Source organism: Okeania sp., assembly GCF_035285525.1.
In the GTDB taxonomy this organism is placed as follows: domain Bacteria; phylum Cyanobacteriota; class Cyanobacteriia; order Cyanobacteriales; family Microcoleaceae; genus Trichodesmium.
The window spans coordinates 1-57,671 of record NZ_JAYKGW010000042.1 but is presented as its reverse complement, the minus strand read 5'-3'; the positions used below and the strand labels follow the sequence as shown (position 1 = coordinate 57,671).

The window sequence follows — 57,671 nt, the reverse complement described above, 5'->3', positions numbered from 1 at the left end:
GCGGCCTATCTATTTATTACCTTCCTAGTTTCCGGTTTTATTTACCCCATATTTGGTCATTGGGTTTGGAATGGAGTTAATGCAGGTATATCAACAGGTTGGTTAGGACAACGTGGTTTTATTGACTTCGCAGGTTCCACAGTTGTTCATAGTATTGGGGGTTGGGTTTCTTTGGCCGCTTTATTCGTTATTGGACCTCGTACTGGTAGATTTCCTCCTGATCGCCCACCGCAAAAAATTCATGGTTCTAATTTGCCTCTATCAGTTTTGGGAGCTATGTTAATTTGGTTTGGTTGGTTTGGGTTTAATGGTGGCAGCACCCTAGTCTTGAATGAACAAGTAGCTGATATTATTGTCAATACAGTTCTTGCTAGTGTAGCAGGAATGATGGTTACTCTTGGGATTAGTTGGTATATTGTTGGCATCCCCACTGCTGAACTACTGATTAATGGAACTTTAGCTGGTCTCGTTGCTATTACAGCTAGTTGTCATGCAGTTACAGCTTTTTCTGCGGTGGTTATTGGTGCTATTGGTAGCATAGTTAGTATTGTGGTCGGGCACGCTTTAGAAAAAATTCAGATTGATGATGCTGTCGGAGCTATTCCAGTTCATCTTGGTGCGGGTATTTGGGGTACTTTAGCAGTAGCTTTATTTGCTAAGAGGGAAGTATTAGATACTGGTCTTAGTTTTAGTCAACAATTAACTGTTCAATTATTAGGAATTTGTACTGCTTTTATATTAGGATTTTGTGTTGTATATCCAATTTTATTAATTACAAATAAGTTTTTTTTATTCCGAGTTTCTAGAGAAGATGAGTATATTGGTTTAAATGTTTCTGAACACAATGCTAAAACCGAAATATTAGATTTTTTTGAAGTAATGAATTCTCAAGCTCGTAACCAAGATTTAAGTTTAAGAGTGCCTGTAGAACCTTTTACAGAAGTAGGTCAAATTGCAGAAAGATATAATCAGGTTATGGATGCTTTGGAAGAAGTTACTGCCAGAAATGATGCTATTATTAAGGTTGCTAAAGATGGAATTATAACTTTTAGTAAATCAGGACTAGAAATTATTAGTGCAAATCCTAGCGTTGAGAAAATATTTGGTTATAAGTCTGAAGAATTAGTAGGAATCCCTGTTGTTAAAATACTTGATTTTACTATTAATCCATTAACAATGGAAAAAATCAACGGTCATGATTTATTTCCTTCTGTAAATAAATCAATATTAGAACCATTAAACTTCTGGGTTTATCCAAGTTTTATATTCTCTCCAAATCAAGAAATTGGAGATGTTTATTATAGATTTAATAATGAGGATATTAAACCGGAAAACTGGCAGTCTTATTTTCCAAATTTTCTTCATTTAGCAGAGTCAAATTCAGCAGATATTCAAACAGATTTAGAGGCAGAAAAAAAAAGCAATCAAAAAAAATATTATATAGAATTTTTGATATCTAATATTGCTGAGACAGGAAATCTTTACGAGTTAGTTGGTATTCGCAAAGATGGTTCTTTATTTCCTATGGAAATTGCTATTAGAGAAGCCAAATTAAATCAAATAAAATTTTACACCGGAACTTTTAGAGACATTTCTCAAAGAAAAAAAGCAGAAGTAAAACTTCGAGAAAACGAAAAAAGATTTAGGAGTTTATCTACAGCAACTTTTGAGGCAATTATTATTCACGAACTAGGAGAAATAGTTGATGCAAATAGTGCAGCTTTGCAAATGTTTCAATATGAACTATCAGAAATGATAGGCATGAATGGATTAGAATTAATAGACTCAAAATATCAAGACTTAGTACGGCAAAATTTGAGTTCTGGATATGAGAAACCTTATGAAGTATTTGGACTTAGAAAAGACCGCTCTACTTTTCCCATAGAAATAGAAGCAAAAAAATTTTTTTATCATGGAAATCAACATAAAGTAACTGCCATACGAGACATAACTGAAAGGAAATTAGCACAAGCAGCTTTGCGAGAAAGTGAGGAAAAATTTAGAGCTATTATGGAACAAGCAGCAGATGCTTTTATTATTCACGATTTGCAAGGAAAAATTATTGATGTCAATCAAATTGCTTCTCAAAGTTTAGGATATACTCGTGCAGAATTATTGAATCTTTATATACAAGATATTGAGGTAAATTTATCAGAAGAAATTGAGCAAAAGTGGCAAGAATTAATTCCTGGCTTACCGATAACTATACAAAAAATACACAAATGCCAAAATGGTAAAACTTTTCCAGTAGAAATACGTCGGGGTTTATTACAAGCAGGTAATAGTAATTTAATTTTAGCTCTTTGTCGTGATATAACTGAAAGAAAAAAAACAGAACAAGCTTTACTTTTAGAACAGGAAAAGTCAGAAAAATTACTATTAAATATTTTCCCTAAACCTATTGCTGATAAATTAAAAGAAAATCAAGAAATTATTGCAGAAGACTTTGCCGAAGTTACAGTTTTATTTGCAGACTTAGTAGGCTTTACTGAGTTAGCAAGTTCCGTTCATCCTGAGCAATTAGTTTATTGGTTAAATGAGATTTTTTCCAGGTTTGATTTATTAGCAGAAAAGTATAATTTAGAGAAAATTAAAACTATTGGCGATGCTTATATGGTTGTCGGTGGGTTGCCTCAACCAATGAAAAATCATACCGAAGCGATCGCTTTAATGGCTCTAGATATATTAAAAGAAGTAGAACATTTTACTAATGAGCATCAACGAGATTTTCGGATTCGGATTGGTATTAATACTGGCCCCGTAGTAGCTGGTGTAATTGGACGTAAGAAATTTATCTACGACCTATGGGGTGATACCGTAAATATTGCTAGTCGCATGGAATCTCATGGCATACCAGGATTAATCCAAGTTACAGAGAATACTTATCGGATTTTGCAGCACAAATTTTTATTTACAGAACGAGGATTCATTGATATAAAGGGTAAGGGAAAAATGAAGGCTTATATTTTGCAAGGAAAGGGAGTAGGAAGTAGGGAGTAGGGAGTAGTGATATCAAATCCGTTAGTATTGGTAGAATTTAAGGCTGTAGGGGTTTGGTCTCCAATTTTTCGGGAACTGTACCCTGACAAGCTAGGAATTTTAGCTAATACTGATGGTATAACCTTATCCTCCAAAGCCAGCGGATTTGATATGAAGAGTCAATGAGGAATAAGGAGTTGTAGAAGATGTACACGGTTCCTGATCAATCACGACTTAAGAAGGCCAAAACTTGAGAATGTCAATACTTCTATAATTTAATCAGCAAGCCCTAAATAATCCCTAAAAATAGCAACAAGACTTTTTCACAACTCTATCTAAAAAAAAATTGAGAATAAATACAAAAAATTTTGATTTGTGTGTTATATTAAAATTATGCGGATGTGGCGGAATTGGTAGACGCGCTAGATTTAGGTTCTAGTTTCTTCGGAAGTGGGGGTTCGATTCCCTTCATCCGCATTTTAAAAACCAGAATTCACAAAAAAGTCAGAAATAAGTAATTGGTAAGAGATTTTTGAAAAAATATACTAATTTTTACTCTGACTATCAGGTTTTTAAGATACAGTCAAAGGTATCCCATTATCCTGGGGTTTTAATTTCAACAAAAAAGGAACAGCTCTTTTTACCCAAGACTTAACAGAGGAAAAAGACTTTGCATCCTCTCCAAAACAAATATCCAACATATCAGTATGAATAATTCCTGGATTAAGAGGAATAGCAGCCATTCCTAACGGTAACTCCTGAGCTAAAGCACGAGTTAAACCTTCTATTGCCCACTTAGAAGCACAATATGGTCCAACTTGTGGAGAAGTAGAACGTCCCCACCCAGAACTAAAATTAACAATAATACCACTTCTCCTAGAAATCATAGCTGGGACAAAATGACGTATCACATTTACCACACCTTTAATATTAATATCAATTAATTGGGAAAATTCTTCACTATCAACTTCCCAAATATGTGCTGGTTGATTAATTATACCTGCATTATTGATTAATAAATCTGGCGGTGAATAATTAGTTAATGTTTTACTTGCCCACTCTTGCACAGAATTTTCATCTGCTACATTGACACAACTAAACTGATGTGAATGAGGATATTTATTAGTTAAATTTTCTATAGTAGATTGAGAACGAGCGCAACCTATAACGGTATGACCTAAATTAATAAATTCATCAGTCATTGCTCTACCTAAACCTTTACTTACCCCTGTAATTACTATTAGTTTTTTCATGGAAAATAAATAGGTATTAAATGAGTTTAATTATTCAGCATTTCCTGGGGAATGCTTCCCTATGGGATGCTACGCAAACGCAAACATAAATTTTAATTCTCTTGAGAAGCTAATGCCTTTTTTGGTATTATCATAAGTTAATAAGTGCTTATGCAAAATTAATTTGATAATTTCATAAGCAAAATTAATTACTAAAAAATTAAGGTATAAAGCCCCTCCATTCATGGAGGAAAAAGAAAAAAGAGTTTTGTTAGTCAATCCTCTTCTTTATAAGAAGGGGTAACTATTAATTATTGAAATATTAGATTATAAATATCCAATCTTAGTTGATAAATTATCAATTATTTCTTCCTGTTCCCTTTTCCCTATTTCAACTTCAGTTATCAGTAGATAGTAGAGAGTGAACCTTTGACTAAAGTCGGAGACTTGAAATACTTAGTTAAGTGTTTTTTCATCCCCGAACCAGGGGAGGCTTTATACCTAATTTTTTGGTAATTATTAATTGTTAATTATTAATTATTGAAATATTAGATTATAAATATCGAATCTTAGTTGATAAATTATCAATTATTTCTTCCTGTTCCCCTTTCCCTATTTCTTTCAACTAGGAAATCTATTTTGGAAAACCACTTAATTCAAAGCTGTTAGCTTATAGCTGATGGCTGAATGATTAAAATAGCTGCTTCAATTAATTTTAGATAGTTATTTCTATCATTTATTCCTTTTTGTTCAAAGTTTCTACCTTATACCTTCTACCTTCTACCTTATTCCTTATTCCTTTTACTATTTTTATGTTTAAAAGTTTATCAGAAATTAACGAACAGGAATTAACAAAATGGGTAAAACAAACATTAGCTAAAAGTAAATCAGGTACACTACCTACTTATATCCCTTTACTTGCTGAAGCTAACTCTAATAATTTTGCAGTTGTCTTGCAAAGTATTGATAATCAAATTATATCATTAGGGGATGTGGAAACCAAAGTTCCTTTAATGAGTGTGATTAAACCATTTCTGTTATTCTATTTATTATCTAAATTTGGCAATGAATTTGTATTTAAAAAAGTTGGTCAAGAACCTTCAGAAAAACCTTTTAATTCTTTAGAACAATTAGAAACTGATGAGGGATGGCCGCGAAATCCGATGATTAATAGTGGAGCGATCGCTTTATCATCTTTATTACCAGGAAATACTGCTATAGAAAGATGTGAAAATTTTTGTTGTTGGTTGAATAACTATGGAAATTGTCAATTATTTTTAGATGAAAATATGTTGGCTTCGGTTCGTTCTTTACCTAATCAAAAGAATCAAGCTATAGCTCAAAAATTAGTAGAATCTGGCTGTATAAAAGAAGCAGAAATTAGTTTAGATACTTATAATCAAATCTGTTGTTTATCTGCTAAGATATTCGATGTAGCTAATCTCGGAATGTTATTAGTAAATGCACCTCATCCTGAATGCCAAAAATACTGTTTAACTGTGCAAAAATTAATGACTACTTGTGGTTTATATGAAGCCTCAATTAATTATGCTATAAAAATAAAAATTCCCACCAAATCTAGTGTTAGTGGAATTGTTTTGGGAATAGTTCCTGGAACAGGAGTAATTGTTTCCTATAGTCCTCATCTTAACCAACAAGGAAATTCTGTAGCAGGTTTATTTCTATTAGAAGTAATTTCTCAAAATTTAGGTTTTTAGTATTTTCTAATCAGAAATTTATTGGGGACGACTACTTGCTAAACACTAGGTAAAATCTGAATACGTCCTTCCTGATAAAGAGACTGATCGCTATATTCTTTAATCTCATTTTTATAACCACTAAATCTTGACATTAATGTAATTAACTTATCCTTTTTTACAGGCTTACTAATATAGCCATCAGCACCTTGTTTCATACCCCAATAAATATCAACTTCTGAACATTTACTAGAACAAAAAATTACAGATATATTCTTAGTTTGAGGATGAGATTTGATTTGACGACAAACTTGATATCCATTCATTTCTGGCATAATAATATCTAAAATTACTACATCAGGATGGTATAGTTTTACTTGTTCTATTGCTTCTAAACCATTACTTGCTAATTTAACATTAAATCCCATCTTGATGAGAATACGAGAACATTGTTTTCTGATTATTTCGCAGTCATCTACGATTAAAACTTTCTTTTTAGACATAACAATAAAGTAAAACTATGGATTTAAAATTGTTTAACTTGTCTTGTGCTTCAGTATTAGATGTCTCAACAAAAAGACTCTGAATAACTGATAACTGAAAAACCCAGACCTTCAGAAACCCGGTTTCTTGTAAGGTAAACATTCAGCTATTAGCCATCAGCACTCAGCAAACATTATCTAAAATTACGGAGTTGCTCTAAATGAGTGTAGTCTTCAAAGTCAGTTTTGATAGCCAAACTAAATTGATCTCAATTAATAAAGCTTTCATTTCAAACTAAAATAAATAGCTGATTGCTGACTGTTAAGGGCTGAATGCTTACCTTGTAAGTTGAAACCGGGTTTCTTATAAATTATAGTTATTCTGAATAAGAATGAAACATTTTTTTAGCTGAAACCTTTTAACAGTAAGAAATTATTGTCTCAGTCTAAACCAGAATGACTATAAGAGGAACAACGTTGGTTTAACACTATACCTCATAGATTAGAAAAATGCAATATTAAAATTTTCCCTCCTTAAATAGAGTTTGCTTATGAAAAGTTTTTTTGTTGAGGTAGGGAGGAGGTAGAGACGTCATGCAACATCTGTAGTAGGAACAGAAAATTATAGAAGAGATAAGCATTGCTCATCAGCTTTTATGAAGTACAAAGATGCTCCTACTGAGGAGTACCTCATAATACCATTTCTCAAAAAGTTTTCTAAATTTGATTGAGCAGGGGAGTAGGGGAGCAAGAAAAGAAGTAAACATCAGAAAAATTCACATTAACTTAGCTAAAATTGGCAAAAAATAATTTGGTTTGTGTTAATTATTTGATGACTGAAGTATTCCTCAAGTATAGTAATAATAGATGGGAACTGGTATAGCAAGGGAAAATTCTGTATCTCAAAATACTCACTTTTTGACTTTTTCCCACCGAAAAAAAAGTTAAATAGAGGTCATTTCAGTTATCAGTTATCAGTATCTCTGTCTATTTGCGCAGCATGACCTAGGAAAATCAGAGGCTTGAAATACTGAATCGAATATTTGTTTCATCCCCTTTTTGAGGGAAGCTTTATCCCCAATTTTTTCGGTAAAAATTACATTCTTTCTAAAACAGAAATTCCTAATAAAGACAACCCCAACTTTAAAGTTCGAGCTGTTACATCACACAACAATAACCGAGAAGTACGCACAGGTTCTTCCGACTTCAAAACCGGACAATTTTCAAAGAACTTATTAAACTTTTCACTCAACTCATATAAATACTCACAAAGACGATTAGGCAATAATTCAATAGCCACCATATTTAATACTTCATTCAACTGTAATAAATGTTTTCCTAACACCAACTCTGGCTCATCTTGCAAAATAATTTTGGCATCATTTCTCAACTTTTCAAAATCAATTTCTCCCTTCCGAGCAATACCTTGAACCCGCACATAAGCGTATAATAAATAAGGAGCAGTATTACCCTGCAAAGCCAACATTTTATCGAAACTAAACACATAATTACTATTTCGATTTTGACTCAAATCTGCATATTTAACCGCACTTAAACCAACAACTTGAGCAGCATTTTTAATAAACTCCTCACTCTCAGAACGATTTTCCTCTTTTAACCTTTTTTCCAAATCATTCCTTGCTCTATTTATCGCCTCATCTAATAAATCTTTCAACCTCACTGTTTCTCCAGAACGAGTCTTTAATTTTTTCCCATCTTCTCCCAAAACCAAACCAAAAGGAACATGAACAACCTCTATATTTTCTGGTATCCAATCAGCCTTTTTTGCCACTTGCCAAACTTGAGCAAAATGATTACCTTGACCAGAATCAGTAACATAAATTAATCGGTTTGCCCCCTCTTTTTCTATGCGATGAACTAAAGCAGCTAAATCAGTTGTAGCATAATTATAACCACCATCAGACTTCTGTACAATTAAAGGTAAACGCTCACCTTCCTTATTAGTAAATCCTTCTAAAAATACACATTTAGCACCATCACTTTCCTCCAATAAACCTAACTTATTTAACTCCTCTATAATTCCAGGTAACATAGAATTATAAAAAGACTCTCCTCGCTCATTTAAACTAATATCAAGTAAGTCATAAATAACCTGAAATTCTCGTCGAGATTGATTACATAAAAGTTGCCAAGCAAAACGACTATCCTCAGCACCAGCTTGTAAACTTACTACTTCTTTTCTCGACCTTTCCTTAAAATCTTCATCCTCATCAAACCGTTTTTTTGACTGCTTATAAAAAGTAACTAAATCTCCTATATCTAAAACATCAGCAGTCTTTAAAGCTTCCGGAAAAACCTCCCTTAAATAAGTAATTAACATCCCAAACTGAGTACCCCAGTCTCCCACATGATTTAGTCTTAATACATCATGTCCCTGAAATTCTAATACCCTCGCCAAAGCATCTCCAATAATTGTCGATCTTAAATGCCCAACGTGCATTTCTTTAGCAATATTAGGACTAGAAAAATCTATCACAACTCTTTGTGGATTTTGAGCTAGAGAAATATTCAGTCGTTCATCCTTAATTATTATTTCTAAACAGGTTTGAATATATTCTGGTTTCAGGGTAATATTAATAAAGCCAGGTCCGGCAATTTCTGGAGGTAGACAAAAATCGGTAATGTCAAGATTGTTGATAATTTGAGTAGCGATCGCTCTTGGTTTATCTTTTAATTTTTTAGCTAAAGACATTGCTAAATTGCATTGATAATCTCCAAATTTGGGATTACTTGCAGGAACAAGCAAGGGATTTTTACCTGCTAAATCTTGACCAAAAGCAGTAATTAAAGCTTTGTCAAATTTACTTTTCAGTTTTTCAATAGTAGATTCCATGATGATGTTTAATATTTTCAAATTTTACAAAAAATAGCGTCTTGCTATGAAAAAATAAATTAATATTTGAGACACTGATTCTAAATTTTAAGCAACTAAGGGAGTTGTCAAAAAACAGCAACTATCTTCAAAATGTCCGGATTTTTTTAAGTTAATATAGACTTTGAACTTGGCTTTTATAGTCAAAATCAATTCCTATTTAATTAGGACTTGCTAATTAAATAGGAAAATGTTTATTGAGCAATTTTTTAGTCTTTTTAGGGTGGAAAAAGGTTTGGTTGTTTGAGCTATTCATGCACGGTTCCCGAAAAAATTAAAAAGGAGCGCATTTTCGGCAATAGTTTAGACAAAAAAAATTTACTCCCCATCACCCTATTTTCTTAAAAATACTTTTTCAGCAAGTCTTAATTGATAAAACTTTGCTCTCAAACTCAACGTAAGCATTTAGCTATTAGTTGTCAGCACTTTAGTAATAAAAACCTCAACCTTAAGGAGTATATTTAAACGAATATAAACTTGAAAGCTGAATTTTGTAGTCAGATAAAATTGCTGATTTATCGGGAACCGTATCATAAAGCTTTTATCTTAAAATAAAATATATATCTGACTGCTGACTGCTAACTGCTTACAACCAAACAATAGCTAATAGCTAATGGCTAACTGCTAAATACTTACAGTTACTCAGTATCTCTAACAATAATATTTAGCTGGAAATATCAAACAAATTGCTGATATTTTTCTCCTGTTTGCTCTAGTTTAACTCTGTAGTAACTACTACAACCCAAACTAAATACTGACTGCTGATTTCTAATAGCTGTTTGCTTACAATTAAAGTTATTGAGTTCAAAAGCTAAATACTCACTGCTAAGTGCCAATAGCTGTTTGCTGACAATTAGATTAGTAATAATTATCTTATGGTTTTGTGATTTAGATAACTAAAATCAGATAATGATAATTATATAATCTTAATGGATGTTAAAATTAGCAAGTATACAAAAAATATTATTTGAGGAAACTTATTATGTTATCTCAACCAACTTTCGACGATCATTATCTAAGTGAATCTTTCTATCAAGCACTAATTAATCGCTTCTATGAAACTTTAAATTTTTCCACTCAATCATTATTAAACGAATGTAGTTTTGGCTTTGCCCCAGATTCAGTTGGAGTCAAAACTTTTTTCATTATTACTCCCTCAATATCAGATGCAAATGACTTAGAGCAAGATATTGAAAGTCTCAAAAATCGAATAATTTCATTAATGCCAGGAGTAGGAAAACTTGCTATTTGTGTAAATCCACTTAAAGAGGAAAATGAATCAGAAATATTAATAGATTGTGTTGATGAAAATCAAACATTTTTACCAAGTTATATGATGTGTAAAATTTTTCCTGTAGATTTTTCATAAGTAAGCATTTCCTGGGTAATGCTGCGCAAAAAGCCGTCATATATAAGCTACCTTTCTGGGTCGTAACTGCGCAACTCAGTTATTACTTTTAGTTTTTGATATAGCGTTTCATTATTCAGAATTAAATCTTATCTACAAAAGCCAGTTTTTAAGTCTATATTTCGCTTAAATCTCCTCTTTAAGATTGAGGTTTTTATTGCTGATAGCTGAACACTTACAAATTGAGATTAATCTTTCCATTCAGTTTAGATACTTCTGATATCTAAAATTTTTTAGTTTTTTTGTACTTAACCTACTGACCAGAAAGACTTTTAATTGGAACTTTATTGTTGAAAATTTTCTTATCTTTATGAGCGATCGCTACTAAAGTTCATAGTTAAGAATTAGGGTATAGGTAAGAGGTAGTAATCCAGAATTAACCATTAATAATTAGGCTATAAACAATAGGAAATTTACAAAGGACATGGTTATTCGTTAGCCTGGTTTGGTCTCCAAACCCAAACACCAAGAGATTTGGAAACCAAACCCCTAAAGTTTCTTCTCACAAATTATTCCATATTGTTATAGGTCAATAATTAATAAAGCTTTTATCTAAAATTCAAGGCAATAGCTCATAACTGATAGTTCATAGCTAATAGCTAAATACGGCTTGCGTATGGAAATATGAAAGTATTAACAGATAAAGTTTTTAGCAACTTATTTGTCAGGAAAAAGTACCAGCTTTTAGGTCAAAAAGGTGAAAAAAGTTAGCATGAAAAGGCTTACCCAAGAGTAGAAAAATTAAGAGACAATTCTTACAACTAATTCCTTTTCCTTGATAACTCCCATCCCTCCTAACTTAGGGTTGGGTTTACTCCCTACTCCCTACTCCCTACCAAATGCAAAAAGACTTTTACGGTTCCCGATAAATCAGCAAACCCTAAATAATTACCGAAAAATAAAAGTATAAAGCTTATCCATTCATAAAGAAAAAAACTATTTTTAGCCAACCCTATTCTTTAATAATAAGAGGTAATTTCAGTTATAAGTAGAGAGTGAACCTCCGACTAAACTCGGAAGCTTGAAATACTGAGTTAAATATTTTTTCATGCCCTTAAAAGAGGAGGCTTTATACCTCATTTTTGGCTAATTAATTATTAATTATTAATTATTAATTGTTAATTATTAATTATAAAATGTTTACCTTTCAACCCATTTTTTTGGTAAAATTTAGGACTTAAACCTCAAACAAACCTAACATGGTACAACTAACACCAAATCCCTCTTTTAGTATAGTAATTCGTCTCAAAATTCCTAACCGTGCCGGAATGTTGGCCAGCGTTACCCAAGCCATTGCATCAGAAGAGGGCAGTATAGGCAATATTGACCTACTTGAACAAAATCGTCAAACCACAGTTAGAGAAATTATAGTCAATGCCTATAGTACAGAACATAGTGAAAAAATTGTTCAAGCTGTTAAAGCTTTACCAGAAATACAAGTAGTCGATTTCTATGACCGGACTTTCAATTTACATCATGGTGGTAAAATCACAGTCCAAGGCAAAATCTCCCTCCAATCTCAAGCTGATCTATCAATGGCTTATACTCCAGGAGTAGGCCGAGTTTCTAAAGCTATTGCTGAAGACCCAGAACAGATATATAACCTTACTATAAAACAAAATACAGTAGCCATTGTTACAGACGGTAGTGCAGTTTTAGGGTTAGGAAATCTTGGCCCTGGAGGCGCTCTACCAGTGATGGAAGGTAAAGCTCTCTTATTTAAAGAATTTGCTGGAGTTGATGCTTTTCCTATTTGTCTAGCTACTCAAGATACTGATACTATTGTCGAAACCGTTAAAAATATTGCTCCTGTTTTTGGAGGAGTCAACTTAGAGGATATTGCTGCTCCCCGTTGTTTTGAAATAGAAACCAAACTAAGAGAAATATTAGATATTCCCGTATTTCACGATGACCAACATGGCACAGCAATAGTTAGTTTAGCTGCTTTAATTAATGCTTTAAAATTAGTCAAAAAGTCTCTAGAGAATATTAGGATAGTTATTAATGGTGCTGGTGCTGCGGGAATAGCAGTTGCTCGGTTGTTGCGCCAAGCAGGAACTAATAAAATTTGGTTATGCGATTCTAAGGGTATCGTATCAAAAGGCCGTAGTGGTTTAAATCGAGAAAAACAAGAATTTGCGGTTGAGTCCTCAGGTACTCTAGCAGATGCTTTGGTTGGAGCTGATGTATTTTTAGGTGTTAGTGTACCAGGAGTTCTCACTCCAGAAATGGTACGTTCTATGGCAAAAGATCCGATAGTATTTGCTATGGCTAATCCTATTCCCGAAATACAACCAGAATTAGTCAAAGAAGATGTGGCAGTTATAGCAACTGGTAGAAGTGATTATCCGAATCAAATTAATAATGTTTTAGCATTCCCTGGAATATTTCGGGGCGCTCTAGATTGTCGGGCAACTACCCTCACCTCTACAATGTATTTAGAAGCTGCTAAAGCGATCGCTTCATTAGTAGAAGACTCAGACCTTAACAAAGAGCATATTGTTCCTTCAGTTTTTGATAAAAGGGTAGCTACAGTTGTTGCTAGTGCAGTAGCTAATGCAGCTCGCCAAGAAAGTACCATAGCACTGAAACATCCCGCCGTCAAATAAATTTCACGGCTCAAAGCTGAAGTCCAAGGGATTATTAGAAACCCGGTTTCTTTAGGATTATTAGGACTATTAGAAACCCGGTTTCTTAAAGAAACCGGGTTTCTGGAAGCCTCTGAAATTTAGAAACCGGGTTTCTTGGAAAAACTAAAAACTGTTCCCTGTTCCCTGTTTCCTGTTCCCTAAAATTTAAAAAATGGTAACTACAAGACATATCCGCCGGAAAAATCGCAAAGTACCAATACTGGAAAAAATAATGGCACTTTTAGCCCTAGTAAATTTTACCCTAGTGCTATTTAATATCAGCTATATTACTTTCCGAGATTTCTATTTTGATTATGTCCCTAGTCTCACAAAAATATACGACCCTATCAAAGGAATTAGACCTAATCGAGATACAGAAAAATATCTAAATAGTTTTACAGAATTAAAAACAAAAATTTCTACAGGTTTTGATTCTTTAGAAGTAAAAAAACAACTAGAAGAACTACAAGAACTTTCTATAGACATGATCAATCAAAATCCTTTTGCAGTTGCTAATAAAAGTGGTTCTTTAGAAAAAATAAAAAATCGCATTAGAGATAAAATTCCTAATCCAGAAGATTCTGCAAAAGGATCATTTACAACTTTTTGGAGTGCAGAATACTTAATAGCAAATGGATGGAATAAAGAAAGTGAATGGTTTGAAAAAGAAATTCAACCATTGATTGTCAAAAATTATTATCGAGGGATTGGGGAAAGTGGAGGACTAACTGATTATTTCGGCATAATTGACTTCCCTTTTATTATTATCTTTGGCTTAGAATTTTTAGGTAGAACATTTTTAATTAGTCGCCGTTATCCTAGCGTTAGTTGGCAAGAAGCAATGCTATGGCGTTGGTATGATATTTTTTTACTATTACCATTTCTACAATTATCGCGGATAATTCCTGTTACTATTCGCCTCAATAATGCTCAAATTATAGACCTAGAAACAATCAGGGCACAAGCTAGCCGAGGTTTTCTAGCTTCCATTGCTCAAGAATTAACAGAAGTAGTCATAATACAAATAATTAATCAGCTACAAAAAGATGTAGCAAGTGGTGAATTAGCCAAGCGAATATTTTCCTCTCAACAGCGAACTTATATTGATCTAAATAACATTAATGAAATTGAAGCGATTACCAATAAATTAGTAGAAATAACAGTCTGTAAAGTAATACCAGAAATTAAATCAGAGATAGAAGCTCTAATTCGTTATAACGTAGAAAAAATCATTGAAGAATTACCTGCTTTTCAGACACTTCAGCAAATACCAGGAGTAGAAAATTTAGCCAAGCAATTATCAGAAAGATTAGTCAAAGAATTATCTAATATTGTCACCGAGGGACCCCAAAATGCTTATGAAACAGTTAAAGTTGCTATGGCAGATCCAGAGGGAACAAAATTATCTGAAGAATTAGTTCAACACTTCAGCAAAGAACTAAGTCAAGAATTACAACAAGAAAATACTTTAGATGAACTTCAATCTTTAATATCAGCATTTCTTGAAGAAGTAAAGATTAATTATGTGATGGGGATGAGTGAAGAAGATGTGGAGAAAATTTTAGAAGAAACCAGACAATTACAACTTAAAGCTAATAAATCTAATTAGGGAATAGGGAATAGGGAACACTGAACTGGGAACAGTTTAGAGTATCTACTGCGGCCAAATTTTCTCGCAGTTAGAGTCAAAACTCTACCATTTTGAGAGGTACTGATAACTGATAACCGAAATGACTCCTTACTCCCTAAAAATAGCAAAAAGACTTTTTCCGCAATAAATGCTACAATATATCCAAAGGGAAGTGGGTGAAGCCCACTTTTTTTGTTGCGCCTGTTATGAGTCACCCATTAATACCACAAATCATCCAATTTGCTACTCCTATTGCTGAATCCCTAGGATTAGAATTAGTAGGAGCAGTATTTCATACCAATCAGCATCCACCAGTTCTACGGTTGGACATTCGACACCCTCATCAAGACACAGGTTTAGATGACTGTGAACGAATGAGTCATGCTATAGAAGAACAACTAGATGCAATAAACATAATTCCGGAGCCATATTTATTAGAAATATCCAGTCCTGGTATTTCTAAGTTTTTGGATAATGACCGAGATTTTATTGCTTTTAAAGGCTTTAGTATAACTGTCAATACTTCTGAACCTTATAAAGGTAAAAGTAACTGGACAGGACAACTTGTTCGTCGCGATCAAACAGCAGTTTATATCAACCAAAAGGGAAGACAAACAAGTATTCCACGTTCTCTAATTAATACTGTTGAATTACAAGAAATTAATTAATTAATTAATTAATAATTAATAATGGATAATTACCTCTGGATTTTAACCAGAGGATTTAAAATAAGAAAATATTCTTTTTTTATTCTTAAAAGGAGAGGCATTATACCTTGATTTTCCGCTCATAAATAAAATTTGTGTCAGGTAAAACCCATTTAAAATGTGTTTTAGCAAAGCATAATTCATAATTAAAAAAGGTTTTTTTATGTAATAATTCAACTATTAACATTCAGCTCCACCTCCGGAATGCTGCGCCAACAGCTTTTCCTGGATTATCCTGCACCAAAAAATACATGAAAGTAATAACTTACTAAACTTAGCTGATGATATTTTTCGGATCTGACTTTTAATTCTTCTTGAAGACTAATCCCTCCTTCTAGCTGATGACTGAATGCTTACTTTTTTATTAATTAGACACAGAAAAAATATTGGGTTTAAATGTACAACAGCTTAACTGATAACTGAAATAAATTTCAATATATATGCTCTCAAAAAAAACAAAAATACTGGGCTTGAATACCTAAATTATTAATAATTTAATATGACAAAAATTCAAACCAAGTCGCTTCAATAACTATTATTTGAGTAAGCATTTCCTACTGAATGCTGACTTATTTTATTTATAAAAATTTCAAGGAGAAATAATTATTATGTCAATGGTTAGTTTGCCTGGACTGAGAGGGTTAATTGAAAATATTAGTAAAGAACGTAATTTACCAAAAAACGCAGTTCAAGCTGCTTTACGAGAAGCCTTATTAAAAGGATATGAACGCTACCGACGCACTCAACGTATAGATGGAATTAATTTCACAGATGATTATTTTGATAACTTTGAAGTAGAGTTAGATATTGAAGAAGAAGGTTATCGAATATTAGCCACTAAAACCATTGTTGAAGAAGTAACTAATCCAGATCATCATATAGCTCTGAATGAAGTTCTAGAAGTAGCTTCAGAAGCTCAGTTAAATGATACAGTTTTCTTGGATGTGACACCAGATAAAAATGAATTTGGTCGCATGGCAGCTATACAAACTAAACAAGTATTAGCTCAAAAATTACGAGATCAACAACGAAAAATGATTCAAGAAGAATTTCAAGACTTAGAAGGAGAAGTTCTTCAAGCCAAAGTTTTGAGATTTGAAAAACAGTCAGTTATCCTAGCAGTAAGTAGTGGTTTTGGGAGACCAGAAGTAGAAGCTGAACTGCCAAAAAAAGAACAATTACCTAACGACAATTATCGTGCTAATGCAACTTTCAAAGTTTATCTGAAGCGGGTATGCGAAGGCTCAACTCGTGGGCCTCAGTTACTTGTGTCCAGAGCAGATGCAGCCTTAGTGGTTTATTTATTTGAAAATGAAGTCCCAGAAATTGAAGATGAAATAGTGAGAATTGTGGCAGTTGCCAGAGAGGCCAATCCACCATCCCGACACGTTGGCCCCCGGACTAAAATTGCAGTTGATACTCTAGAAAGAGATGTAGACCCTGTGGGAGCTTGCATTGGTGCTAGGGGTTCCAGAATACAGGTAGTGGTCAATGAATTGAGGGGTGAAAAAATAGATGTAATTCGCTGGTCTCCAGATCCTTCTATATATATTGCTAATTCTCTTAGTCCCGCTAGGGTAGATGAAGTTCGTTTGGTCGATCCAGAGGAAAGGAGGTCTCATATTTTGGTTTCTGAGGACCAACTTAGTTTAGCGATCGGTAAGGAAGGCCAAAATGTGCGTTTGGCAGCTCGTCTGACAGGGTGGAAAATTGATATTAAGGACACGCATAGATATGACCATGCTGAGGAAGATAGCAAAGTTGCAGCTGAAGTATCTCATCGTCAAGCATTAGCAGAACAAGAAGAAAATGAAACTGAGGAACCAGAGTTAGAAATAACAGAAAATATTGAGGAAAATTTTGAGGAGTTAAATGATTCTTTAGAAGTTGATGAAGATGAAAATGAACATCCTCTAGATATCTCTACAAAAGATGAAGTAGAAAGTAATGAATGAGTAGGGAGAAATAATGAAGCAGATTTAAGATTTACAATTTTGACTATTGGTCTCAAAATAATAAAATTTTGACCTTGACTATCAAAAAATTTTGCTGTAACAAATAGTCTAAGCTGTTCCCTGTTCCCAGTTAAGTGTTCCTTAACTCTTTTTCAGCAAACCCTAACTAGGGTCTGCTGAATAAATATAAAATCATTGAAAACTAAAAGTTTGAGCCTTTTTAAGTCCTAAAAAAGTACCTAGTTTTTCGTTGTTGTCGTTTCAAAATGGTAGAGTTTTGTTACTTACAATCAGAAAATTTGTCCGTAGCAGATACTCTAAACTTTTCCCAGTTGAGTGTTCCCTGTTCCCTACCTCCACCATCAGATTTTTTCAGCAAACCCTAACTAAAAAATACATCCGAAATGAAACAAAATTACCGTCGGTGTGTTAGTTGCAAAAAACTCGCTCCTAAAGAAGAATTTTGGCGAGTTGTTCGGAGCCAAAAATCTGACACTATTGAATTAGATCACGGAGAAGGTCGTTCAGCTTACATTTGTCCGCAAGAAGAATGTCTGAAAATTGCTGATCAAAAAAATAAGTTAGGCCGTTCACTTAAAGCTTATGTATCCAAAGGAATATACGATTCACTATGGCAAAGATTGAAAAATTCATCACCCACAGTTACTTAAACTTTTTAATAAAGTGCTTCTGGTATCAATCTTAACGAAGGAAGTTAGGAGTCAGAAGTCAGGAGAAATGAGGGATGAGGTATGAAGCATGAGTGAGAAGCTAGTGGGATATTTTATCCCCTATAAAAAATAAAAAATGTGCTTAAAACGAGTAATTGTCTTTATTTCCTAAAATATTAGGGAGGATATTTTGTAGGCTAATTAATTAACCTCCAAAATATCTCAAATATTTGGACATTGTTCCGTCCCTTCTACATAAAATATGTAAATGAGGAGTCAGAAGTCAGGAGTCACCTGTTTAACGCCAAACACTCTTAGGTCGGAACTGGCCGCACCCATACGACCTATTGTTACTGATCGGGACGTTTACTTAAAAAAGTGGGCTGGACTAAACATTTAAGCGACTTGATTGGTTTGGTTAAATTTGTGGTTAGTCTTTTAGGATTGCTATAGATTAATTATTCTGCAATACTAACTTCTATATCTAAAATAATGATTAGCTATATAAAATCTTAATACTATGTCAACTTACCAAGCAATTAATCCCAAGGGAAGAAACTTCTTGGTTAAAACTTGAAAAAAAAACTTGGTCAGCAACAAAACTGAACATAAATCTAGTATGATTGTAGTGTAGTCCTTAAATCAAAGATTATGGCAATGTAAAAATAAATATCTTAAAGAGAGGGTAGAGTGGATGAACAATGGAAAAGTAAGAATTTACGAATTATCAAAGGAATTAAATTTGGAAAACAAGGATATATTAGCAGCTTGTCAAAGGCTCAACATATCAGCCAAGAGTCATAGTAGCACTATTACAGAATCAGAAGCAGAACTAATTCGCACCACAGCAGAAAACTTACCCCACTCTCCTAGTAAGTCTGCTGCTCCAGAAAAGAGTAACTCTCACTCATCAGATTTAAGTTCAAAAAATAACGAACAAAAAAAACAAGAAATACTAGAAATACGCAAACCTAAGCGATTATCAGAAAAATCTCAATCAAAAAATTCCAGCAAAATAGATAAAAATTTAGTGGCAACTCCTCCAAATACTTCAGTTTTAGACAAACAACTTGAGTCAGTCAATAGACAAAGGCCAAATTCTGCCCTCAAGTCAGAGCCAGCAAAAGATCAATCTGGATTAGAAACAGACAATAATTCTCAGCTCAAACAACCGAATAAACCATTAAACAAAGATAGTAAAGATAATACTGCTACTCAAAAAGATAGGGAAGTAGGCAATAATTCTCAGCTCAAACAACCGAATAAACCATTAAATAGGGAAAATACTGCGGTTGAAAAAGAAACAGTAGAAGTACCAAAGTTAGTAGCTCCACCAGCTAGACCAGCTCCCCCTAGCTTAAATCGGAGTCCACGAAATACTAACATTGTTAAGCCTAGCCCAAAAAATAAAAAACCAAAGCCAGAAGGTAAAAAAAGAAAAGATAGAGAAGAAAAAACTACTGAAAAACAGCCATTTGTATCTAAAAAAGATAACAAGGATACTCCTCAGAAAGATAGAGAAAATATCAAAGATACTCCTCAGAAAGATAAAGAGAGTCCCAGAAAACCTTCTCCAGTATCTGAAACTTCTCCTCAACTAAAGCCGAAAAATAGAGAGAAACCTACAGTTAAACTAAAGCTAGTACAAGAAAAGAAACCTCAACTTGCACCAAAACCGAAACTAACAACATCTGTTACAGAAGAATCAACAGATATTTTTTTGGATGTGGAACAGAAAGAGCAGGAAGGTAACATTGTAGAAACTGTAAATTTTGATTTAGAAAAACCAAGACGAAAAGCAATAGCTCCAAATAAACCAACTTTACCTAAATCAAAGAAAGGTTCAAAGTGGGAAGAAGAAGAAGAAGACCCATCCGAAATTGTTCAGAAAAATGCTGCTAAATCTACCGCTAAGGCAAAACGTCTTCGTCCCAAACCTGTAATGGAAGATGAAGATGAGGAATTAGAAGAGCTTTTAAATAAGCCTGCGCCAGTCACAATGAGTTTATCTCTAGCTCGGCCAGCCAAACCAAAAAGTTTTGCCGAAAATAAGCCCCAGTCTAATAGTAATACTTCCCTTAAAAAGAGATCTAGTCAATCCCGTGAATCTGTTAAGACCGAAAGTAGTGAACCAGCTCAACCAACTGAACCAAAACCTGTAGAAAAGTTAGTCATTAATGGCTCAATGACAGTCCAGGAATTAGCTTTAGCTTTAGCAGTACCTGATACAGAAGTTGTCAAAAGACTATTTATGAAAGGTATTGCGGTGAATATAACCGAAAGCTTAGATATTCCTACTATAGAAATGGTAGTACAAGAAGAAGGAATACCCATAGAAATTCTAGAAGAGCAGTCAGCAGCTAAGAAAACGGAAATGCTAGAAGATGCAGATATGGAACTTCTGCAACGTCGTCCTCCAGTTGTAACAATTATGGGGCATGTGGATCATGGAAAAACGAGTCTCCTAGATTCAATTCGGGCAACTAAAGTGGCAGCAGGGGAAGCAGGTGGTATTACCCAGCATATAGGAGCTTACCATGTTGATGTGGAACATGAAGGCCAAACCCAACAAGTGGTATTTTTAGATACTCCTGGTCACGAAGCTTTTACGGCCATGCGAGCTAGGGGGGCAAGAGTTACGGATGTGGCTATTTTGGTGGTAGCTGCGGATGATGGGGTACAACCACAAACTATAGAAGCTATTAGTCATGCTAAAGCTGCGGAAGTACCTCTGATAGTAGCAATTAATAAAATTGATAAGGAAGAGGCTAACCCAGACCGTGTGAAACAAGAATTGATGGAACATGGTTTAGTACCTGAAGAATGGGGTGGGGATGCCATTATGGTTCCAGTTAGTGCGATTAAGAAGCAAAATTTGGACACTTTACTGGAAATGATTTTGCTGGTATCAGAGGTAGAAGACTTAAATGCGAATCCAGAACGTTTGGCTAAAGGTACGGTGATTGAAGCTAATTTGGATAAGGCTAGAGGTCCAGTAGCTACTTTATTGGTCCAAAATGGGACTTTGAAAGTAGGGGACATTGTAGTTGCTGGCTCAGTTTATGGAAAGGTACGGGCCATGATTGATGACCGGGGCGCTCGAGTGGAGAAGGCTAGTCCATCTTTTGCGGTGGAGGTTCTGGGTCTGAGAGATGTCCCTCAAGCTGGTGATGAGTTTGAAGTGTTTGAGAGTGAAAAGGAAGCTTCGGCTATTACAGGAGAAAGAGCAGATGCGAAACGAGAATCGCGGATTATGCGTCGCACCAGTTTGGGTGCTGTTTCAGCTCGTGCCCAGGAAGGAGAACTGAAGGAGTTGAACTTGATTCTCAAAGGGGATGTTCAAGGTTCGATAGAGGCTATTGTTGCAGCTTTACGACAGTTACCTCAGAAGGAGGTGCAGTTAAGGTTGCTGTTATCTGGAGCTGGAGAAGTTACGGAAACAGATATTGATTTAGCAGCAGCTAGTGAGGCTGTGATTATTGGTTTTAATACGACTATGGCATCGGGAGCGCGTCAAGCAGCGGATGAAGCTGGAGTAGATGTGAGAGAGTATGATGTGATCTACAAACTTTTGGATGATGTCCAAGGGGCAATGGAAGGTCTGTTAGATCCTGAGCTGATAGAAGAGCCATTAGGTGAGGTGGAAGTTCGAGCTGTGTTTGCCATTGGCCGTGGTGCTGTTGCAGGTTGTTATGTTTTATCTGGTAAGGTGATCCGTAATTGTAAGGTAAGAGTTCGTCGAAATGGAGAGGTTATATATGAAGGTATATTGGACTCTCTCAGACGTATGAAGGATGATGTTAAGGAGGTAAATGCCGGTTATGAATGTGGTATCAGTTTTGACAATTTTAATGATTGGAATGAAGGTGACATAATTGAGGGTTATCAGATGGTAACTAAGCGTCGGAAATTATCTGTTTAAAGTCGTGAGTATTAGGGGGGGTTATATCAAGTTAAAGTAGTGTTTATGATTTCTGAAAGTCAAGATTTGGTGACAAATATAGTCTCATAAGAATGCCTGATTTATGTTTAGTGAGTTATCTTTAAAAAGAGAGCTAAAATATCAGCAACTGCAGCACTAAAAGTTTGTCCTTTGTAAATTAGGTAAATGTTATGAATAATTTTAATGCTACTTCTTGGAATAATAGTTCAGTTCAGGTAATTGCCAAGAATGAACCAGAACTTGAAACTTGGGATAGTTTGAAGCAGGCGATCGCTTTAACTTCAGGTTTTCAGAGATGGCAATTAGAACGTAAAGTTAATAGTAATGAGGAGCAAAATATTCCTTTAGATAAACAAGTTAGTTTGTATTTAAGAGAAACTCTAGAAACACTAGCTTACTAAAAAAACAGTCAAATAAGATACAATTTTCTAGTTTATTTCTGAAATTCTTTTGTTAGGATTAACAATCAAGATATAAAAGAGTAGTAAATGACAAAATGCCTAGTTCTATAAGTTTAGAACTAGGCATTTTGGTGTTGAAAATTGGTTTTTTATTATGTTTAGGGTTTATATATAAGCTAACCCCAATTAAAGTTTAAGGTCTTTATATTAGCTGACCTCAATTGATTTATACATAATATTTGACAATAACTTGATAGGGATCATTGATTTCGTAATATTTTCTTTATTTTTTATATTTTTGTGGCCAAATATATAGACTTGTTGCTAAATGTCAACTTTTATTGCTAGAGAACAGGGAACACTTAACTGGGAACACTTAACTGGGAATAGGTATGGAGGGAATAGGGATTCGTATATTGCAGGGAACAGGGAACACTTAACTGGGAATAGGGAACAGGGAACACTTAACTGGGAATAGGTATAGAGGGATTCGTAGTAAACATGTATCAAACTGGTATAAATCAAAAGTCAAAATGGTAAATTTTTGACATATCTTGTTTTTCGTTTATTGTCCCTCAGAAAACTTGACCGTAGCAGATAGTTTAAACAGTTAAGTGTTCCCTACCTTCGGAAAAAGACTTTTTCAGCCAACCATAAGTAGTGCTATATTTAAAACCCCAGATAGTTATTCTAAACGAAACAACCAAATCATCAAAGCGATAATTCCAAGTTGTAAGGCAAAATTAGGAAGAGCAGAATCAATATTTTGACCAGCAATAATTTTGGCAAAAGAAATAAAAGCTCCAATAAAACCAGAAGCTCCAAAAGTTACATAGATAAATTTTCTAAATCCTCGATAAGGTGCATCTAGTTCAGCTTTGAGACGAGCATATTTTTCTGGATCGAGTTTAGTTTTAGGAGTAGATTTGTTTGAGTTTGGAGTTGCCATTTCAGTTATGAGTTATGAGTTATGAGTTATGAGTTATGAGTTATCAGTGTTTTCAGAAATAAATCTACTACTAATTATAATCTTGTGCCGGGAAAAGAGTAGATAAAATGTCTGAATAACGCTTCTAAATTAAGTTGAATTTTGAATTAATCAGAAACTATAACTATTGCGCAACAGTTTTGAGGTTAGAGATGAAATGTCTAAATAATACTTCTAAATTAAGTTGAATTTTGAATTAACTTAAAGCAGATTCCAAGTATATTGAAGTATAGATTTAATCATTAAATCCTCTCAATGGATGTACCCCACAAAAATAGAATCTGCTGTAATATCAAATCCGATTTCTACGGTTCCCAAGAAATTGGAGAATAAGGTTTACCATCAGGATTGGGCAAACCCCCGGTATGTAGAGGGTACGGTTCCCGAAAAATTGGAGACCAAACCCCTACAGGAAATCAATTCTACCGATACTACCGGATTTGATATAACTATTACGCAACAGTTTTAAAATTTGATCTAAAATCTCTAATCTCTCGATATTGCTTACCTTTCTAAGAATCGAAAAATTCTGTACGCCACCAAATTCTATCAACACAATATTACTTTTGTAAAAACAAAATAACTGTCTGTAACAAACCAACAAAAACACCTAAAACTCCACCCAAATTAACAATAGCTTGCAACTCATTTTTAACAATTACATTAATAGCAACTTCTAAATCCTGAGCAGAAGTAGCTTTAACTCTATTAATAATAACTTGATCAATATTTAAAATAGGAATTGCCATAGCCACAATATTTTCTAAATCTCGCTCCAAATAACGCTCTAAAATCAAAGCTAATTCTTGACTAACTAACTCTAGAGAACTATTCATTATTGAAGAAGCTTGTAAACGATTAATAATTAAATCTGCAATATGTTCCCAATCTATAGATAAACTTAAAGCTTGAATCAAATCAGCACCATGGTCATGTAAATATAAACGCACACTATCCCGCATAGTATTTCTTAATTGACGTACAGTAGAAACAGGTAAATTTTGCATCGAAAGATTATGTAACCATTCTTTAATTCTTTCTCTAACACCCAATGCAGTAATTAGTTCCGTTAAGCGTTTATTCGTTAGCTCTCTCTCATCTAAACAAAAAGTTCTTAACCTAGTTAAAGTGTTACGCAACCCAAATAAATTAGCTACTACCCAATAAGTTCCACTAGCTTTTTCACGAAAACCCTCATCAATAATAGAAATATTTTGATCTGTCAAAAAATCAATTAAAGTCTGTCTCAATACATCTGGTGGTAAAACAACTTTTAATAACCAATCAGATAATTGAGCTGCCTGCATTTCTGTTAGTTGAAACTCTAGCAAAATATGGTCAAAAATTTGATTTAATTGAGGTTCTAAAAAATCTTCTCTCTTTGCCCAAATTTTCAAAAGTCGTGGTAAAGATTGACCTAATAAATCACGGAGAATATTCGCTAAAATCTTGATACTTTTAGTATTTGTATCAACTTTTAATTGCTCTAAAGCCATTTGTAAAAGCCACAGAATAGCAGCTTCCATCCGTTCAGTTTGTAATAAACGACGTGCTAGGTTTTGCAACTCTGAAGGAGTTAACAAAGAACCCATAATTGTATCAGCAACTCGTTTAGCTAAACGTTCTTGGTTAGAAGGAATTAAACCAGGAGTAAAGGGTAGTTTTCGTCTAAAAATATAATAGGGACGATAAGGACGAAATAGCATTTTTATGGCTATATCATTAGTGAAATAGCCAATAATTCCACCTGCAATCGGTGGTACAAAATAAAGCCAGATATTAGACAATTTTGATTACCTAAAAGCAAACTTGAAAGGTCGGCATTCATTTATTAGCTGTTATCTAACAGCAATAAGACTCAGCTTTTATAGTAAGTTTTAATTTGGCGTTAATTAATAAAACTTTTATCTCAAATTAAAAACAATAGCTGACATCTGAATGCTTACGTTAAAAGCTCTATTTATTAGTGAGCTAGAATGAAAATAAGGAAAAATAATAGTTTAAATAAACAATCAGAACATTTCAGAAATTACGGGAGTAGATAATACAGCAGATTGCATATTATTTAGGTACAATTTTGACAGCCTAGAAGGCTGTATTACAAGAGTTTTAACATTAATATTTGTACTTCTTATGTTGAAAATTTGCTGTAAAATCTAGATAAGCATTCAGGCTAAAAGGTCTATGGAAAGTCGGAAGGATATAGATTATTTGTGAACCACACCAACTTAATAGTTGCTTCAATTCTAAATTCTAAATTCTAAATTCTAAATTATTACAAATCTAGAATCAGGAATTGATAAAAAAATTTCTAGGGTATGTCATTAATTAGATGTTAGAAGCTTTATTAACAAAAGTAGTGGACTGACAAAGCTAAAACTGTTCATTACATCATTGGGGGGCGGGTTTATCTAACTCGACTTTTGAAAATCGTTCATTGTACGGACTTTGCATAACAAAAATGCGTTTCATGTCGCGTAGCGAAACGTCCCTACGGAGAAACCCGCCCCTACCGACCGAACAATTTCAGGTATGCTACCCTGTATCTGAACCTACCCAACCGCGAGCGCCATTTTTACTTAACAGAGAATAGCCTTTTTGTCAACTTATTTAATTGATGACACGCCCTAGAAAAATGTATAAAAAAATTTTCTGCTTTTATTATTTTGGCAAAAGGTTAAGAAACTTTCTTACTTACCAAAAAAATTAGGTCTAAAGCCTGCCTTTTTAAGGGGATGGAAAATATTTAACTCAGTATTTCAAGCCTCTGACTTTAGTCTGAGGTTCACTCTCTACTTTCTGGAAATGTCTATTTTGTAATTACTAATATTCCCATCATTCCCCCGAAAATAGGGTAATGTTTACAATTGACAAATCCAGCTTTATGTGCTAAGTCAATTTGCTTTAATCCTGTAGGAAATTTATTTAGACTAGGATTAATATAAGCATATTCCTCAGTTAACCCCAAATTACTAGCTATTGGAACTACAACCGTATCCAAGTACCACTGTTGAAATCCTCTTAGAGCCGAACTACTAGGACGGTGCATATCTAGAATTGCTGCCTTAGCATTAGGTTTAAGGACTCGATGTAACTCTTGTAAACAATAGGGAATATTTGAGACATTACGCAAACCATATCCCATCGTAGCACAATCGAAATAATTATCAGCAAAAGGCAGACTCAAAACATCCGCCTTGATCCAATCAATAGAACTAACCTGATCCCATAAAGGGGGTCGTCGGTTACGAGCGATCGCCAACTGCTCCACAGAAAAATCGACCCCAAAAACCCGGCCTGTACTTCCGACAGACTTAGCCAACATCCAAGCTAAATCTCCACTACCACAACACAAATCTAGAGAAGTATCACCATAACTAGCCTCACTCCAGATTACAGCCATTTGTTTCCAACTTTTATGTATACCCAAACTCAATAAATCATTTAGTTGGTCATAAACTGGAGCAATTTTGTTAAATATGGCCTGGACTTCTGTAGAATTATTAATCATAGAATACGGTCAAAATTTTTAGTCTTCAGTTGTGCTAAAGCTATTCAAAGCTAGTGTCAGTAATTGAACTGATATTTTAATTGTACTAATTTCTTCTGGTTCAAGTTTACTAAGTTTTTGCCATTGCAAGGACATCAAAGCCAGAAGCTTTTCCCGATAGGAAATGGGAATAACCAGATGAGTCTCTATTCCTGAAATTTGATAATGGGAAACATCAGAAAACTTAGTATCCTGAGAAACATTCATCACAAATTGTACATTCCCAGAAGCGATCGCCTCCATTGCCAGAGGGTCATCAGCCAAACAGTTATCAACCTGTTGACCCAGCTTATTACTTATTCCTATAGTAGAACTTAAATTATTATTCTCAATTAACTGTAAAATACATATATCTGTAGAAAAACTTTTACTATAGATATCTACGATTTCTGTAAGAGCTTGTTTTATACTGCTATACTTCTGAGATATATTAACAACTGTATTTAACAAATCCAATTGAGTTTGGAACTTTTCTAAATATTCAGTACGTTGATTCAAAAGTTCATAAGTATGAGCAGCGGTTTTGACAATTCCTTTAAGCTCATTTGGATCCCAAGGCTTAGTAATATATTTGTATACTTGTCCAGAATTTATTGCATCAACCAAATCTTCTATATCAGTAAATCCAGTGAGAATAATTCTGACTGTATTAGGGAACTGGGGCAAAGTTTTACTTAAAAATTCTGTGCCTTTCATTTCTGGCATCCGTTGATCGGATACAATCACAGCCACTTCCCCTTCTGAGGCCAAAATTTCCAAAGCCTTAATTCCACTTTCAGCTTTGAGAACACTAAAATCTCGTCGAAAGGTGCGGTAGAGCAAGTCCAGGTTATCTGGTTCATCATCTACTACCAACATTTTAGGTTTCTTTTTTCTGGTCAGGTTCATCAGTTGAATTTTAATTTTATCTAACTGTTGAGGAATTGCTTCCATTCAAACAAACCCCCTCAATTGTATTTCTAAAGTACCATTAATAGTAATTATGTTTATTAATTAAAAATAAATATTTGGTTTGAAATAATAATTATATAGTAATTACCAGATTTTACTTTACTACTTTACGAAGCTAATTTTTTTATTTTGTCCAGAATATTTATAGTCAGTAAGACACACCCGATTTGATCAAGGCTCTGGTACGGTTATAACAGGTAAGATACCTTGGCTACATGGAAGTTGGGAAAAATTAATGGCATATATAGTTGCGATTAAATCTTCAGAAGTGTATTCTATAGTATTTGCCAATAAAAAAAAGTGCGTTATAAATTATGACTGAAACACCACAAAAATCTTCTAACTCGCAACAAAAATCAACAAACTCAGTAGATGCAGAAAACTTAATTGTTTTACTACGTCGTAAAGAAGGTAATTGGGTAGAATGGGGAAATGCTTGTGCTACTCTACAAAAGGCTGGATATACTTCTCAGCAAATATTTGAGGAAACAGGATTTGAACCAATACATCAAAATCAAGTAATAGTTGGGTCTCAAGTATATACAAGTATTGTTAATGCTAAGACTGAGGGAAATTCTTTACCATCAAGTCAACAAAAAATCATATCACGTTTTGAGAAATCCGGTAGTGATATTCTCTACGAATTAAGAATTTTAACTCAGGAACAAAGAATTATTGCCACAGAGTTTCTAGTTACTCATAATCTAGATGCGGATGATGCTAAAGATGTAGCCAAAGCTATGAAAGATTTTGCTCGGATGAAAGTAATACCAGAAGGATTTTCTGATTCTCCCGGAGATATAGTAGCATATCAATGTTGGAAACAAGCTAGGCAGCAAAATGATTTACAACATAGGTCTCGTCTCATTGCCAAAGGTCTTAAGTTAGCAGATAGTCAAACAGCTAGAAAACAGTTAGAGAAATTATTAACTGATTTTACGGTTGTTTCCCAGAGGCCAGCTCCTCGTTTACCAGTTTATCGACTGGAGCAAGAAGAGGAGTTACCTCGTATTTTACCAGTTATTGGAAAATTACCACTCAATACAGAAGATTTTAAGGCAGTACCTCTGGTGGAAGAGGTAGAACCTTTTAATATAGTTAAGTTTTCTGGTGGAGCAGGTGCTTGGGTAGGGATACCTGGATGGCGAGTTGTGATGCAAGCTGAAGCTCCAGTGGTAATAATTGAAAATAGTGATCGCTTGCCTACTCCGATACCTGGTACTAATGAAGAAGTTTTATTAATTATAGATAGAAGTCAACGTCAATGGCATGAGGATGGATATTTTATTATAGACCAAGAGGGTAAAATAGTAATGCAGTGGTTTGATGAGGAACCTAATGTACCTTTACTTGGGAGAATTTTGTTGGCATTAAGACCTAAAAAGATTTTTGATCGAGAGGTTATTAAAGATTTATGGCAAATTGAAGAATAGACTTTTTTAGACAAGGGGGAGTAGGTAGGGACGTTCATGGAACCTCCCTACACAATAGGAGGAAATAATTGATTTTATTTTTAACTGAACTGTATTGAATATTAAGGAGTTAATTTAACCGATAATGAAGGGGATATTTAATTTTTTAGTTATCAGTTATTAGTGCTGAAGTTGGCTGTTGGAAATACTGATTTTATACCCTTGAATAGGGGATATTTAATTTTTCAGTTATCAGTTAAAAGTTATCAGTTATTAGTGCTGAAGTTAGCTGTTGGAAATACTGATTTTATACCCTTGAATAGGGGATATTTAATTTTTCAGTTATCAGTGCTGAAGTTGATAGTTGGAAATACTGAATCGAAGATTATCGAACATTTTTTTATTGAAGGGGATATTTGATTTTTAAATTAGTTAAAAGTTATCAGTTATCAGTGCTGAAGTTGATAGTTGGAAATACTGAATCGAAGATTTTTTATCCCCTATTGAATATCGAAGGGGATACTTGATATTTTATACCTTATTTGGGGAAATTTAGTTTTATGAATGCTTATAAAAAATATGTAATAATTGATAATCCTCAACAGTTAGTTTGATAATACTTGCCATTTACAGCACCCTATTTCAGTTATCAGTTATCAGTTATTAGTGCTGAAGTTGATAGTTGGAAATACTGAATCGAACATTTTTTATTCCCTATTGAATATTGAAGGGGATACTTGATACCTCATACCTTTTTGTATTACCAGTGCGGGAATCTTACCCGCACAAATTTTAGTCTTATCTGATGTCTATTGAATTATCATTAAGAATTACACAAAGAGTTTAAAAAAAAGGATTTGCTATTAATCCTTCTTCCTTCTTCCTTCTTCCTTCTTCCTTCTTCCTTCTTCCTTCTTCCGTCTTCCTTCTTCCGTCTTCCGTCTTTGTGCTCCCTACTCCCTACTCCCTACTCCCTATTCTTAAAAAATCAGGATTACTATTAGCAAAACTGTGAACTTTTAGATAACCTAAATCCACCATTTTGGAAATAACTTTTTCCTTACTTTCTGTTACTGTTTCTAAGTCAGTATGGCATTCAACATCAGGATTAGATGGTGCTTCATAAGGTAAATCAATACCAGTAAATTATTTAATTTCTCCTGTTCTAGCAAGTTTATAAAGTCCTTTACTATCCCGTGCTTCACAAACTTCTAACGGAGCATTAACATATACTTCAATAAAGTTCCCAATGCGTTTTTTAACCTCAGAACGAACTTCTTGATAAGGAGAAATAGCAGATACTAAAACTATTAAATTATTACGAGTTAAAAGATGAGCTAAAAAACCAATTCTGCGGATATTTTCCTCTCGATCTGCTTGACTAAAACCTAAATTTTTCCCAATATCTTGACGAATAATCATACTATCAAGAATTTCTACATTATAACCAAGCGATCGCAACTCTTCTCCTACAGCTAAACTTAGAGTAGTTTTACCAGCACAACTTAAACCAGTAAACCATACTGTTACGCCAATTTGATGATTATTTTCCATTCACAAAATCCTCTAAAAAATATAAGCATTCAGTTATCAGCTATGAATTATTAATCCATTATTTTGGCAGGAAGAATTATTTTCCAAATCAAAGTTAAAAATTATCATAACCCAGGAAAAGCTTTTCTCATAGCATTCCGGAGTAAGAGCCTATTCCTAATAACTTTTTACTGACAAAAAAACAAATTTTCAATCCTGATAAAACAGAAATTTTAAAGTTCTATTTAAAGTAAGCAAACAGCCGTCAGCTATTAGAAATTAGCTATTAATTTAGGAGAGAGTAAAACCAACTTTATTCTTGATAAAGAATAAAAAGTTACTGTCGAAACTCTCTTCCCAAAGCTCAGAAGTAATGAATAATTACTAATAGATGATAGCTGATAACTGAGTGCTTAATTATAATAATTTATTAACTTAAAATTTTAACCATGATATTATAAAGAATTACTTTGTCATAATTAGATTAATAGATTAATTTTTCACCCTTCCTGTTCCCTATTACTAATCCAGAAATTATCAATTATTCCCTTCCCAGGAACAGTAGTGGTGAGTTCCCTCTCTCATATAACAACAATAATCAAATTACCTGGTCAAAAATTATTCATAATCAATGGAAAGTCTCAAACATCTTCGTACTTGGTTACGCATACTTCATCAACGTCAGTACCGTTGGCTTTGGTTTGTAGCTGCAGCACTTATTTATATCGGCATTCTCTTATTCCCCATGACTGGAGTAGAAAAAGAAGCCAAAGGAGCATTAGCAGTATTTGGAGTTACAGCTTTTCTGTGGGCAACTAATACTCTACCAGTTGCCGTCACAGGTTTAATGGTACTATTTTTAATACCTTTAAGCGGTAGTATGTCTCCCACAGAAACTTATGCTTATTTTGGCAACAAAGCAGTATTCTTTGTATTGGGAGCATTTATTCTCGCCAGTCCTATTCAACGTTCTGGACTTAGCACTCGTCTAGCTTTAGCAGTAGTTTCTCGTTTTGGCAATAGTCAAAATACCTTAATTGCTTCTATATTAATTCTTTCGGCCTTAATGTCCTTTGTGATTAGTTCTTATGCAGTGACGGCCATGTTATTTCCAGTAGTCATAGAAGTTGTGCAAGCAGCAGGAGCAAAACCAGGAGGTCGTTTTGGTCTAGCAGCATTTTTAGCCTTGGGATGGGGTTGCAGTATAGGTGGTATCGCAACTTTACTGGGGGGTGCGAGAGCGCCTCTAGCATTAGGGTTGCTGCGCAGCACCACAAATGGAGAATACGATATTACTTTTGCCGAATGGTTTATTTGGTCTATTCCTTTAGTGATCCTAATGTTAATAGTTGCTTATGTTGTACTACTACAAATAGGTAAAGGTACAGTAGTTTCTTTATCTAATGCCCTAAAATTTTTGAAACTTAGAGCCAACAGTTTAGGAGGAATTTCATCCAGAGAAATTGGTACATTGGTATTAGTAACGGGAATAGTTTTGTTATGGATTTTTAAGGGAAAGGTTTGGGGATTAGATAGTATAGCATTTTTTGGAGTTATGTGTAGCTTTGTATGTGGTTTGGCAACTTGGCAAGAAGTAGAAGAAGATGTTAACTGGGGTATTTTTTTGATGTATGGTAGTGCCATTGCTTTAAGTGCGATTTTAAGAGATACAGGAGCAGCGCAAGTATTGGCAGAAGCTTTGTTGGGGTCATGGGTTAATTCTGGTCTGGTTTGTTTTGTGGCAATGGTTTTGATTGTTGGTTTTTTGACAGAGGGAATGAGTAATGCTGCGGCAGTAGCTATTTTGATGCCTGTGGGACTTGCTTTAGCTGCTCAATATGGAGTAGACCCCAGGGCAATGACCTTGGGTATTACTTTACCATCGGGTATAGCTTTTTTGTTACCAGTGAGTACCCCGGTAATGGCTATTATTATTGGTAGTGGTTATGTATCCCCTTCTGAAGCTTTTAAGCGTGGGTTGTTGTTAAAATTAGTGGGGACTTTAATATTTTTGGCAATGGCGAAATTTTATTGGCCTTTATTTGGGTTGGGAGTGTAATAAATGAGTATCTGGTTGGTGGTGGCAAATCCTTATGCTTATGATAAGGCAATGTGGAAAGCAGTTTCAGAAGCACAACAAAATGAAAATAATTTGAGGGTTGTGTTTTTTATTAATAATAATTCAGTTCACGATGTTATTGGTGAGTTGGGGCAAACTGGTTGGTTGGGTTCTAATCCTTTGCATAAATTACAAGATTCTATGTTGGATGGTTATCGTGCTTTAGCTAATGATGTTTTGAAGCGGGTGAAACGTAAGGCACAAGAAAAGGGTGTGGAATTAGAGATTGAGGAAGTAATAGAAAGACCTAAGATAGAGAAATATTTGTTTGAGCTTGTAGAAGAAGGTGCAATTAAAATTGTGGTTGCTGGTCCCCAGTTACTTACTGCTAAGATTGGCAAATTACCAAATATTGCAGAATATATTGAGGAAAATTAGGAAGAATAGGGAGTAGGGAGTAGGGAGTAGGAACGAGGAAGGAAAAAGGAAGAAGGAAGAAGGAAGAAGGAAAAAGGTTTTTCCTCTTAATGCTTTTTACATTATTAGTTAGATTAAAAACATAATGAAAATGAAATAATATTTATTGATTTCTGGAGCAGTCAATCTGAAGAATAGGGAGTAGAGAGTAGAGAGTAGGGAATAGAAAAAAAGTGATGAATAATATGTTCTGGAGTAGTTAATCTAATGCTAAAATTTAATTATAAATTTCCAACTTTATAGGGAGTAGAGAGTAAGAAAAAAATTGATAAATAAGACTTGCTGATTAAATATAAAAGTATTGACAGAAAAAAGTTTAGGCTTTTTATATCTAGAAAAAGTACGCTCTTTTCTGTCTGTGGAAAAAAATCAAACATTGAGGATTTTGGGGTAAAGTTAGTCAGAAAAATAAAGGCAGCTATGATAAAAATTAACTGTTCTATAAATTCCGATTTTTCCTAATTCTTAACTACTCCCTACTCCCTACTCCCTAATTCAACAATCTGATGCTAAAAATTCATTATAAATTTCAAACTTTATCTTTATAGGGAGTAGAGAGTAAGAAAAAAAAGTGATAAATAATGCTTGCTGATTAAACATACAAAAAAAGTATTGACAGAAAAAAGTTTAGGCTTTTTATATCTAGAAAAAGTACGCTCTTTTCTGTCTGTGGAAGAAAATCAAAAATTGAGGATTTTGGGGTAAAGTTAAGTAGAAAAATCAAGGCAGCTATGATAAAAATTAACTGTTCTATAAATTCCGATTTTTCCTAATTCTTAACTACTCCCTACTCCTTACTCCCTAATTCAACAATCTGATGCTAAAAACTAATTATAAATTTCAAACTTTTGAAGAATATTTATCCTATAATAATAACTCAGAAAAGTTCTATGAATTATTTAATGGAGAATTAATTGAAGTGCCTCCAGAGTCAGGTTTAAATATAGAAATTGCTAATTTTTTATTCCTCCAATTTGCTTTAATTTTAGGTCATCGTCGAGTTCGGGGGCAATGATTAGAATTAGAGGTAAGAGGTGAACCTAAAAATCCCTATCCAGATTTGACTATTATCTGAGAAGAACATATTCAATTATTATCAAAAAGGAATACGATTCGCTTGTCTATATTGCCTCCTTTATTAGTTGTTGAAGTTGTTAGTCCGGGAGATTTACAAAGAGAGAGATTATATTGCTAAAAGAATTCAATATCAAGATTGTGGGATTCCTGAATATTGGATTGTTGACCCAGAAACTCAAAGTATATTAGTCTTAGAATTAAAAGGGAAAACTTATATAGAAGTCGGTAATTTTTCTGGTAATGATTTAATATTATCTCCTGGATTTAAACAGATTAATCTAACAGTTTTGGCAGTATTTGATAGGGAAAATTAATTAGTTCGGTAGTGGAATAGTAAGCATTCAGCATTCAGTAGTCAGCATTCAACTATTGCTCTTAGTTTAACATAAAAGCTTTATCATACGGTTCCCGAAAAATCAGAAATTTTTCTGACTACAAAATTTAGTTTTTAAACTTATATTCCTTTAAATCTCCTCCTTATGATTCAGGTTTTTATTGCTGATAGCTGAATGCTTATGTAGAATATTTCACCTAAAATACTGCAATTTTTTCCTAAAAATTTAATTCTGATATAATACAATAAAAAAATGTTTAGGGTTTCTCTATAGAGATCATTTTAACCCTTCTTCCTTCTGCCCTCTGCCCTCTTCCTTCTGTCTTACCTTGACAGTAAATATGCTTTCTAAACCGCATTTAGTATGACTATATCATCCCTCACTAAAAATTCAGAAAGAACCCAAAATATAGAACAAATTGTCTATTCAATTTTACAAAATTCTGTTGTTCCCGTAGCTAATGAAATTGATACTAACCCAATAGAATTAGAAAAGGCTTTAATGAGTCTAGGAAAATCAGGTTTATTAGGGTTAAAAATTCCGCAAAAGTGGGGAGGTTTAGAATTAGCTCGACAAGATTATTTTAATTATCAATTACTTCTAGCCAGATATTCTGGTGCATTATCTTTTCTCCAAACCCAACATCAAAGTGCAGCAGCAATATTAGCATCAAGTGAAAATTATCAATTACAAGAAGAATATTTACCTCATTTAAGCTACGGAAAAATTTTATTAGGAGTAGGTTTTTCTCAACTTCGACGCGCGGAAGTACCAGTCAAAGCTTTCCCTACTCAAGGTGGATATTATATAGAAGGAATTGTGCCTTGGATAACTGGTTGGGGTATATTTCAAGAGTTTATTATTGCTGCAAAATTACCGGATGGCAGAGCAATTTTTGGGATGATACCTTTTATTGAAAGTAATCAATTAAATGGCAATATTACTTTCTCAAAACCTATGTCTTTGTGTGCTATTAATTCAACTAATACTGTTAGTGCTACAGTTAAAAATTGGTTTTTATCTAATGAACGTTTAGTTTCTATTCAACCTGTAAACTGGGTTCAAGAAAACGACAGAAAAAAAATATTAGGCTTTACTCCCTTTGCTTTAGGATGTGCTTTGGCAGGTATAGATATTATGATTAAAGTTTCAGAAAAGAAATCTCTAGTTTTTATTAATGATGCTATAAATTCCCTAAAAACAGAAGTTACTCAATGTCGAAATTCTATAGAATTAGCTAATAAAAATCCTGATACAGATTTTGCGACAAAACTCCACCTCAGAGCAAAAGCTATTAATTTAGCTCAACTTTGCGCTACTGCTGCTGTAACTGTTTCGAGTGGAGCTGCGAATCACCAAAGTCATGCAGCACAACGAGTTTACCGAGAAGCTCTAGTTTATACAGTCTCAGCGCAAACGACAGATATTATGGAAGCTACTCTCAAAAATTTAGTTCCTATTCTTGAGTAGGGAGTAGGGGGTAGGGGAGAAAGGAGAAAACATCATAGTAGATAAATAAAACTACTTAAGCGATCGCCAAAAAAAGTGTTTTTTAGTATATTTTTCTCCCCAAAAATCCTAACTAAGACTTATCTATAACTTGTCAATAATGCCCAAGTTTTCTGTTAAGTGAAGATGTTTATAAAGTATAGATTTGTACTGATAAGTAAATAGGTGCAAATAAGCACCACTATTTAGGGTTTGCGCTCAAAAGTATTTTGGCAAGGGGAGGAGTCAGAATCGGTGAATCCAGCATCCGTATGGGAATGGGAATTACAGAAGAGGTAGTCAGAAGAACTATCTCTGAATTTTCTGTCACAATTAGCCAAAAATACTAGACCTTTTAGCTTTCAAGACCTAAAAGCTGGTACTTTTTCCGGACTAAAAAAGGCTGAAACCTTTATTGAATAATGCTTTGATATTTAATCAGCTAGCCCTATTTAATGAAATGTTAAAGTAGTAAAAACCCTTGAGATTGTTTCGTTCTACTCCGTTCTAGTCGCTGCGGACGTACTTATAATTTTTTTTACCTACCTACTTAACTAATAAATGATCAACGATAACTGATCGGGTTACGCAAAGCAAAATATTTCTGTCCGATACGAGAGACAGCGAGGATAGCAATCTCAAATGACCGAAACTCGTCTCCAATAGGTAAGTCCTGCTGATAACTGAAATAGGGTGGGAAATTTAAAAAAGCTTAGATTCTTGCAGAGATTATTTTTGAATAGATAAATATAAGGCTGTTAAATTTTCGGAATGCTATATTTGGGTTAGTAAAACTATAATAGCAATTTGTGTATTAAGCAAGTGATAAATGAAATTAAAAAATTTATTAATTCCATTAATTGGCGGCATATTAACTCTAGTAACTCTCACCAGTTGTATAGGGGAAAATAATGCTGTAAGTGAAAGCCAAAAAACTATCGAGGAAGAGATTAAAATAGGTGGTTCTTCTGAAGGTTATCCGATCATGGAAATATTAGCTGATGCTTATGAAAATGACTCTATTGAAGTTACTCTGATGCCTAATAGTCAAAGTAGTGGTGGTATTCGAGGTGTTCAAGATGGAGTAATTAATATTGGAGTTATTAGTCAGGAAATAACAATAACAGAAACACCAGAAAATGTGAAATATATTCCCGTAGTGAAAAATTTTGTGGTTTTGATTACTAATGAAAATGTTCAAGGAGTTTCTAATCTGAATACTGAGCAAATTAAAGGTATTTATAATGGTACTATTACGAATTGGAAAGAGGTAGGAGGACCTGATGCGGAAATTGTTTTATTAGATATAGCTGAAGACGAAACAGAAAAAGAAGTTTTTCGAGAGCATTATATAGGAAAAAATTTTCAAATAACATCAAAAGCTATTATTTTTCAAGATGACGATCTACTTCTGGAAGGGATAAAAACTACTCCTTATAGTATTGGTATTATCTCAAACTGGGAAAATTTAAAAGAGGATAATGTTAATATACTTAGCATTGATAATGTTGCTCCTAACAAAGTTAATATTCAGAATGGTAAATATAAAATGACTCAAACTATTGGGATTGTTTTTTCTCCTCAACCTACTTCTGGAACTCAAGAATTTATTGATTTTCTTCTCAGTCAAAAAGGTAAGGAAGCATTAGAATCAACTGATTATATAGTAGAAAATAATTAAGTCGTTTCAGCTATCAGTTAGCCTCCTGGGTCGGAGGTACCCTAACAGTTATTATACTATAGCAATCCTAAAAAGGTTGTAAGATTTATTGTAGGGGTTTGGTCTCTAAACCCAAGCAAGTACCAAGGGATTTGGAACTCAAACCCCTACAGTTTTTTTCTCACCATAAAACTTAATTTGTATACTTAAATAGGCACATAAAAAATTATGTATTTATCTGAGAAGAATATAGCAATCCGTTCAGAGGTTATGACAAATTAAAAACTAGAAATAAACTCCTAAAGTTTTACCAAAAAAAGAGGTATAAAGCTTCCCCTTGTTTGGGGATGAAAAAATTTTAACACGGTTCCCGATAAATCAGTATTTCAAGCCTCCGAATTTAGTCGGAGGTTCACTCTCTAATAGACATCTCCAAAAATAAAAATTCAAATCAATTCTCTCATACGAAATTATCAATTATTCTTCCCTATTCCCACCTTCTATGTTCCCTGTTCCTTCTTTTCTGGAGATATCTAATGATAACTGATAACTGATAACTAATAACTGAAATGACCTATTGCTCATTACCTCCAAACCTCCATACCAAAAAGTAGCAAGATTTTTGACATGAATAAAATAGAGTTCTTATATTAAAATATTATCAAAACTGAATACAGATTAAATGCTTAAACAAAAGTAAGGGAAAAAGGAAAGTAATGCTGAATAGTAGATAACTGTAATACAATAGAATGTGATATATATTTTTACTTTTAATTAGTTAATAAAAAAATGCGTGGTACTAAAAACCAGACTAATCCTAATAAAGGAAAACTTAATCGAGGTTTATCTTCTTTAATTGGATTAGTAAAAAATGTTCCTTTCAATCCTTATCCCAAACTACCTTTAAGACAAAAAATTAGTATTCCATTTGTTTTAGTTTTCCTCTTAATTTGGATTTCTGGAACTTTTAGTATTAGTTATTTATTTCTTAAATATATTGAAGAAAAAGAAATACAAGAAGTCAAAGGTGTTGCTTCGTTAATTTTAAGAACATTTCACAAAAAAATAAGGCAGATGCAGTTAGATGCTAAATTAATAGTGGAGGGAACAACAGTTAGAAAAGCATTACAATTAAAAGATAAAACAGAAACTTTGCAACAATTATTACCTTTAAAAATCAGTTTATCTCTAGATTTAATGCAGCTCATAGATCAAAATGGCAATCAGTTAATAAATTTACGCAGTCCCAAGTTTAAACAAAAAGAAATTACTAATCCAACCATAGTTTCACAGGTAATTAATGGGGTATATTCTTCTAATATTGTTACTACAGAAAAATCAATACCATCTATATTAATCGGAACTGCGCCCATAAAATCTCAGGAAGGAATTATTGGGGGTATTATTATTGGTAGAGTTATCGATGATAAATTACTAGCAGAAATAACTCAGGGAACAAAAGAAGAACTTATTGCTTTGAAAAAGGGAAAAATAATTGCTTCTAGTTTCCCAAAAGCTTACAGTTTTCCTGATGAAAAAATTCAAGAATTATCTAATCAGGAATTAGAAAAAATTAAAGTTGGCGGTACATTATATACTGTTCAGACTATATCTGTATCAAGATTAGATACTACTAAATTAGAATTAGTTATTCTCTATGATAGAAAAGATTTAGAAGTAACAAAAAGAAATTTTTGGATATTGATTAGTCTATTATGTTTGGTAGGATCGATAATAGCTATTTTCGTCGGTTATTTAGTATCAGGTTTAATTGCAGGTCGAGTTGATACAATGACTAATGCTACAGAAAAGTTAGCAAGTGGTAACTTAAAAATTAGACTTCCTGTTACCTATAATGATGAAGTAGATAAGTTAGCTAAAGGATTTAATTTTATGGCAGAAGAACTTGAAGCAAGAGATAAAAAAATTCAAGAGCAAATGCACAGATTAGAAACAACTTTAGAAAAGCTATTAACTACTGAGGAAATTTTAGCAAAGCTTTCCAATAATCAAACTCAATTAGTTCAAACTGAAAAAATGTCAAGTTTAGGACGAATGGTAGCAGGAATAGCTCACGAACTTAATAATCCTGTAACTTTTATTTATGGGAATGTTGATTATGCCCTTGAATACTTTGATGAGTTATTAGAACTGATTTATGCTTATCAGCAAGAATATCCTCAACCTACAGATTTAATTAACGATATTCTCTCAAAAATAGATATAGAATTTTTGGTGGAAGATACACATAAATTGTTAAATTCAATGAAATATGGAGCTAACAGAATTAGTAATATAGTTAGGAATTTACGAACTTTTTCCCGGTTAGATGAATCAATTAGAAAATCAGTAGATATTAATAAAAATATTGAGTCTAGTCTCTCGATTTTACAGCATCGTTGTTACACTTCTACAAAGCTAGGAAATCAAAGTAATCAGCAAATTAATATTACCAAAGAATATGGAGATTTACCCCTAGTTGTTTGTAATCCTGGTAAATTAAATCAAGTATTTTTCAACATTATTGAAAATGCTATAGATGCTTTAGAAATTTCCATCAGTCGAGGAGAAAAAAATGAGAATCCGCAAATTTTAATTAAGACTGAAGTGACAGATTCTAATTCGGTACAAATCAAAATTTCTGACAATGGTTGTGGAATGACAGAACAAACTCAAGCCAAAATATTTGACCCTTTTATGACTACTAAACCTGTGGGTTCGGGGACTGGTTTAGGATTATCTATTAGTTACTCAATTATAGTAGATGAACATCACGGAAAATTGAGTTGTATTTCTACTTTAGGAGTGGGAACAGAATTTTTTATTGAGATTCCAATAACACAGAATATAGAACAAAAAAAATATATGGCAATCCTCAATAAGTTGTAATAGGGAATAGGAAATAGGTAATAGAAAAAAAGGATTTTTGGAAATTTAGGGAATAGGGAACAAGGAACAGGGAATAGGAAATAGGGAATAAGAAAAAAAGGATTTTTGCAAATTTAGGGAACAGAGAACAAGGAATAGGGAATAGGGAAAAAAGGATTTTTGGAAATTTAAGCAACAGGGAATAGGGAACAGGGAACAAGGAACAGATAATAGAAAAAAGATGATTTTTACAAATAAATATGAGATGCACCCAATTTAACATTCAGCTATTAGTATTTCCTGGGGAATACTGTACCAACAGCTTTTTTAAATTTTCAGGTTAACTAATAGTAATAATTCAACTATTAGCGTTCACCTTGTAGCTGTTTAATCAAGAATAAAAATATATTTTCTTTTGTCAAAGTCAGTTTTTTCCAATACTTTTAATTCTCTGTAAACTTCTCAAGACTAACTATTAGACATCTCCAAAAATGAAAAATTAAATCAATTCTTTCTTCCTATTCCCAGTTCCCAGTTCCCTCTTTTCTGGAGATGTCTATTACTAAAAAGATAATCAATTAGTAACTGTTAGCTGAATGCTGTAGCAATCAGGAATCAGATGTGAGAAAAAGATGTAGGGGTTTGGTCTCCAAACCCAAATACTATGCTAAAGGATTTGCAGACCAAATCCCTACGATAAAATCTTACAACCTATTTTAAGATTCCTATAACTGCTAAATGCTGACAACTCATAAATAATTTTATAAAATAAATCTTAGTGTCATGGAACAAGAAATTTATAATCAAGCCGTCGCTAAATCTCGTGCTGGAAACTATCAAGCAGCAATTGAATATTTTAGCCAAGCTATAGAAATTAATTCTAATTTTGCAGAAGCTTATTATGGTAGAGGTTTAGCAAAATTTGACTTAGGAAATATAGAAATAGCAATTGCAGATTATACTCAAGCTTTGACAATTAATTCTAATTATATAGATGCTTATTTTGCCCGTGGTATTGCCAACTTAGCAATAGGAAATATTCCCGGAACTATTGCAGATGCTAATCAAATAATTACGATTAATAATAACTACGCTCCAGCATATAAATTATTAGGTAATGCTTACCGTAAACAAGATAACCTAGGAGATGCAATTACTAATTTTAAACGTGGAGCAGAATTGTATTTAGAACAGAAAGATGCTATTAACTGTCGGAAATGTTTGGATAATATTAAACAGTTGCAAAACTTAGCTTCTGCTTTTGTTCAAACTGACAGTAATCTTCAGTGGCAAAAAGATGATAGTAAAATATTTTTAAGTCGAATAGTCAGAAAATTTGAAAAAGGTGATCGCCAGGGAGCAATAACAGATTTAAACTGGGCATTACAAGTAGATAGTTCAGATGCTCAAGCTTATTGTTGTCGAGGAATTATTCGTTATAAACAAGGAGATAATTTAGGAGCAATATCAGATTTTAATCAAGCTTTGCAATTTGATAATCAAGATGTTTTAGCTTATCGAAATCGGGGAATGATTCGTAGTCAAATAGGAGACTTTCAAGGAGCGATCGCTGACTTTAATACTGCTTTAAAAATTGAACCTAATAATTCACTTATCTATGTAAATAGAGGTAATGCTTATCGAGATATGAGTGAGTATCAAAAAGCAATAAAAGATTATGAACAAGCATTAAAAATTAATCCTAATGAAGCTAAAGCTTTCTATCATCGAGGCATTATTTATTCCCGATTAGAAGAAATAAAAAAAGCTATAGATGACTATCAAAATGCTGCTCGATTATTTGGAGAAGTAGAAGATTGGAATAACTATAAAAAAACATTAGAAAATTTGAAGAAAATTCGGACATCTGTTTATAGTCAAAATCAGAATATTGATCAAGATGCTAAATATAATCAACTTAAACAACAACTCTTAAGAATGGTTGGTGGATATTGGGAAATGGCAGAACAATTAATTGCAAATATGAAAGAAAGATATCCTGGTAAAGATAGGATTTGGTATTTAGAAAAAATTATATCTGATTGGCAGCAACAGCAGGATAATTAAAGAATGTCGAAGGTGTTGAGAAAAAGTCCGTTTTCATTAATTTAGTTTGTGTATTTTCTAGACCTTGTACTTCCTCATTTCCTGAAAATGTCTTATCATTATTAATGTTTCAGGACTTACGCAGCGATCCTAGATATAGTCCTTAAAACTATTGCAAAATACTTTTTTAACTCTATATATAGTACCTTAACTGTAGGGGTTTGGTCTCCAAATTCCTTGACACTTGGGGAAAGGAAACCAAAACCCTACAATCAAATCTTGCAACTTCATTTAGAATTGCTATCAGGACTTACGCACTTACCATAGATATAGTGCTTAAAACTGTTGTACAATAGTTTTTTGGCTCTATATATAGTACCTTTCTGTAAGTCCTGGCTATATTATTTTCTCAAATTGGTTGGTTTCTTCAATATTGATTGACAAATTAAGCTTGACTATGATATAGACTTTAAAATGCCTCAAATTTCCTGCCTATCACAGGAAGTCTTGATAACTGATAACTGATAACTGATAACTGATAACTGATAACTGAAATGACTCCAGAGCAATATAAACAGAAAATGCAGCGTCGTAAAGAAGTACAAGAACAACGAGTATCTCAAGCTGCTGAAGAAAAAGGCTTAATTATTGTCAATACTGGGAACGGTAAAGGCAAAACTACAGCAGCCTTAGGTATGGTAATGCGTTCTCTAGGACATGGCTTTCGAGTAGCAGTTATCCAATTTATTAAAGGAGCTTGGGAACCCGCAGAAAAAGCAATTTTTAACAAGTGGGGCCAACAAATATCTTTTCATGCTTTAGGTGAAGGGTTTACCTGGGAAACTCAAGACCGGGAGCGCGATATTCAGAAAGTTTATGAAGCTTGGAATTTGGCTTTAACTTTTATCCGTAACCCAGACATTAAATTAGTCTTGCTTGATGAAGTTAATGTAACCCTAAAATTAGGTTATTTAAAGTTAGAAGATTTATTAGCAGGCTTAGAAGAAAAACCATTAAATTCTCATATTATTTTGACAGGTAGAGGCGCACCCCCTGAACTAATTGAAAAAGCTGATTTAGTAACAGAAATGAAAATGATTAAACATCCTTTTAGAGAACAAGGTATCAAAGCCCAACCTGGTATTGAATATTAATTTTAATTCTTAATCACTTAATTAAAAAAGAAGAATATCGCAGGTATTTTGCCAGATAGTTTGTGTACCTGCGTGAAACAAAATTCACACTTATAGCAATCCTACTTTATTCCTGTATAAAATTGCATTGCTTTTAGGGAAAAGGTAACAGGTGAAAATTTCAGTTTTTTTAGTTACTTTATTGATTTTTCACCACCCATTTAAGATTGCTATAGATATTATCTTTACTAAAGCAAAAAAAACAGAAAAACTCTAGATTTTTTTGCTTAATCATACCAATTATCAAAAATTTTGCTATATTTGAAGTTTATATTTATAAATACTATTTATTAATACGATATTAAGTCTTTAATAATATCTATTTTCTAGCTGATTATTTTAGCACTTCACAAATATAGTATTACTTTTGATAATTAAGTATTCAACCAATCATAATATAACATTCAATTACCAAACTAAGTGTTGATAGTTAGTTCGACAAGTCTTTAATACTCGGAAATCATTATCAGTTGCTTCAGTAAGTGAGTAATATTTTGTCAAATCTACTATGTAGTCAGAAGCAGTATCATCATAACTATCTATAACCTTTACCTGTAAACTTTTCTGTTGATGAAAACCATAAAAGCAGTAAAAAGATGAATAAGGTAGGTAAAAAGCACCAATTACCTTACCATTCCTGAACTCAAAGATAAAATACTCATTCTGAACTTGATTTGGTTGCTTAGACTGACCAAAAAGGTAAATTCCATTAGTCTGCAACATATTATTATTATCCATATAAGAAATCTTTGGCCTTTCTTCCCTAAACTTAACAGAAATATATTGATGGTGTATTATTGGCTTATTAAGTACACCATAAGTCAACATAGAGTAGGTTGCGATCGCCACTAACCTAAAAATCACGAATATTGCTTAATTATTATCTACATCATTATCATACCCGTATAAAAGGGCAATGGTATATTTTCATAACAATTTTTGTTGCTTTTTCAACCACAACATTAAAGTTATCTTTCTCAAATAAAATTCCTTGTAGAGGGAATCATTAAAAATAACCACCTCCACAAGGAATAATGTCAATAAACTTTCGACAATCCCTACAAAATTTTCAGTCCCTATTTATTAGGGATATTTCAAAGGGAAGTACAGGAAATCTCTTGATCTCTAAACACATTTACCGAAAAATTAGGGTATAAAGCCTATTCATGTATGTCACCCAGTGTTTCATGTCAGCTCAAGCCCCGAAAACCGCATATCCAATCGACCAAGATCAAGAAAAAAATTCCTTTCAGCCAATCCTCTTATTCATAAGAAAAGGTAATTAATAATTATTAATTGTTAATTATTAATTATTTTAGCTGGCTACATACTCTCTGACCTTAGCTTGGCGACGACGTAAATGGGCTAAAGCTTGATGTTCTAGTTGGCGAACTCGCTCACGACTGAGGTTGAGTCTCTCTCCTACTTTAGCCAAAGACATCTCCTTACCATCCTCAAGGCCAAAACGCAATATTAAGACACGACGTTGTTGTTCAGTCAATTCTCCTAATAAAGTATTTAAGTCTTGACGTAATAACTCACCAGTGATATAGTCATCAGGAGATGATGCCTCATCCTCTAAAAGTTCTTGCAGTTCTGTGTCCTGATTGTCTCCAACTCGTAAATCCAAAGAAATAGGATGACGGGCCATCAAAAGATACTCTCTAATTTGAGCAGGCTCTAGTTCTAAAGCTTGAGCAATTTCAGAAGGAGTAGGACTACGACCTAAACTCTGAATTAGCTCTCTCTGAATCCTTTTGATTTTATTGAGCTTTTCCGTAATATGGATTGGTAAACGAATTGTACGAGCTTGTTGAGCGATCGCTCTAGTGATTGCCTGACGAATCCACCAGTAGGCATAAGTAGAAAATTTGTAGCCTCGTGTAGGGTCAAATTTTTCTACCCCCCGCTCTAATCCCAGAGTACCTTCTTGAATCAAATCCAAAAATTCCATATTTCGTTTTTGGTACTTTTTGGCGATCGCTACTACTAAACGCAGATTAGCCTCAATCATTTTTTGCTTGGCACGTTGACCTTGCTTAATCTGTTTTTGAAGTGTTTCTAAACTTAGCTTTACATATTCTGCCCATTCTAGTTCGGTTGCTGCTCTCTTAATTTTTTCTTCTAATTTTTCTTTCAACTCCAGCAGTTGCATCATTTGCTGCACTTGCTTACCATAAACAATTTCTTCTTCGCGAGTTAGGAGTGGTACACGACCAATTTCACGCAAATAAGTACGAACTGTATCCATTGAGGAGTAAAGACTACCGCTAATTGTAGTTTTAGTTGTCTTCTGAGTTTTAGTTTCTTGATTTAATTTTGACATTCTTGTAGTAAACTCCATTAATAATAAATATTGCAGTAGTTATGGTTTGCTCCTGATAGTGGAGGTATGTATATATAGAGACAACTAGATAAGGATAGGTTCGCCCATCCCCCAAAATTCTATAAAGTAGAAAAAAAACTTTATAGTTGGACTTTTTTATCTTTATTTACATGATTTACATGAAATAATAAGATAAATTTAATTTTTACATAGCATCTATTGATAAATTTTATATTTCAGTTTGTATGCAAGCTGGAGTAAGTATTAGTTTGCTTTTCTTGTTTGTAATACAAGTCTTGACTAAATTCCTCAATTAATTGTTCACCTTTTGTCCGTAGGTAAAAAATTTTAATTTTTCTTTCAGAGTCTTAAGGACTGAGATTAACTCCAACTTATCTTTTTTGGTTTCCGGAAAAATTAGATAAAACTATTGCTTATATGTTTAACTATCTAGATTAATTCCATGATTGCTTAACATAATTTAAGAAGCAACTACAACAACAGAGAGATAACCGAACTATTCCTATATAGTTAACAAAGAAGGCGAAAAATTTGGTTGTTTTTTCATACAATCTCTTAATAAACATTACCCAAAATGGATGTTTTTTAACATCAATTGGGGTATATAATACATTGTAACATATAAATTGATTTTTAGCTCAATTAAATCAACTTAAGTTTGTTAGAGTCGATGGAGGGTATTACCCCTCGCACCTGGAAATCCTTGATTTATGAGTTTTCTGGCTTCCTTTTTGCCTTTGTTTTTATTCTTTAGGAACTTTTTACAGGTTCCATGGCTTAGTCATAGACTAAACCTTGAACCGTCCATCTTGCAGTACCGATGGTAATTTCTCCAACCCTTAATAATGGGACTTAGCTTTTTCGCTTTGGTGGCAGTGGCTAATACAGAGTTGTTGACTATAGCTTTTACCTTCTTGCGGAGTTTTTCGTAGTTTTCCTCTGAGGGAGTGCTACGAGGCTTCCCGTTTTCTTGCACTTTAAAGTGCCATCCCAAGAAGTCAAAGCCTGCCGTTGCCTGTGTTATATTTGTCTTTTCTGCTGATATATTCATCCCACGTTTGTCTAGGAACTGCTGTATTTTCTCTAAAATCTTCTCAGCGTTATCTTTTGGTTTTAAGAAGAACACCATATCCTCCGCATATCTTACGGATGGGTGGATGTCCTCTATACCGTTTAATGCTATGTTGGCTAGTAGTGGTGATACTACACCACCTTGGGGTGTACCTTGTTCTGGGAACTCCGGTGATACCCCTCCCTGCCTTTAAGCATCTCCACAACCCCGTTTTTATTTGTTGGGAGGCAATGACATTAGTCATAATCGCCTTGTGGTTAATTCTACAGAGTTTTTTGATGGGAAGACAAAAATAGGGACATTCTATATAAATAATGTCCCTAGGAGGATTTGTATGAACGACCACCTCTTATATAACTCCTATTTCTCCTTAATCTGTAGGGACATTGCATGCAACGTCTCTACTCCCTACCTCAACAAAAAGGCTTCCAGAAGCCAGCTCTAGGGTGTGTCATCAATTAGACGTTAGAAGCTTGATCGAAAAAAGTGGTGGACTGACAAAGCTAAAACTGTGCATTACATCATTGGGGAGCAGGTTTATCTAACTTGACTTTTGAAAAATTGTTTATTGTACGGACGCACTTATGCAACCTCTCTATGGAGAAACCCACCCCTACCGACCGGACAATTTCAGGTGTGCGCTCGCTGTATCTGAACCTAAAAAATGGTGATCGCCATTTTTGAATAACAGACAACAGCTTTTTTGTCAACTTATTTAATTGATGACACCCCCTAGTTAGTAAAGAGTTTTCTTAAATAGACAAATCAGTTATTGATGTATCTCCTCCAATAACTGGGGAGCCTGCTGGATTTCCGAGAAATACCCTATCCAAACTGATAAAACCATTATCAACACTTGCATTTAAGGTATAACTTGCATTGAAAGGTTGCTCATTATAAGTTAGACGCAACACATAGTCAACATTTGGTGATAAAGTTAACTCCGAAGAAATCCCTAAAGAATCCGATTGTACCCCTGGTCCAATTTTGGCATTGAGACCGCCACCACCATTATCATTGGCGGCAATTGGTATCTGCTGGTCTTGAGGATTTAGTAGAGGATCATTATCATCTTGAGGAAGTTCAAATACTTCAAGAAAAGGATCGCCAGTATTGTTGGCAATCATTTCAATTGTTATGGGAGTGTTAAATGTGGCTTTTAACAAATAGTCGTGTTTTCTGACAACTGTTGTATCTGAGTTATTGGCAAAAAATCTGTCACTACTTCTGACACGTTCATCATTGTTGACTATATCACCCTGAATAGTGATACTTGCTGGTTGAGACGTTGTAATTGTTGTTGTTTCAATAGCATCCCCAGGAAATAAGGTCAGATCATAGTTACTAGAAATTTCAGGAGCTGTTTGATAAACAACGATCGAATATTCACCGGGGGTAGAGAAAGCTGCCTGAAATGCTTCATTGGATGCATCCAGGTTATCGCCACGAGCAATTAAGTTAGCGTTGCTATCTAATACTGCTACATCAATATTACCAGTGAGATTTTGCAAAGCAATTCCTGAAATTAAGGGTTGATCGACTGTGACACGATAGTAGTCTACACCGTCTAAATTATTTATTATTCCCGATACACTTGTAGGTGCAGCTTGTGGAACTAGAGGACCCAAAACAGTTGGTGTATTGATATTATCATTACTGTTGTCAATAGTATTAACATTAACTGGAGCGCTAGGAGGAAATAGACCTAACTGATATTCACTAGCAATACCAGGAACAGTCTGATAAACATTGATCAAATATTCACCGGGGGTAGAGAAAGGTGCTTGAAATGCTTCATTGGATGCACCTAAGTTATCGCCATAAGCAATTAAATTACCATTGTTATCTAATACTGCTACATCAATATCACCAGTGAGATTTTGTAGAGCAATTCCTGAAGTTAAGGGTGTATTAACTGTGACACGATAGAAGTCTACTGGGTCAAAATCATTGATTGTTCCTAAGACAGTTAGAGGTGTTCCTGGAAGTAGAACACCTAAGGGAGTTGGTGAGTTAATGTTATTGTTACTGTTATTAGTAACTTGAAGTGCATTTATATTTCCAGTCATTGTTGATATTTTGTTGAATTACGTTAATAGTAGCTTAAGTTTTTTAGAGCGTTGTTAATTTTTTATAAACATTGCATAATTTTAGGATGATTTTAATAGTTCTGTGGAATGGGAATATTGCCCGTTCTCAGTATTTTCAGGTAGGACCGGATGCCTACTCCACTTCTATATTCATCTCTGGATTTAACAATGCCTCTTGATAAACTTAAGAATCTGCTGTTCTCCGCTAGATAAGACTTGTCTATGACAAAAAAAGTTTCTATCTGTGACAAAATAGGCAATTTTCAGATCGCAAATTTAAAGATAGGTATCAGTAAAAGAGTAATAAATTTAACCAAGATTTGGTAATTCCCTAAGTAGTTTTACTGGACAAATAAAACTGGTTTTCTGATATCAGAAAATTGAAGTAATTTCTGAAAATTGGCAATTTCTATTCTTTACTACGGTCTTTCAAAGCTAGCAGGTTGTGGTAAAAAATGTTGTCAGTTTTCACTATTTTTTTAATTAAAACAGGACTTAATTTTCAATTGGGGAAATGATTTAATGGATACTTTTCAAATATTTCGGCTGAAATATTTTCTCTTGATCAAAAAAAATTATGATAAATCAAAAAAGTTTTTTTACTATCCAGTCATTAAGTTACTACTATGAATTTTATCCTGACTTATGACTTATAAATTATGACTTATGCCTTGATTCGCTGGCCCAAAAATGCCCACATTTTAGAATCAATTCTGTAAAAATGATTAAAATTAAATACCTATATATAGTCTCAAACCCTCTCTAGTTATAGATTTTAATTTTCTCTAGATTAGTAAAAGAATATAATTTAATTCGTGAGTCTCTCCTCATTTCAAAGTTTCCTATAGAATAACTCCTGTGTGGTAAAGCTAATCAGTCTAACCACCTTTCTTTCTTTCTTATGAAAAACTTAAGGAATGCCAATGAATCAACCGACCAACCCCACTGTTGAAAATCAAATTCAGGTAGAAGACGATCGCACAGGTATGAGTATTCCGACTCTGAGACGTGCCTTAGCAGATAACCTGTTTTATTTGCAAGGCACTTATGAGTCTATGGCAAGACAGGATGATTTCTACCGTGCTTTGGCTTATACTATACGCGATCGCTTACTCCAACGCTTTCTTTCTACAATTCGTACCTACAATGAGAAAGATGTTAAAGTAGTATATTACTTATCGGCAGAGTTTCTCATGGGTCGTCACTTAGGTAATAGTTTGATTAACTTAGGCATATATGAACAAGTTCGTCAAGCTGTTAGCGAATCTGGACTGAACTTGGATGAACTACTAGAGCAAGAAGACGATCCAGGTTTAGGAAATGGGGGTTTGGGTAGGTTAGCAGCTTGTTTCTTGGACTCTCTAGCTACCCTAGAAATTCCTGCCATAGGTCACGGGATTCGCTATGAGTTTGGCATATTCACCCAAACTGTACAAGATGGTTGGCAAGCGGAAATTCCGGATAAGTGGTTACGCTTTGGCAACCCCTGGGAAATAGCTCGTCCAGCAGAAAAGGTAGAAGTAAAGTTTGGTGGTACTACAGAAGCATATCACGATAAAAAAGGTAATTATAGGGTAACATGGGTTCCCGCTGAAACTGTTATTGGTATCCCTTATGATACTCCTGTTCCTGGTTACAAGGTGAATACAGTTAATCCGTTACGTCTGTGGCGTGCAGAAGCTAGTGTAGATTTTAAGTTTGAAGAGTTCAACTCTGGAAACTATGATGGTGCAGTAGCAGACAAAATGAGTTCGGAAACTATTTCCAAAGTTCTCTATCCCAATGACAACACTCCCCAAGGTAAGGAACTCCGACTCAAACAACAATATTTCTTCGTTTCCTGTGCTTTGCAAGACATTATCCGCAGGCATTTGAACAACCACCAAAACTTAGACAACTTGAGCGATAAAACAGCAATTCAGTTAAATGATACTCACCCTGCTGTTGCTATTGCTGAAATGATGCGATTGTTCATTGATGAGTATGATATGGACTGGGAGCGTTCTTGGCATATTACTCAAAATACTTTTGCTTATACTAATCATACCTTGTTACCAGAAGCTTTGGAACGTTGGGGAATTAGTTTGTTTGGTAGTTTGCTACCTCGCCACTTAGAGATTATCTATGAAATTAATCAGCGCTTCATAGAGCAAGTGCAAACTTGGTATCCTGATGACAAGGAGTTAATCTCTCGTGTATCTATAATTGAGGAAACTCCAGAAAAGGCTGTGAGAATGGCTAATTTAGCAACTGTAGGGAGTCATGCAGTGAATGGGGTAGCAGCTCTACATAGTGAGTTGTTGAAAAAAGGTGTACTCAAAGATTTCTACAAACTTTTCCCAGAAAAGTTCCTGAATAAAACTAATGGTGTGACTCCCCGTCGTTGGATTTTATTGAGTAACCCTAGACTTTCTGCGTTATTCTCTGAGAAATTAGGAGATACTTGGTTGCGAGATTTAGATCAACTAAGGCAACTAGAACAATATGTTAGCTATCCACAATTTTGTAACCGTTGGCGACAAATTAAGCAGGAGAATAAAGCTGACCTAGCAGAGTACATTTTAAAGCATAATCGGATTGAGGTGGATACTAATTCTCTGTTTGATATTCAAGTCAAACGTATCCATGAGTATAAGCGTCAACATTTGGATTTATTTAACATCATTACTCTTTACAACCGCATTAAGCAAAATCCTGATATTGATATTCAACCTCGCACATTCATTTTTGGTGGTAAGGCAGCTCCTGGTTACTACATGGCGAAGTTAATTATTAAGTTGACTAATGCTGTTGCTGATGTTATTAACAATGACCCTGATGTGCGTGGTCGTCTGAAAGTAGTTTTCTTAGCTAACTTTAATGCTTCATTAGGTCAGTTAATTTATCCTGCTGCTGATTTATCAGAGCAAATTTCTACTGCTGGTAAAGAGGCATCGGGAACTGGTAATATGAAGTTTGCTATGAATGGAGCGATGACTATTGGTACTCTTGATGGAGCTAATATTGAGATTCGGGAAGAGGTGGGAGCAGAGAATTTCTTCCTGTTTGGTCTGACTGCTGAAGAAGTTTTCGATTTGAAGGCTAAGGGTTATAAGCCTTGGGATTACTATAATACAAATCCAGAGTTAAAGTCTGTAATTGATCGGATTGCTAGTGGTCAGTTTAGCAAAGGTAATCCTAATTTATTCAAGCCTTTGATTGATTCTTTATTGTACAATGACCAATATATGTTATTGGCTGACTATCAGTCTTATATTGAATGTCAGGAACAGGTTAGTCAAGCTTTTCAAGACCAAGAAAAATGGACAAGAATGTCTATTTATAATTCTGTGCGTATGGGTAAATTTTCTTCTGATCGGACGATTATGGAGTATGCGAAAGAGATTTGGGGAGCAGTACCTGTAAAAATTAATCAGGAAGCTTATACTCAAGATAATGCTGGCTTGAAGGTAGAGAATTAATTGTTGTAATTTCTAATTTTGATAGCTGACGCTTCAAAATTGATGTGACTTGACTTAATAATCAGGACTTACGCAAAGGTACTATAATATAGAGTCAAAAAACTATTGCGCATGGGGTTTTAAGCACTATATCTAGGGTCGCTGCGTAAGTCCTGATAATATTAAAAAAGAGACGTTTCTAGAAACGTCTCTTTTTTATTGAAATTATGGTAACCCAACAATAAATCAAGGTTATTGTTGGGTTTTTTGACTCCTTTATTAGACGATTGAGGAATCATTAAGAGTAGTTAAACGATTGACTATTTGCTCTGAGGTAATAGATAAATTTTCTAAAGTTACTAAGAGTTGGTTGTTCAAGAAAATTGAACTATTGTTATTAACAGTCTGTACAGTGAAACTTTGTGCATTGATATTTAGTTGGTCATCTAATAGGATGAAGTCCTGATTAATATCAAAGTCAGTAATAACATCCAGTCCTTGGTTGAGATTGAGCATGAAGGTATCGCTACCACTACCTCCTGATAAAGTATCATCACCTTCCTTTCCATACAAGAAGTCATCACCTGCTTCTCCTAAGAGAGAATCGTTTCCTAACCCTCCAAATAGCCTATCATTATCCTCACCTCCTAATAAAGTATCATTACCAACTTCACCAAATAATTGATCTGCACCTTGATTACCAAATATTAGGTCTTCTCCTATACCACCGAAGACAAAGTCTTGCTGACCTTCTGCTCCAACTGATGCTACAAATTCAGGGTTATCACCATACATGGTATCATTGCCTACATAACCACATAAGGTATCATTGCCTTGATCTCCAAACATCAGGTCATTGCCTAAGAAGCCATAAAGCAAGTCATCATTTTTACCACCTCGTGCAGTATCATCCCCTTTACCACTAATGATAACGTCATTAGCATAGTTACCATTGATAAAGTCATTGCCGGAACCACTATGAATGTAGTCTTCTCCTGATACATCACCATCAACAATACTATTGTTGCCACCAAAGATTGTATCATCTCCGTTTTGACCAAAGATTGTATCATCTCCTTTATCCCCAAGGATTAAGTCATTATCCTTACCACCATAGATGAAATCGTTTCCTTTACCTCCATTTACGAGGTCGTTTCCACGACTACCTTGTATAATATCGTTACCGCGACCACCATTAACAGAATCTTCTCCTATTTCCTCTTCTGATGAGTTTGAATTAGGGTCTCCAACAATCTTGTCATCACCTTCTTCTCCCATGAGCATATCGTGACCTTGTTGCCCGAATATGGTATCATCATCTTTACCACCACGGACTTCATCATCACCTTTACCACCCATAAGTATATCATTGTAGCGGTTGCCATTAAGGTAGTCATTACCCCTGCCACCGTTCATTAGATCGCTACCTATAATATCTTTGTCATTACCTCCAGGAGTACCACCCCATAAGATGTCATTACCTTTATCACCTAAGAGCGTATCATTACCGATATCACCATATATGTTATCATCATGCTTACCTCCACGAGCTGTATCATCACCTTTTCCAGCGTTGATATTGTCATTGTCTTCTTTACCATTAACAAAGTCAGATTCACGTTTAGCAAAAATTGAATCATTACCAAAACCACCAAATATGATGTCAAGAATTTCCGAACCTTCGATAAAATCATTGCCGTCTAAGCCATCAATAGCAGTAATAACTTGATTTATGTTACTACTTTTAATCACTTCGTCATTTTCTGTACCGAATAAAAACTCTTCAAATTGATGGGGATCAAGAACTAGAGGGGGTACAGAAGGTAAATCTACAAGTTCTACAGTTGGAGGCGGAGGACAAGAATGATCTTCATCTATTTGAGACCCTTCTAGAGTATCTGTGTCAGGCTCTGGTGTTGGAGTTGGTGCTGGAGTTGGCCTTGGAGTTGGCGCTGGAGTTGGCGCTGGAGTTGGCGCTGGAGTTGGCGCTGGAGTTGGCGCTGGAGTTGGCGCTGGAGTTGAGTCAGAGGTCACATTTACAGAAATCTCAGCAGGCTCTAAAGTGTTACCTTCAGTGTCATTAGCCACATAAGAAATGGATGCCTCTCCTTCAAAACCAGGCTCTGGAGTAAAGGTAACGTTCCCTGCATCATCTACAGTAAATGTACCTTCACCAGGAATGGTGATAGTTTTCTCTATATCATCAGTTTCAGGATTGAGATCAATAGTCGCTGGGTCAACATTCTCATCATTGTCGATGATGTTGAATGTGACTGGGGTGTTGCCAGTAATTGTTGCTGTGTCATCGTTCAAGGAGCGATTAGGAACCACATTTACAGAAATCTTAGCTTCATTGGAAACTGCTCCCAAGTCATCTGCAACTGTATATGTAATAGTAGTCACACCGGTAAAATCAGTTTCAGGAGTAAAGGTAATATTTCCAGCATCATCCACTGTATAAGTTCCTTCTGCCGCTACAGTAACGCTAGTATCTCGTTCCGGTGTAGCTGGGTTGAGGTCTACTGTGGTTAAATCAAGAGTCGTATCCGGGTCATTATCATTATCAGTGATGTTGAAGGTAACTGGCAGCCCCTGTTGAGTTCTGCTCGTGTCATCTTGGGCTACAGGTGGTATGTTAACCACAGTGACTGTAATATTGGCTGGTTCGGAGACGTTATTGTTTTCATCTGCGATGGTGTAGGGAATAGTGACCTCACCAGTAAAATCAAGTGCGGGAGTAAAGGTCAAATCCCCATTTTCATCGACACTAAAACTGCCTTGATTTTCTACTTCTAATGTAGACTGAATACCTGATGCAGTTGGGTCTAAGTCTATAGTATCTGGGTCTACTTCTCCTTCAAAGTCTACATCATTGTTAGCAATATTGAATGTTACAGGTTGATTAACAGAGGTACTGTCATTGTCATCTGTGGCAATGGGAGGGTTATCAATGACTGTAACCGTAATTTGCCCAGAAGGGTCAGTAATGTTGCCAGCTGTATCCTCTACGGTGTAGGGAATGGTTACTTCTCCCATAAATCCATCTGTGGGAGTAAAGGTTACTTCTCCAGTTTCATTGACTGTAAACTGACCCTCTTCTACTATAAGTGTGGTTTCAACTTCAATAGTATCTGGGTCAAGGTCGATGGTTGATGGGTCGATATCCAGACCTTCATCAGCAATATCATTGTCTGTGATATTAAAAGTGACTGGTGTATTTACAGTGGTGGTAATGTTATCATCGCTGGCAGCAGGTAGGTTATTAGTAATGGTGACATTGATATTAGCTGGTTCGGAAGTTTGACCATTGTTGTCAGCGACAGTGTAAGAGATGTTGGTTTCACCAAGGAACTCATCAACTGGGGTAAAGGTGAGGTTGCCGTCATCATCTACAGTAAATGTACCTTCACCAGGAACGGTGATAGTTTTTTGTATATCTGGTGTTTCTGGGTCAAGGTCGATGGTAGTGGGTTCGATGTTGCCATCGTTGTCAATGTCATTATTGACTATGTTAAAGGTGACTGGTTCTCCCACATCAGTGCTAGCGCTGTCGTCAGTAGCTACAGGCGGAATGTTGTTGACCGTAATCGTGATGTTGGCCGGTTCGGATACGCTGCCATCATTATCAGCGATCGTGTAAGGGATGGTTACTTCGCCAATGAACCCGGGTACTGGGGTGAAGGTAAGGTTGCCTTCCGAGTCTACGGTAAATGTGCCTTCTCCAGGAACGGTGATAGTTTTCTGTATACCTTCAGTTTCTAGGTCGAGGTCAATCGTATTGGGATCGATGTTGCCGTCTACATCGTTGTCGTTATCCGTAATGTTGAATGTGACTGGTTGATTACGAAATGTGGTACTGTTGTCATTGTTGGCGATGGGTTGAGAAGTTGGTGTGGGAGTGACTTCTACAGAAATATTAGCAGGTTCTAAAGTGTTACCTTCGGTGTCATCGGCCACATAAGAAATGGATACCTCTCCTGCGAAACCATCTTCTGGAGTAAAGGTAACGTTACCTCCATCATCTACAGTAAATGTACCTTCTCCAGGAACGGTGATAGTTTTCTGTATACCTTCAGTTTCTGGGTCGAGGTCAATCGTAGTCTGGTCAATATTCTCATCATTATCAATGATGTTGAATGTAACTGGAGTGTTGACCCGAGTTGTGGCTGTATCATCGGTTAAGGAAGGTACAGGAGTTACATTTATAGAAATATTAGCTTCGTTGGAAACTGCTCCCAAGTCATCTTGAACTGTATATGTAATCTGAGTGGTTACACCATTGAAACCAGGCTTTGGAGTAAAAGTGACATTTCCACTATCATCTACGGAGTAAGTTCCTTCTCCTTCTACTGTCCGAGTTGTTTGTCGTCCGTCCGTAGATGGGTCTAAGTCTACTGTGGCTAAGTCTAATGTGCCGTCTAGATCTGAGTCATTTCCTGTAATGTTGAAAGTGACTG

The 57,671-nt window shown here is 34.5% G+C and carries 35 protein-coding genes, 1 tRNA gene and 2 pseudogenes (1 of these 38 running past the window's edge); 23 read left to right on the top strand and 15 right to left on the bottom strand.

Annotated features, from left to right (window positions below):
* Both amt and VKJ25_RS04860 read left to right on the top strand, forming a co-directional pair.
* On the top strand, positions 1-3,000 hold the 3' portion of the coding sequence (amt, locus tag VKJ25_RS04865; protein ID WP_324235496.1) for an ammonium transporter. The gene continues 612 nt to the left of window position 1, outside the view; 3,000 of the gene's 3,612 nt are visible here — the last part of the coding sequence; its start codon lies off the left edge, out of view; it ends in the stop codon at positions 2,998-3,000.
* 374 nt (positions 3,001-3,374) lie between these two features.
* Positions 3,375-3,456 (top strand) — tRNA-Leu (locus VKJ25_RS04860).
* Between the two features lie 95 nt (positions 3,457-3,551).
* Here the strand turns inward: VKJ25_RS04860 and VKJ25_RS04855 are convergent.
* Positions 3,552-4,232, bottom strand: a complete 681-nt coding sequence (locus tag VKJ25_RS04855; protein WP_324235495.1) for an SDR family oxidoreductase — start codon at positions 4,230-4,232, stop codon at positions 3,552-3,554.
* A gap of 791 nt (positions 4,233-5,023) precedes the next feature.
* Between VKJ25_RS04855 and VKJ25_RS04850 the strand changes: the two genes are divergently transcribed.
* Positions 5,024-5,929: a glutaminase gene (locus VKJ25_RS04850; RefSeq protein WP_324235494.1), complete on the top strand. Its 906-nt coding sequence runs from the start codon at positions 5,024-5,026 to the stop codon at positions 5,927-5,929.
* A gap of 38 nt (positions 5,930-5,967) precedes the next feature.
* On the opposite strand, the gene VKJ25_RS04845 is transcribed toward VKJ25_RS04850, so the two are convergent.
* From VKJ25_RS04845 to VKJ25_RS04835, 3 genes are all read right to left on the bottom strand, one after another.
* The gene (locus VKJ25_RS04845; RefSeq protein WP_324235493.1) at positions 5,968-6,411 is read right to left on the bottom strand and encodes a response regulator; all 444 of its coding nucleotides are present in this window, start codon (positions 6,409-6,411) and stop codon (positions 5,968-5,970) included.
* 1,075 nt (positions 6,412-7,486) lie between these two features.
* Entirely contained in the window at positions 7,487-9,244 is a 1,758-nt protein-coding gene (gene argS, locus VKJ25_RS04840; RefSeq protein WP_324235492.1) for an arginine--tRNA ligase, read from the bottom strand.
* Positions 9,245-9,960: 716 nt separating this feature from the next.
* Entirely contained in the window at positions 9,961-10,119 is a 159-nt protein-coding gene (locus VKJ25_RS04835) for a hypothetical protein (RefSeq protein WP_324235491.1), read from the bottom strand.
* A gap of 146 nt (positions 10,120-10,265) precedes the next feature.
* On the opposite strand from VKJ25_RS04835, the gene VKJ25_RS04830 reads away from it, so the two are divergent.
* The 8 genes from VKJ25_RS04830 (at position 10,266) to VKJ25_RS04795 (ending at position 22,628) form a co-directional block, all read left to right on the top strand.
* Positions 10,266-10,652 carry a hypothetical protein gene (locus tag VKJ25_RS04830; protein WP_324235490.1) on the top strand — a complete coding sequence of 129 codons (387 nt, stop codon included), beginning with the start codon at positions 10,266-10,268 and terminating at the stop codon, positions 10,650-10,652.
* A 1,238-nt stretch (positions 10,653-11,890) separates the two neighbouring features.
* A complete protein-coding gene (locus tag VKJ25_RS04825; protein ID WP_324235489.1) occupies positions 11,891-13,300 on the top strand; it encodes an NAD-dependent malic enzyme in 1,410 nt (469 codons plus the stop codon).
* 193 nt (positions 13,301-13,493) lie between these two features.
* Entirely contained in the window at positions 13,494-14,930 is a 1,437-nt protein-coding gene (locus tag VKJ25_RS04820) for a hypothetical protein (RefSeq protein WP_324235488.1), read from the top strand.
* Between the two features lie 227 nt (positions 14,931-15,157).
* The gene (rimP, locus tag VKJ25_RS04815; RefSeq protein ID WP_324235487.1) at positions 15,158-15,619 is read left to right on the top strand and encodes a ribosome maturation factor RimP; all 462 of its coding nucleotides are present in this window, start codon (positions 15,158-15,160) and stop codon (positions 15,617-15,619) included.
* 647 nt (positions 15,620-16,266) lie between these two features.
* Complete coding sequence (gene nusA / locus VKJ25_RS04810; RefSeq protein WP_324235486.1) at positions 16,267-17,613, top strand: transcription termination factor NusA; 1,347 nt, start codon at positions 16,267-16,269, stop codon at positions 17,611-17,613.
* A gap of 404 nt (positions 17,614-18,017) precedes the next feature.
* Positions 18,018-18,284: a YlxR family protein gene (locus tag VKJ25_RS04805; RefSeq protein ID WP_324235485.1), complete on the top strand. Its 267-nt coding sequence runs from the start codon at positions 18,018-18,020 to the stop codon at positions 18,282-18,284.
* Positions 18,285-18,978: 694 nt separating this feature from the next.
* Complete coding sequence (infB, locus tag VKJ25_RS04800; RefSeq protein WP_324235484.1) at positions 18,979-22,206, top strand: translation initiation factor IF-2; 3,228 nt, start codon at positions 18,979-18,981, stop codon at positions 22,204-22,206.
* Between the two features lie 191 nt (positions 22,207-22,397).
* Entirely contained in the window at positions 22,398-22,628 is a 231-nt protein-coding gene (locus VKJ25_RS04795; protein ID WP_324235483.1) for a hypothetical protein, read from the top strand.
* A gap of 685 nt (positions 22,629-23,313) precedes the next feature.
* Here VKJ25_RS04795 and VKJ25_RS04790 read toward each other — a convergent pair.
* Positions 23,314-23,577, bottom strand: coding sequence for a DUF3493 domain-containing protein (locus VKJ25_RS04790; RefSeq protein ID WP_324235482.1), 264 nt, complete (start codon positions 23,575-23,577; stop codon positions 23,314-23,316).
* Between the two features lie 298 nt (positions 23,578-23,875).
* Between VKJ25_RS04790 and VKJ25_RS04785 the strand changes: the two genes are divergently transcribed.
* Positions 23,876-24,085, top strand: a complete 210-nt coding sequence (locus VKJ25_RS04785; RefSeq protein WP_324235481.1) for a hypothetical protein — start codon at positions 23,876-23,878, stop codon at positions 24,083-24,085.
* Positions 24,086-24,176: 91 nt separating this feature from the next.
* Here VKJ25_RS04785 and VKJ25_RS04780 read toward each other — a convergent pair whose 3' ends face one another.
* From VKJ25_RS04780 to VKJ25_RS04770, 3 genes are all read right to left on the bottom strand, one after another.
* Positions 24,177-25,403 (bottom strand): DUF445 domain-containing protein, encoded by a 1,227-nt coding sequence (locus VKJ25_RS04780; protein WP_324235480.1) that lies wholly within the window; start codon positions 25,401-25,403, stop codon positions 24,177-24,179.
* A 1,022-nt stretch (positions 25,404-26,425) separates the two neighbouring features.
* Positions 26,426-27,127 carry a bifunctional demethylmenaquinone methyltransferase/2-methoxy-6-polyprenyl-1,4-benzoquinol methylase UbiE gene (ubiE, locus tag VKJ25_RS04775; RefSeq protein ID WP_324235479.1) on the bottom strand — a complete coding sequence of 234 codons (702 nt, stop codon included), beginning with the start codon at positions 27,125-27,127 and terminating at the stop codon, positions 26,426-26,428.
* An 18-nt stretch (positions 27,128-27,145) separates the two neighbouring features.
* A complete protein-coding gene (locus tag VKJ25_RS04770; protein WP_324235478.1) occupies positions 27,146-28,099 on the bottom strand; it encodes a response regulator in 954 nt (317 codons plus the stop codon).
* Positions 28,100-28,431: 332 nt separating this feature from the next.
* On the opposite strand from VKJ25_RS04770, the gene VKJ25_RS04765 reads away from it, so the two are divergent.
* On the top strand, positions 28,432-29,550 hold the full coding sequence (locus VKJ25_RS04765) for a RuBisCO accumulation factor 1 (RefSeq protein WP_324235477.1): 1,119 nt from the start codon (positions 28,432-28,434) through the stop codon (positions 29,548-29,550).
* A 939-nt stretch (positions 29,551-30,489) separates the two neighbouring features.
* On the opposite strand, the pseudogene cysC reads toward VKJ25_RS04765, so the two are convergent.
* Positions 30,490-31,083, bottom strand: a pseudogene (gene cysC / locus VKJ25_RS04760) (adenylyl-sulfate kinase).
* Between the two features lie 610 nt (positions 31,084-31,693).
* On the opposite strand from cysC, the gene VKJ25_RS04755 reads away from it, so the two are divergent.
* The 9 genes from VKJ25_RS04755 (at position 31,694) to cobO (ending at position 44,226) form a co-directional block, all read left to right on the top strand.
* On the top strand, positions 31,694-33,121 hold the full coding sequence (locus VKJ25_RS04755) for an SLC13 family permease (protein WP_324235476.1): 1,428 nt from the start codon (positions 31,694-31,696) through the stop codon (positions 33,119-33,121).
* Between the two features lie 3 nt (positions 33,122-33,124).
* A complete protein-coding gene (locus tag VKJ25_RS04750; RefSeq protein WP_324235475.1) occupies positions 33,125-33,559 on the top strand; it encodes a hypothetical protein in 435 nt (144 codons plus the stop codon).
* Positions 33,560-34,415: 856 nt separating this feature from the next.
* Positions 34,416-34,613 carry a hypothetical protein gene (locus VKJ25_RS04745; RefSeq protein WP_324235474.1) on the top strand — a complete coding sequence of 66 codons (198 nt, stop codon included), beginning with the start codon at positions 34,416-34,418 and terminating at the stop codon, positions 34,611-34,613.
* 130 nt (positions 34,614-34,743) lie between these two features.
* Complete coding sequence (locus VKJ25_RS04740; RefSeq protein ID WP_324235473.1) at positions 34,744-34,989, top strand: Uma2 family endonuclease; 246 nt, start codon at positions 34,744-34,746, stop codon at positions 34,987-34,989.
* Between the two features lie 384 nt (positions 34,990-35,373).
* On the top strand, positions 35,374-36,480 hold the full coding sequence (locus VKJ25_RS04735; protein ID WP_324235472.1) for an acyl-CoA dehydrogenase family protein: 1,107 nt from the start codon (positions 35,374-35,376) through the stop codon (positions 36,478-36,480).
* A gap of 847 nt (positions 36,481-37,327) precedes the next feature.
* Positions 37,328-38,179 carry a substrate-binding domain-containing protein gene (locus tag VKJ25_RS04730; RefSeq protein ID WP_324235471.1) on the top strand — a complete coding sequence of 284 codons (852 nt, stop codon included), beginning with the start codon at positions 37,328-37,330 and terminating at the stop codon, positions 38,177-38,179.
* A gap of 768 nt (positions 38,180-38,947) precedes the next feature.
* Positions 38,948-41,047 carry a HAMP domain-containing sensor histidine kinase gene (locus VKJ25_RS04725; protein ID WP_324235470.1) on the top strand — a complete coding sequence of 700 codons (2,100 nt, stop codon included), beginning with the start codon at positions 38,948-38,950 and terminating at the stop codon, positions 41,045-41,047.
* 762 nt (positions 41,048-41,809) lie between these two features.
* Positions 41,810-43,093 carry a tetratricopeptide repeat protein gene (locus VKJ25_RS04720; protein WP_324235469.1) on the top strand — a complete coding sequence of 428 codons (1,284 nt, stop codon included), beginning with the start codon at positions 41,810-41,812 and terminating at the stop codon, positions 43,091-43,093.
* Between the two features lie 533 nt (positions 43,094-43,626).
* A complete protein-coding gene (gene cobO / locus VKJ25_RS04715; RefSeq protein ID WP_324235468.1) occupies positions 43,627-44,226 on the top strand; it encodes a cob(I)yrinic acid a,c-diamide adenosyltransferase in 600 nt (199 codons plus the stop codon).
* A gap of 447 nt (positions 44,227-44,673) precedes the next feature.
* On the opposite strand, the gene VKJ25_RS04710 is transcribed toward cobO, so the two are convergent.
* From VKJ25_RS04710 to VKJ25_RS04695, 5 genes and pseudogenes are all read right to left on the bottom strand, one after another.
* A complete protein-coding gene (locus tag VKJ25_RS04710) occupies positions 44,674-45,129 on the bottom strand; it encodes a hypothetical protein (protein WP_324235467.1) in 456 nt (151 codons plus the stop codon).
* 451 nt (positions 45,130-45,580) lie between these two features.
* Entirely contained in the window at positions 45,581-46,591 is a 1,011-nt protein-coding gene (locus tag VKJ25_RS04705) for an RNA polymerase sigma factor, RpoD/SigA family (RefSeq protein WP_324235466.1), read from the bottom strand.
* An 802-nt stretch (positions 46,592-47,393) separates the two neighbouring features.
* The gene (locus VKJ25_RS24835) at positions 47,394-47,588 is read right to left on the bottom strand and encodes a group II intron maturase-specific domain-containing protein (RefSeq protein ID WP_483143730.1); all 195 of its coding nucleotides are present in this window, start codon (positions 47,586-47,588) and stop codon (positions 47,394-47,396) included.
* Between the two features lie 15 nt (positions 47,589-47,603).
* A pseudogene (locus VKJ25_RS24830) lies at positions 47,604-47,837 on the bottom strand (reverse transcriptase domain-containing protein); the annotation flags it as partial.
* A gap of 599 nt (positions 47,838-48,436) precedes the next feature.
* Positions 48,437-49,753 (bottom strand): hypothetical protein, encoded by a 1,317-nt coding sequence (locus VKJ25_RS04695; protein WP_324235465.1) that lies wholly within the window; start codon positions 49,751-49,753, stop codon positions 48,437-48,439.
* A gap of 944 nt (positions 49,754-50,697) precedes the next feature.
* On the opposite strand from VKJ25_RS04695, the gene VKJ25_RS04690 reads away from it, so the two are divergent.
* Positions 50,698-53,235: a glycogen/starch/alpha-glucan phosphorylase gene (locus tag VKJ25_RS04690; RefSeq protein ID WP_324235499.1), complete on the top strand. Its 2,538-nt coding sequence runs from the start codon at positions 50,698-50,700 to the stop codon at positions 53,233-53,235.
* 258 nt (positions 53,236-53,493) lie between these two features.
* On the opposite strand, the gene VKJ25_RS04685 is transcribed toward VKJ25_RS04690, so the two are convergent.
* Positions 53,494-57,671, bottom strand: a 4,178-nt coding sequence (locus tag VKJ25_RS04685) for an Ig-like domain-containing protein (RefSeq protein ID WP_324235464.1), incomplete at its 5' end; no start/stop codon positions are given.

What these genes read in the sequence shown, in the direction of transcription:
- VKJ25_RS04755 (WP_324235476.1), top strand. Translation starts at nt 31,694, where the DNA reads ATGGAAAGTCTCAAACATCTTCGTACTTGGTTACGCATACTTCATCAA.
- nusA (WP_324235486.1), top strand. Translation starts at nt 16,267, where the DNA reads ATGTCAATGGTTAGTTTGCCTGGACTGAGAGGGTTAATTGAAAATATT.
- VKJ25_RS04745 (WP_324235474.1), top strand. Translation starts at nt 34,416, where the DNA reads ATGCTAAAAACTAATTATAAATTTCAAACTTTTGAAGAATATTTATCC.
- VKJ25_RS04820 (WP_324235488.1), top strand. Translation starts at nt 13,494, where the DNA reads ATGGTAACTACAAGACATATCCGCCGGAAAAATCGCAAAGTACCAATA.
- VKJ25_RS04790 (WP_324235482.1), bottom strand. Translation starts at nt 23,577, where the DNA reads ATGGCAACTCCAAACTCAAACAAATCTACTCCTAAAACTAAACTCGAT.
- VKJ25_RS04690 (WP_324235499.1), top strand. Translation starts at nt 50,698, where the DNA reads ATGAATCAACCGACCAACCCCACTGTTGAAAATCAAATTCAGGTAGAA.
- infB (WP_324235484.1), top strand. Translation starts at nt 18,979, where the DNA reads ATGAACAATGGAAAAGTAAGAATTTACGAATTATCAAAGGAATTAAAT.
- VKJ25_RS04830 (WP_324235490.1), top strand. Translation starts at nt 10,266, where the DNA reads ATGTTATCTCAACCAACTTTCGACGATCATTATCTAAGTGAATCTTTC.
- VKJ25_RS04795 (WP_324235483.1), top strand. Translation starts at nt 22,398, where the DNA reads ATGAATAATTTTAATGCTACTTCTTGGAATAATAGTTCAGTTCAGGTA.
- cobO (WP_324235468.1), top strand. Translation starts at nt 43,627, where the DNA reads ATGACTCCAGAGCAATATAAACAGAAAATGCAGCGTCGTAAAGAAGTA.
- VKJ25_RS04765 (WP_324235477.1), top strand. Translation starts at nt 28,432, where the DNA reads ATGACTGAAACACCACAAAAATCTTCTAACTCGCAACAAAAATCAACA.
- VKJ25_RS04805 (WP_324235485.1), top strand. Translation starts at nt 18,018, where the DNA reads ATGAAACAAAATTACCGTCGGTGTGTTAGTTGCAAAAAACTCGCTCCT.
- argS (WP_324235492.1), bottom strand. Translation starts at nt 9,244, where the DNA reads ATGGAATCTACTATTGAAAAACTGAAAAGTAAATTTGACAAAGCTTTA.
- VKJ25_RS04845 (WP_324235493.1), bottom strand. Translation starts at nt 6,411, where the DNA reads ATGTCTAAAAAGAAAGTTTTAATCGTAGATGACTGCGAAATAATCAGA.
- VKJ25_RS04705 (WP_324235466.1), bottom strand. Translation starts at nt 46,591, where the DNA reads ATGTCAAAATTAAATCAAGAAACTAAAACTCAGAAGACAACTAAAACT.
- VKJ25_RS04850 (WP_324235494.1), top strand. Translation starts at nt 5,024, where the DNA reads ATGTTTAAAAGTTTATCAGAAATTAACGAACAGGAATTAACAAAATGG.
- VKJ25_RS04695 (WP_324235465.1), bottom strand. Translation starts at nt 49,753, where the DNA reads ATGACTGGAAATATAAATGCACTTCAAGTTACTAATAACAGTAACAAT.
- VKJ25_RS04770 (WP_324235478.1), bottom strand. Translation starts at nt 28,099, where the DNA reads ATGGAAGCAATTCCTCAACAGTTAGATAAAATTAAAATTCAACTGATG.
- ubiE (WP_324235479.1), bottom strand. Translation starts at nt 27,127, where the DNA reads ATGATTAATAATTCTACAGAAGTCCAGGCCATATTTAACAAAATTGCT.
- VKJ25_RS04735 (WP_324235472.1), top strand. Translation starts at nt 35,374, where the DNA reads ATGACTATATCATCCCTCACTAAAAATTCAGAAAGAACCCAAAATATA.
- VKJ25_RS04730 (WP_324235471.1), top strand. Translation starts at nt 37,328, where the DNA reads ATGAAATTAAAAAATTTATTAATTCCATTAATTGGCGGCATATTAACT.
- VKJ25_RS04785 (WP_324235481.1), top strand. Translation starts at nt 23,876, where the DNA reads ATGTACCCCACAAAAATAGAATCTGCTGTAATATCAAATCCGATTTCT.
- VKJ25_RS04725 (WP_324235470.1), top strand. Translation starts at nt 38,948, where the DNA reads ATGCGTGGTACTAAAAACCAGACTAATCCTAATAAAGGAAAACTTAAT.
- VKJ25_RS04720 (WP_324235469.1), top strand. Translation starts at nt 41,810, where the DNA reads ATGGAACAAGAAATTTATAATCAAGCCGTCGCTAAATCTCGTGCTGGA.
- VKJ25_RS04825 (WP_324235489.1), top strand. Translation starts at nt 11,891, where the DNA reads ATGGTACAACTAACACCAAATCCCTCTTTTAGTATAGTAATTCGTCTC.
- VKJ25_RS04855 (WP_324235495.1), bottom strand. Translation starts at nt 4,232, where the DNA reads ATGAAAAAACTAATAGTAATTACAGGGGTAAGTAAAGGTTTAGGTAGA.
- rimP (WP_324235487.1), top strand. Translation starts at nt 15,158, where the DNA reads ATGAGTCACCCATTAATACCACAAATCATCCAATTTGCTACTCCTATT.
- VKJ25_RS04750 (WP_324235475.1), top strand. Translation starts at nt 33,125, where the DNA reads ATGAGTATCTGGTTGGTGGTGGCAAATCCTTATGCTTATGATAAGGCA.